This window comes from Rhizobacter sp. OV335, assembly GCF_900142965.1.
Taxonomy (GTDB): domain Bacteria; phylum Pseudomonadota; class Gammaproteobacteria; order Burkholderiales; family Burkholderiaceae_C; genus Rhizobacter.
In genome coordinates, this window is sequence record NZ_FRCQ01000022.1 from 1 (window position 1) to 57,671 (window position 57,671).

Below are 57,671 nucleotides of genomic sequence, written 5' to 3' on the forward strand. Positions count from 1 at the left end.
GGGGCCGACTCCACGAAGAAGATCGGCTTCGGGGGTGCATCGGCAAACTCCCTCCACTCACTTCGTTCGTTGTGGTCAAACAGTGCCGATGAGTCGGTCTACGAAGCACGCTGGCGCGTGCCACCCCCGAAGCCGATCTTCTTCGTCACCCCAGAAATCGCCCCCAGCCCCTCCCGCCACCCACCGCGACGCTCAACACCACCCGCTCTTGTTGGGGGGAAAAGACTGAAGTGACTGACGAGCGTGCGGGCGCTCGCATGCTCAACCGTCTGTTCAGTCTTTTCCCCCACAAAGAGCTGCGGTGTCCGCAAAGGCGCGGGTGGGGAGGCTGTGGAGCGCCAATAGGGACGGGGCGCACCGGCCGGCGAGCCACAGCCTCCCCACCCGCGCCTTTGCTCGCGCGAAAACCGTCAGCTCCGGAGACGAAACGCGGCATCCCAGCCGAGCTCGCGCCGCACCTTGTCACCCGTGATCTGCCAGCTCGGCTCAGCGACGTTGTAGATGCCCGGCGCGCCGCGATCAACCGCCAGCAACGCCGCATACGCAGCAGCGTCCACATGCAAGGCAGACGGCTTGCCCGCGGCCGTCTCGACCCCGGTGCCCGGCCCGTAGAACTGCCCGTAGCGCAGAACCACCCCTTCGAGCCCTGGCGATTGCGTCACCAGTTGCTCAAGGGTCGCAACAGCTTCCACCGTGTGCGCCCGCGCCCCTTCGGCCTTCAGGTCCAGCGGATCGGTCTCGGCATGCGGCTCGCGCCCCGCGGCATACACCCACGCGATGCTCTGCGCCACCATGCGCTTCGCTCCACACGCAAGCGCTGCATCGACCAGGTTCTGCGTGCCCTCGATGCGCAGCCGCGCGTTGCGGGCCAGCGCCTCGTCGCGCGTCGCCGCATCGTTCAGCAGCGCGAGGTCGGTCACCTGGTGCACGATCACGTCGGGCTTCAGCCGCAGCATCGTCGCGCGCACCGCGGCCGCATCGAACACGTCGAGCACGATCGGCTCGGCGCCCGCGGCCATGATCGACGCTGCCTTCGCCTGGCTGCGCGTCGTGCCGAACACGTTGTAGCCACCGCCGACCAGCAGCGGGATGAGCCGGCGGCCGACGACACCCGTCGCACCGGCAAGAAGAATCTTCGTGGAAGTCATGAACTCATTCCACACCAAAGCGGAAGCCCCACCGGCAGCAGGTGCTCTGCAGCGGGAGGACAATCGCGGTCATGTTGAAGAACTTTGAAGCCATCTCGCAAGCAGCACCGTCGCGTGGCGACGTGTTGCTGTTCGTCGTGTAGTTCAAGGTCTTCCCCACCACCGGAAGGCCCTGCGCCTTCCGGTCCCAGAAACCCCGGTCGGCACTGCCCCCGGGGTTTTTGCTTTTCAGTCTGCACGTTACTGCCATGCGCACCTACGACAAGTTGATTGCCACGATTCACGACCGCCAAAGCACGGGCGGCTTGCGCTCGTCCTTTGGCGTGTCCGACGACACCAGAGCCATGCAAGTTACGGGCTAGCCCACGGCGAATCTTCGCCGGGGCTGGCAAAAACGGCCCCAGTTTGAAAGATTCGTCATGAACCGCAACACCACCACCCCCCGCCTTCTTCGCAACATCGGCGTCATCGCCCATGTCGACGCCGGCAAGACCACCACCACCGAACGCATCCTGTTCTACACCGGTGCGAATCACCGCATCGGCGACGTGAACGACGGCAACACCGTGATGGACTACGACCCGCAGGAGCGGGCGCGTGGCATCACCATCAACAGCGCGGCCACCACCGTGTTCTGGAACGGTGCGCAGATCAACCTCATCGACACGCCCGGACACATCGACTTCAACATCGAGGTGAACCGCTCGCTGCGCGTGCTCGATGGCGCGGTCGTCGTGTTCGACGGCGTCGCCGGCGTCGAGCCGCAGACCGAGACCAACTGGCGCCTCGCCGACAAGTACCGCGTGCCCCGCCTCGCCTTCATCAACAAGCTCGACCGCGTGGGGGCCGACTTCACCCGCGTCGTGCAGATGATGGAGTCGCGCCTGGGCGTCACCGCGCTGCCGCTGCAACTGCCGATCGGTGCCGAGGACTCGTTCCGCGGCGTCGTGGACCTGCTCGGCCGGCGCGCGCTGGTCTGGCCGGCCGCCGATGCGAGCCAGCCGCCGCTCATCGAAGCCATCCCCGACGACCTGCAGGCGCAGGCGACGATCGCGCGCGCCCGCCTGGTCGAGGCCGTGGTCGAGCGCGACGACGCCCTGCTGCAAGCTTGGCTGCAAGGCGACGAGCCGTCGGTCGAGCAGCTGCGTGCAGGCCTGCGCGCCGGCACGCTGGCGGGCGCCTTCGTGCCGGTGCTGGCCGGCTCGGCCTTCCGCAACCGCGGCATCGAGCCGCTGCTGGACGCCGTCATCGACTACCTGCCGGCGCCCGGCGACGTCGCGACCGAAGGCCAACCCGAGTCGGATGCCGACGGCCCGCTGGCGGCGCTCGCGTTCAAGGTCGTCTCCGACGACCACGGCGCGATGGTCTTCGTGCGCGTGTACCGCGGCCGCCTGCGGCCCGGCGACAGCGTGCTCAACGCCAGCACCGGCCGCACCGAACGCGTGGCGCGCCTGTATGAAGTGCATGCCGACAAGCATGTGGAAGTCCCGGCCCTCGAGGCGGGAGACATCGGTGCGCTCGTGGGCCTGAAGGACACGACGACCGGCCACACGCTCGCCGACAAGCGCCATCCGGTCGTGCTGGAGAGCATCTCGATTCCGGAACCGGTGATCCACATCGCGGTGGAGCCGCGCACGCAGGTCGACCAGCAGCAGCTCGGCAAGGCATTGGCCGCGCTCGCCAAGGAAGACCCGAGCCTGCGCATCCGCCAGGACGCCGAATCCGGCCAGACCCTGCTGTCCGGCATGGGCGAGCTGCAGCTCGAGGTGACGCTCGAGAAGCTGCGCACGCGCCATCGTGTCGAGGTGACGGTGGGCCGGCCGCAGGTCGCCTACCGCGAGACGGTCACGCGCACGGTCGAGGTGAGCCACGTGCACAAGAAGCAGAGCGGCGGCCCCGGGCAGTTCGCCGGCGTGACGCTGCGCATCGCGCCGCTGGCGCGCGGCGACGGCCTGCGCTTCGTGAACCAGGTGACCGGCGGCGCGATCCCGCGCGAGTTCATCCCGGGCGTCGAGTCCGGCGTGAAGCGCGCGGCCGAGACCGGCGTGCTGGCGGGCTACCCGGTGGTCGACCTCGAGGTCACGCTGCTCGACGGCAGCTTCCACGAGCGCGACTCGTCGGTGCTGGCGTTCGAACTCGCGGCGGTCGCGGCCTTCCGCGACGGCGTCGCACGCGCGGCGCCGGTGGTGCTCGAGCCGGTGATGGCGGTGGAAGTCGTCACGCCGGCCGACTACCTCGGCGACAGCATCGGCGACCTGCACCGCCGGCGCGGCCACGTGCGCGCCCAGCATCCGCGCGGCAACGCGACGGCGCTGGAAGCGCACGTGCCGCTGAAGGAGATGTTCGGCTACATCGGCAGCCTGCGGGCGCTCTCGTCCGGGCGGGCGCAGTACTCGATGCAGTTCAGCCACTACGCCGAAGTGCCGGCGCCGCTGCAAGCCGAGCTGTTGGCGGCTTAAGTCCCCAGCCCGCGTTCGCTGAGGGACAGCGTGCGCCGGAACTCCCGGCGCACGCGGTACAGCTGGGCCGGCCGGTTGGCCCGGCCCAGCTCCAGCTCGCCGTCGATCGGCTCCAGCATCGCGAGCTCGTCCATCTTGCGGCGAAAGCTCACCTTGTTGACCGGCTCGCCGAGCACCGCCTCGTACACCGACTGCAGCTGCGGCAGCGTGAAGCGCTCGCCGCACAGGTGCACCGGCAGCGACGAATAGTGGCTCTTCACCCGCACCCGCGACACTGCCAGTTCGACGATGCGCCCGTGATCGAACGGCAGCGTCGGCAGCCGGTCGGCCGGCAGCACGCGCAGGTGCGCCGCATCGACCGGCACCAGCTGCAGCGGCACCAGCGCGTAGTACGCGATCGACACCGACCAGCCGCGCGGATCCCGCCCGGGGCCGGACAAGGTCGCGAGCTGCTCCAGGTACGGGCTCACGATGCCGGCCTTGTCGCGCAGCACCCGCATCGCGGCATCCTCGGCGCCCTGGTCCTCCTGCTGGTGCACGTAGCCGCCGGGCAGCGCGAGCGCGCCGCGGAACGGCTCCCGGTCGCGCTTGTGAAGCACCACGTGCAAGGCACCATCGCGCAGCGTCAGCAGCACCACGTCGACGGTGCAGATGACGGGCGGGTAGGAGTCGGCGGCCATGGGCTCGATGTTAGGGCCATCGCCCGGTGGCCTCGTTACTTAGTTGCAATGTTGATCTAACTCGTCTAGAGTACCGTCACGTTCAAGACGAAAGCCAGCGATGAACCTGCGAACCCAGCTTCTGATCATCGATCCGCAGAACGATTTCTGCGACCTGCCCGAGACCTGGCGGCCCACCGATCCGCTGACCGGCCAACCGGTCGCGCCCGCGCTGCCGGTCAGCGGTGCCCACGCCGACATGCAACGCCTGGCCGGCTTCATCCGCCAGGCCGGCGATGCGGTCACCGACATCACCGTGACGCTCGATTCGCACCATCGCGTCGACATCGCCCACCCGACCTTCTGGCAGCAGCGCGACGGCAGCGCGGTCGGCCCGTTCACGCCGATCACCGCGCGCCAGGTGCGCGACGGCGCATTCCGCCCGCGCGATGCCGCGTCGCTGCCGCGCACCCTCGCCTACCTCGATGAACTCGAAGCCCGCGGCCGCTACACGCTGATGGTCTGGCCGGTGCACTGCGAGATCGGCAGCTGGGGCCACAACATCCACGCCGACGTGCGCGCCGCCTGCAACGCCTGGGAAGAACGCCGGCTGGCGGCGGTCGAGATGGTCACCAAGGGCGAGAACCCGTGGACCGAGCACTACAGCGCGGTGCAGGCCGAGGTGCCCGATGCGGGCGATCCCGACACCCAGCTCAACCTGGCCCTGATCGAGCGCCTGGACCGCGCCGACCTGCTGCTGATCGCCGGCGAGGCCGGCAGCCATTGCGTGAAGGCCACCACCGAGCACGTGGTCGACCACCTGCCCGGCGGGCGGCTGGAACGCGTCGTGCTGCTGACCGACTGCCTCAGCCCGGTCAGCGGCTTCGAGGCGCAGCAGCAAGGGTTTCTCGACGCGATGCGCGCCCGCGGTGTTCAACTTGCCACCAGCGGCGAAGTCCTTCGCCGCCTGACTTGAAAGCCACCATGCCGCCCGTCATCCACAGCCTGCTGGAGACCGATCTCTACAAGTTCACGATGTGGCAGACCATGCTGCACCGGCACCCGCAGACGCAGGCCGAGTACAGCTTCGTCTGCCGCAACGCGCCGGCGTACCCGCTGGCCGAGCTGCTCGGCGACGTGAACCGCGAGCTCGACCACCTGTGCGCGCTGCGCTTCACCGAAGACGAGCTCGCCTACCTCGGCGCGCTGCGTTTCATCAAGTCGGACTTCGTCGACTTCCTGCGCATCTTCCAGTTCCAGCGCGTCTTCATCACCGCCCGGGCCGACGGCAACACGCTGCAGATCATCGCGAACGGCCCACAGGTCCATGTGATGGCCTTCGAGATCTTCGCGCTGGCGATCGTCAACGAGCTGTACTTCCGCCGCTTCGATGCCGCCGCCGCGCTCGCCGCCGGCCGCGAGCGGCTGCAGGCCAAGATCGCGACGCTGCGTGCCTTCGGCGCCGAGCCGCCGCGCCGCAACCCGTTCGAGTTCTTCGATTTCGGCGTGCGCCGCCGCTACAGCGGCACCTGGCAGCGCGAGGTCGTCTCGACGCTGAAGGAGGCCCTGCCCGAGTACTTCCGCGGCAGCTCCAACGTGCTGCTCGCGAAAGAACTCGGCCTGGTGCCGATCGGCACGATGGCGCACGAGTACCTGCAGACCTTCCAGGCGCTCGGTGTGCGGCTGCGCGATTCGCAGAAGGCCGCGCTCGAGGAATGGGTGCAGGAGTACCGCGGCGACCTGGGCGTCGCGCTGACCGACGTGGTCGGCATGGACGCCTTCATCGCCGACTTCGACCTCTACTTCGCGAAGCTGTTCGACGGGCTGCGCCACGATTCCGGCGACCCGGTCGCGTGGGGTGAGAAGGCGCTGGCCCACTACGCGAAGCTGCGCATCGACCCGCACACGAAGCGGCTGGTGTTCTCCGACGGCCTGACGATAGCAACGGCCCTCGAGCTCTATCGTCATTTTGCCGACCGCACGCAGACCGGCTTCGGCATCGGCACCAGCCTGTCGAACGACGTCGGCCTGACGCCGCTGAACATCGTGATGAAGCTGACCCGCTGCAACGGCCAGCCGGTCGCCAAGCTCTCCGACAGCCCCGGCAAGACGCTGTGCGACGACCAGACCTTCCTCGCGTACCTGCGCCAGGTCTTCAACGTCCCCACCTGATGGAGCGCGCATGCTGAGAATCACGATCGCGCAACTCAACCCGACCCTTGGCGACATCGACGGCAACGTCGCGAAGATGATCGCCGCGGCCCGGCAGGCCGGCACGCAGGGTGCCGAGCTGGTCGTCTTCACCGAACTCGGGCTGACCGGCTACCACCCGGCCGACCTGCTGGAGGAGCCCGGCTTCCTGCAGCGCGTCGACGCCGGGCTCGATGCCTTGCTGCAGGCCTCGCGCGAGCTGCCCGGGCTGCACTGGGTGGTCGGCGCACCGCTGCGGCGCGACGGCCCCGGCAAGCGGCTGCACAACATGCTGCTGGTGCTGCATGCCGGCGAGATCGTGCTGCGCTATGCCAAGCAGCTGCTGCCCACCTACAACATCTTCGACGAACGCCGCCACTTCGAGCCCGGCCCCGATGTGGCCAAGGTGCTGCGCATCGGCGACACGCAGGTCGGCATGATGATCTGCGAAGACGGCTGGAACGATGTGGCCGGCGACTACGCGGTCAACCCGTTCGAACGCATGCGCGACGCCGCGCCCGACCTGGTCGTCTCGATCAACGCGAGCCCATCCGAGATCGGCAAGCGCGAGCAGCGGCACCAGATCTTCGGCGACGCGAGCCGCCGCCACCGGCTGCCGATCCTGTACGTCAACCAGATCGGCGGCCACGACCAGCTGGTGTTCGACGGCGCGTCGTTCGCGACCGAGGCCGACGGCCGCGTGGTGTACGAAGCCCGGCGCTTCGTCGAGGACGTGACGACGCTGCGCTTCGAGCACGGCCGCTTCCTGACGCTGGACGGCGACGCGCCGCCGCCGGTGCCGGCCGCCGGACTGCCGACGATGGCGTTCTACCAGGCGCAGATCGTCCTCGGCCTGACCGACTACGCGCGGCGCTGCGGATTCCGGCAGGCGGTGGTCGGTTCGTCGGGCGGCATCGACAGCGCGTTGACGCTGGCACTCGCCGCGCAAGCGCTCGGGCCGCACAACGTCAGCGCGGTGACGATGCCGTCACACTACTCGTCGGCCGGCTCGGTCGACGACTCGGTCACGCTGTGCCGCAATCTCGGCATCGAACTCTTCACACACCCGATCGCCGAGCTGGTCAACGGCTACGGCGCGCAGTTCGAGCGCAGCTTCGGCAAGCCGCTGCAAGGCCTGCCGCACGAGAACCTGCAGGCGCGCATCCGCGGCACCGCGCTGATGGCCTACTCGAACAGCTTCGGCCACCTGCTGCTGACGACCGGCAACAAGTCGGAGATCTCGGTCGGCTACTGCACGCTGTACGGCGACACCAACGGCGGCCTCGGGCTGATCGGCGACCTGTACAAGACAGAGGTGTTCGCGCTGTCGCGCCACCTGAACGAGGCGGCCGGCCGCGAGATCATTCCAGCCGCCATCATCGACAAGCCGCCGTCGGCCGAGCTCGCACCCGGCCAGAAGGACACCGACAGCCTGCCGCCCTATGAGGTGCTCGACGAGGTGCTGAAGCTCTTGATCGAAGGCGACCGGCTCGCGCCGCGCGAGCGGGCGCAGGCCGATGCGTTCGTCGCGCAGCTGCAGCGCAGCGGCGACGGTCGCGCGCTGGTCGAGCGGGTGCGGCGCATGATCGCCCGCAACGAATACAAGCGGCGCCAGGCGCCCCCCATCATCCGCGTCCGCCCCCGTGCCTTCGGCAGCGGCCGGCAGATGCCCATCGCGGCCTTCATCCCATGAGAACGATTCCGTCCCACCCCCCGGCAGTGCTTGGCTTGCACCACGACACCGCGGTATACATCGGACGCTTCCAACCGTTCCACAACGGCCACCTGGCGCTGCTGAACCAGGCGCTGGCGATCGCGCCGCGGGTCATCGTCGTGATCGGTTCGGCGCACCAGGCGCGCTCGCCGAAGAACCCGTTCAGCTGGGAAGAGCGGGCCGAGATGATCCGGCTCGCAGTGCCCGAAGACGAGCGCGGCCGCATCGATTTCCTGCCGGTGCGCGACTACTACGACGAGACGCGCTGGCTGAAGGCGGTGCACGACGGCGTACACGCGCTGATCGCGAAGCACGCCGATCCGCGGCTCGGCTCGATCGGTGTCGTCGGGCACTTCAAGGACGCGACCAGCGAGTACCTGCAGGGCTTCCCGGGCTGGCGGCTGCACAGCGTCGAGCGCGTGACGGCCGCCGACGGCACCGCGCTGCGCGATGCCTTCTTCGCGTGCGCGCCGGACGATGTCGACGCGACGGTCGCGGCCCTGGTCGGCCAGGCGCCATCGACGACGCTCGGCTTCCTGCGTGCCTGGTCGCGGTTGCCGCTGTTCGGCGCGCTGACGGCCGAATGGCGGATGCTGAAGGCCTACCACGCCTCGTGGGCCGGCTCACCGTACCCGCCGGTCTTCGTCACCGTCGACGCGATCGTGCAGTGCGCCGGCCGCGTGCTGCTGGTGCGCCGCGGCCAGGCGCCCGGCAAGGGCTTGTATGCGGTGCCGGGCGGGTTCATCGAGCAACGCGAGACCACCTACCAGTCGGCCCTGCGCGAGCTGCGCGAAGAAACGCAGCTGCACCTGCTCGACGCCAGCATGCACCAGTGCCTGCGCGAGACCGCGGTGTTCGACCACCCCGACCGCAGCCAGCGCGGCCGCACCATCACGCATGCCCACCACTTCGACCTCGGCGACCGCGAGCTGCCCGAGGTGGTGGCCGGTGACGACGCGGCCGCCGCGCTGTGGACGCCGATCGGCGAGCTGCCCGCGCTCGAGGACCAGTTCCTCGACGACCACTTCCACATGCTCGATCACTTCCTGGGACTGACGCCGCGATGAGGGAAGAAGCCGCCCTGCTCGACCGCTACCGCGGCTGCCTGCTCGGGCTGGCCTGCGGCGACGCGGTCGGCACCACGCTGGAATTCCGCCGCCGCGGCAGCTTCGAGCCGATCACCGACATGGTCGGCGGCGGCCCGTTCGGCCTGAAGGCCGGCGAGTGGACCGACGACACCTCGATGGCGCTGTGCCTCGCGACCAGCCTGGTCGAACGGCGCGGCTTCGATGCCGAGGACCAGATGAACCGCTACGTGAACTGGTGGCACCACGGCTACCTGAGTTCGACCGGCGCCTGCTTCGACATCGGCATCACCGTCTCGGCCGCGCTGCAGCGCTACCTGCAGACCCGCAACCCGATGGCCGGCTCCACCGATCCGATGAGCGCCGGCAACGGCTCGCTGATGCGGCTCGCGCCGGCGGTGCTGTTCGGCCACCCGGACATGGCCACCGCGATGGACCTGGCCCGCCGCAGTTCGGCCACCACGCACGCGGCCACCGAGGCGCTGGAGTGCTGCACGCTCTTTGCCGAGCTGCTGTGCCACGCGCTGGATGGCCACCCGAAGGACGCGATCCTGTCGAGCCGGCTCGCGGCACCGACGATGCCGAAGGTGCAGGCCATCGCGGCCCGCGAGTACCTGCACAAGCGGGAGTCGCAGATCGCCGGCACCGGCTACTGCGTCGCGTCGCTCGAGGCCGCGCTGTGGTGCTTCGCGCAGACCGACAGCTTCGAGGCCGCCGTGCTGCGTGCCGCCAACCTTGGTGACGATGCCGACACCACCGCCGCGATCGTCGGCCAGCTCGCCGGCGCGCACTACGGCAAATCCGGCATCCCGGCCCGCTGGCTGGTGCGGCTGCACCAGCGGGCCAAGATCGAGAAGCTGGCGGACGCGCTGCGGCGCTGAGCCGTCACGCGCCCAGCGACGTGACCGTGACACGCCAGTGCCCCTCGACACCGTCGGTCACGATGCGCAGCGGCAAGAAGCGCTCGATCACCGCGAAGTTGGTCCGCGCGTGTTCCGTCAACTCGGTGCAGCTGAAGCTCGCCGGCCGGCCGCTGCGCCACACCGCGAGCGCGAGCGGCAGCACCCACTGGTCGGCCAAGTGCGGGCCGAGCGCGCCGGTGCCGGCCTGGTAGGCGCGCAGCTCCGCGGCGAGCGACAGCGCGACCTCTTCGGCGCTGCGGCCGCGCTCACCGAAGCTGATCGCCAGCTCGGTCACGTGCTCGTGGGCCAGCGTCGCCATCAGCGCATTGCCAGGACCCTCGTTCTGGCGCAACACCGGCACCTGCAACGCATCGTCGGGCCAGCCGAGCTCGCGCTGCAGGATGGCGAGTTCGCGTGACGCGACGCTGCGCGGCACCGCCGCGGCCAGCGCCTCCGCATGGGCCGCGAGCAGGGCACCGCGCTCCACCAGGTCGTACGGTTGCAGCCCGCCGACGGCCGGCAGGATCTCGGCGACGAACTCGCCGCCGCCTGCCGGAAAGAAGCCGTGGCGGCGCAACTGCAGGCGGCTGCCCGCGCCCAGGCGCTGCAACAGCGGTGCGTAGCAACGCTCGATGAAATGGAACGGCGGCGCCATCGGGTTGTGCGTGCCGCCAGCGAGCGTCAGCCGGCTCGTTCCATTGGCCAACATCAGCGCCGGCCACACGGTCTGCAGCACGAGCGTCGCGCTGCCGGCCGTGCCGACGCTGAAGACATGGTCGCCGGCGCACACCGTGCCGGGTTCGAAGACCAGCGACATCGAGCCGGCCTCTGCACCCTGCACCCGCGCCCCACTGACAGCCTGCGCCGCCTGCACGCAGGCCAGGTGCTGGCGCATCAGGCCCGGCTTGGGCCGGCGCGCGCGGATGTCGTGCAGCGCGACGCTTTGGCCGGTGCACATCGCGAGCGCCAACGCGCTGCGCAGGATCTGGCCGCCACCCTCCCCGGTGGCGCCGTCGAGTTCGATCATCGTGATTCCTTGTTGTTGTCTTGTTCCATCGTGCGATCAAGCGGGATCCCGAAGGACCCGAGCTGGAACCGCACTGCCGCTCGCAGCGGCTCGGCAATGCCGGCCTGCGCGTCGCGCCAGGCCGCCGACACGCTGCCCCGCTGCGCGGGCGTGGGCGCAACGAAACAGCGGTTCATGTCGGCGAGCCAGGCCCGAAGGCCCTCGGACGCAAGCTGCCACGTCGTCTCCGCCAGCGTGCCGCCGGCCAGCGTGGTCAGCAGGAACCACCCACGGTCCCACGGCGACGCGCGGACCATCAGCTGCAACGCGACGCGCATCGCTTGCGGCGTCCCGAGTGCCTCGACCAGCTGCCGCGCCCGCTCGGCCGATGGCGCCGGCGCGCCACGAACGACCGCCTTGACCGCCAGCCGCTGCACGTGCGGCGATGCGTCGAGCAGCGTGCGTTCGATCAGCATCGGCAGGTCAGCACCCGGCTCGGCCATCCATCCTTCGTAGGCCGCGACCCGCAACGCCACGGCACTCGCACCGCTCATCGCCCGGCACAACGCCGGGTGACCAGGGTGCTGCCGTGCACGCAGCAGCCGCAGCATCACGGCGCGCAGGCGGGCAGACAGCGACGCATCCGGCACACCGGCCAACGCACGTTGATCGACCTCGGCACGCAGCGCAGGCGATGCCGCGGCCACGGCCAACCCTCGCACGGCTGCGCTGCGGTCGAAGCACAGCGCCTGCAGCAGCGCCGGCTCGACGCCGTCACCGCTCGTCGACAACCCCCGTAGCCCCGCCACACGCACCTCGGCGAACTTGCCACGGCAGGCCTCGCGCAGCAGCTGCGAACGCAGCGGCCCCACCGGCAGCGCCGCGGCACGCTGCACCGCGGTGCGTGCGACCAGCACATCGTTCGACCGCAGGCCACCCGCCAGCACGGCAAGGCCCGAGGCGTCGTCGCGGCAAGCCTTCGCGCTCAGCAGAAACAGAAAGCGCGCAGCCTCGCGGTCGGACGCCGGCAGACCGACGCCCACGCGCGCGAGATGCCCCGGCGTCGACAGGAAGTCCTCGATCGCCTGCAGCAGTTCGCGGTGGTCGACGCGGCGCGCCTGGCGCAGCCGCAGCAGCGCCGGCAATGCCTGCCGCCAGCCGTCGAGGCGGCGCTCGTTCAGCCACGCCAGCACGGCCTGCGCCGCGGCATGCCGCACCGGCGCGACCCAATCGTTGGCCCGCACCAGCAGCATGCGCAGCGCGCGCGGGTCATCGCTGGCCGCCAGCGCCGCGACCGCGGCCTGCCGCTCGTAGCCGCTCGGCGACGCGGCCGCGGCCAGCCAGGCCTCGACGCCGTTCGCGCTCTCGGCAGGCTTGCCGAGCCATCGGCTCAACCAGGTGTTCATGCTCCTCCTCCCTATCCTTTCACGCACACCACCTGCTTCAGCGTGTGCACGACCTCCACGAGGTCCTTCTGTGCTGCCATCACCGCGTCGATGTCCTTGTAGGCCATCGGGATCTCGTCGATGACGTCCGCATCCTTGCGGCACTCGACGCCCTCGGTCGCCTTCACCTGGTCGGCCACGCTGAACAGCTTCTTCGCCTTCGTGCGGCTCATCACGCGGCCGGCGCCGTGGCTGCAGCTGTCGAAGCTCTCCGGGTTGCCGAGGCCGCGCACGATGAAGCTGCGCGCACCCATGCTGCCCGGAATGATCCCCATCTGGCCGCGCTTCGCGCTGACCGCCCCCTTGCGGGTGACGAACACGTCTTCACCGAAGTGGCGTTCCTGCTGCACGTAGTTGTGGTGGCAGTTGACGGCCTCGACGTGCGTCTCGAACGGCTTCGCGATCACCTGGCGCACGGTGGCGATCAGGTTGGTCATCATCACCTCGCGGTTGCGCGCCGCGAACTTCTGCGCCCAGCCGACACCGCGCACGTAGTCGCCGAAATACTGCGCGCCTTCCTCGAAGTACGCCAGGTCCTGGTCGGGCAGGTTGCGCTGCTGCGCTTCGGCATCCTTCTTCGCCAGTTCGATGAAGTGGGTGCCGATCGCGTTGCCGACACCGCGCGAGCCGGAGTGCAGCATGAACCAGACGGCGCCCTCCTCATCGAGGCAGACCTCGATGAAGTGGTTGCCGCCGCCCAGCGTCCCCAGGTGCTTGCGGTTGTTGGTGTTCTTCAGGCGCGGGTGCAGCTCGCACAAGGCATCGAACTCGTCGACGAGCGTCGCCCACACCTGGTCGACGGTCTCCGGCGGGTTCTCCCAGCTGCCCTGGTCGCGGCCGCGGTGGCGCGGCGTCGAGCCGTGCGGCACCGAGCGCTCGATGGCCGCGCGCAGCGGGCCCAGGTTGTCCGGCAGGTCTTCGGCGCGCAACGTGGTCTTGCAGGCCATCATTCCGCAGCCGATGTCGACGCCGACCGCGGCCGGGATGATCGCGCGCAGCGTCGGGATCACCGAGCCGACGGTCGCGCCGATGCCCAGGTGCACGTCGGGCATCGCCGCGATGTGCTTGAAGACGACCGGCAGGCGGGCCGCGTTCGCGAGCTGCTGCTTCGCCTCGGCTTCGACCGGCACGCCGCGGGTCCACATCTTGACGGGCACGCCGCCCTCGATGGTTTCGGTGTCGTAGTTCGTGTTCATGTTCTTCTCGCTTGCTGATTCACAGATTCAAAAGATGATGTCGTGCACCGACCAGGATCGGTGAAACGTTTCGCGCTCTATCCCCTGAGCTACGGTCCCCCTGATTCGGGACCGGCGGGACTCGAACCCGCGACCTCGAGCACCCAAAGCTGTAGTTCCACCCGCATTCGATGCACGACATCAAAACCTCAAGACGGAAGCCCCCGCGTGGCGACAAACAATTGGGGAGACGGAACAATTTTGGATGTAGTCCCACCCGGCATTCGCCACGCGACAGCTTTCAATCACTTCATTGCATTTCCAGTGGCAGCTTGTCGATCTCGCCGACCCAGTGCCCGGCTCCCATCCGGCCCTCGGCAAACATCGCCAGCATCGAGAACACCGCATCGGAGAATCCTCCGACGTTCATGATGTCCTCACGCTCCGCCGCCTGCGTCGTCGCATGCGGCTGGATGTCGATGCACACCAGGCGGGCCTGCGGATTGCGGTGCTTCAACAGCTCCCACTCGCGCAGGGTCTGCGTTGCACCGCCTCGCCGCGCATCCACCCAGGACTCGTTGTCCGATACCAGCACCACCAAGTCCACCTTCGCGCCTTCGGCATTCAACAGCGCCAGCGGTGCGCTGCAGTTCGTGCCGCCACCCCCGATGCGGGCCAGGGCCCGCGCATTGGTCATCACCGAATCACGGCCGTTCAGCGCGAGCTTCACGACCTTCTGCTCGAACGGCAACACGCGCGCCGTCGGCGTCTTGCGCAGGATCGCCGCCGACACCAGGGCTGCCACATCGATGCAACGCACCGTGCTGGTCGCCGAACCGCGATGGCCCGTCACGGCCGAGCTCATCGAGCCCGACACGTCGGGGCACACCACGACGCGGCCTTGGAGACGCGGCACGTTGACCAATGCGGCCTCCATCGCATCCTGCAGGGCCTCTCGAACCACCGCCGGCACACCATCGCCGGTCGCCATGAAGGCCGACATCAGCTGGTACGGCATCACCCGCGCCTGGGCCACGGCCTTCGGATCGCGCAGCTTCGCGGCAACCACGTCGGCCATGCCGTCCAGCGCGAACACGCCATGCCGGGCAAAGGTGTTCAGGTTCTGACGCACCATCTGCCATGAACCGGTTCGAGCCACTTCCGCCCATTGCCGAGCGCTCAGCGGCACCGCCGTCAGCATCTGGAACGGCACGTCGGGCAGCTCGGCCACCTCGCCGCGGGCCACGGCCCGCTTGAAGCGCTCGAAGGCTTGCGTCAACGGCGGCAGTGCCGCTTCGTCGACCGGCTTGCCGATCAGCCATGCGAACCACGCAGCGCGCCAGGCCTCCGCAGGCTTCGGGTGAACCATCTTCACCACATCGGCCAACGAAGGCGTGTTGCCCACCGAGGCGTTCAACAGCTGCTTCTCGCTGGCATTCAGCAACCAGTCCTGCACCAGCTTCTTCGGGCGCGTTCCCAGTGACTTGCGACCGACAGCGCCGCTTCGGACGATCTGCACGAAGTTGCGCAGCATCTTGCCGTTGTCGACCACGCGGCCGAACACCTGGGCCAGCAACGCCACGTCGCGAGCGGCCAGCGACGCCGCCAGCAAGGCCGGCATGTCCTTCATGTGACCTGTCTGACGGGCATGGACGGCGGTCTTCGCAACGAACGGCGCGTCGACCTGCGCGGCCAGCGTCATCGCGCGCTCCAGTTGCTCCTCGGCGCCGGCATAAAAGGTCTGGCCCAGACAACCGGTGGCAGCCAGCTGCGCCAGTTGGTGGCGCGGGCTCAGTGCGTACGCGCCGGCCTGGTGATGGTTGGTCGCATCGGCCGCAGGCGGCAACTTGCCCTTGAGCGTCTGGAACAGTTCGGTGTTGACCATGTGGGTTCTCCTCGCATTCAACTTGTGCAAGTCTTATTGCAACGGATGTGCCAGATGTGGGAAGGCCTCGCTTGTCACCACTTAACTCATTGATAAATAAGGAATTTTCTTCTCCACCTGCGGAAATTTCCCGAAACACCGAAGAACAAAATCCCCGTACAGCTAGACTCACAGCTAGTGAATTAGCCACCTATCCATGTCCAAGCAAACCGTCGTCATCGGCTTCCTCGGCACCCAGCTCGACGCCGGCCAGGGCGCCGGCCGTTGGGAGAAGTGGCGCCCCACCGTCTCGCTGGTGCAGCAGCCCGACGTCGTCGTCCACCGCATCGAGCTGATCCACACGCCACGCCACCTGGGCCTCGCGCAGCAACTGCAGCGCGACATCGCCTCGGTCTCGCCCGAGACGCTGGTCAACCTGCTCCCGATGGACGTGGCCGACCCGTGGGATTTCGGCGAGATGTACGGCGCGCTCTACGACTGGGTCCGCGCCTACCCGTTCGACACCGAGCGCGAGCAGTACCGCGCCCACATCACCACCGGCACGCACGTCGCGCAGATCTGCATGTTCCTGATGGTCGAGTCGCGCTTCATTCCCGGCGTGCTGCTGCAGACCGCACCGCCGAAGAAGCAGACGCACGAGAACCCCGGCAGCCTGACGCTGATCGACCTCGACCTGTCGCGCTACGACGTGCTCGCCAAGCGCTTCCACCAGGCGCAGCAGGACGCGGTCGAGTTCCTGAAGGACGGCATCGCGACGCGCAACAAGGCCTTCAACGCGCTGATCGACGAGATCGAGCGCGTGGCCGTGCGCTCTCGCGCGCCGATCCTGCTGACCGGCCCGACCGGCGCCGGCAAGTCGCACCTCGCGCGCCGCATGTTCGAGCTGAAGAAGTCGCGCCACCAGGTCAGCGGCGAGTTCGTCGAGGTCAACTGCGCGACGCTGCACGGCGACGGCGCGGCCTCGACGCTGTTCGGCCACCGCAAGGGCGCGTTCACCGGCGCGGCCGCCGACCGCGCCGGCCTGCTGCGCAGCGCGCACGGTGGCGTGCTGTTCCTGGACGAGATCGGGGAGCTGGGCCTGGACGAGCAGGCGATGCTGCTGAAGGCGGTGGAGGAGAAGCGCTTCTACCCGATGGGCAGCGACCGCGAGGTCACGAGCGACTTCCAGCTGATGGTCGGCACGAACCGCGACCTGCGCATCGACGTGGCCGAGGGCCGCTTCCGCGAAGACCTGTACGCCCGCATCAACCTGTGGAGCTACCTGCTGCCGGGCCTCGCGCAGCGGCCGGAAGACATCGAGCCGAACGTCGAGCACCTGCTGGCGCGCGTGGCCGCCGAAAACGGCCGGGCGGTGCGCTTCAACGCCGAGGCCCGCTTGCAGTACCTGCGCTTTGCGCAGTCGTCCGAGGCGCTGTGGCGCGGCAACTTCCGCGACCTGTCGGCCAGCATCACGCGGCTGGCGACGCTGGCCGATGGCGGGCGCATCTCATCGGCGCTGGTCGATGCCGAGCTGCAGCGGCTGCGCTGGCTGTGGCAGCACCACGCGAGCGATGCGCCGGCGAGCGACGCCGTCGACCTCGAGGCCTTGCTGGGCGACGCCGCATCAGCACTCGACCTGTTCGACCGGCTGCAGCTGCAGGCCGTCGTGCAGCTGTGCCGCCGCTCGCGCACGCTGTCGGAGGCGGGGCGCCAGCTCTTCGATGTCTCGCGCCAGCAGCGCAGCGTCGTCAACGACGCCGACCGGCTGCGCAAGTACCTTGCGAAGCACGGTCTGAGTTGGGAACGCGTGACAGCCTGATGCCGCGGCGGGGGAGTCGAACCCCCTGGCCCTGGCCGCGCGGCATCGCGCCGCGCGGTATGTCGTTCAGGGCCGGGGACCGTGGCATCCACTGCACTTCGGCTGTGTCCAAGCGCGAGCATCCCGTCGGATGTGGTGTCTCGCTGCACGGGGTCCGGGTCCGGACCGCGCACATCCCGCGCCGCCAACACCATCGGATGCGGTCGCGGAGGGCAAGGGCACACCCGAAGTGGAGCGGGTGGCGCATTCAAAAAACGGGCTCAAAAGCAGAAAGGCCCGGATCCTTCGCGGAATCCGGGCCTCTGCGAACAGAGTCGAAAGGTGGGCCTATGCCCTGCCTTCTCCCGGATGCCGTCGATCGTTGCCCATCTCCATGCAGAAGCACTCGCCCGATGCGCGGACGGCTTGCTGCAGGTGACGGGGAAGGTGGCGGCTGATCACGATGGGGTCCTCGGATTCGTTGATTCGGTGCGCTTTTTCAAGCAAGGGGCGGATCGTAAAAACTCTTTACCGATTCGTCAAGCATTTACTCAAGCACTCACTTCAAATCGACCTTCACGAGGTTGTCCTCCGAGATGCGATCGATGCGCTTGTTGTAGGGGTCGACCCCGGCAAACGTCGGCGCCTTGTCCACCACCAGAGCAATCGACTGCTTGCCGCTGTGCACCGGCAGGCGCTCGAAGTGCAGCACCGAGGCCGCACCGAACCCCTCCTTGCCCGGCTCGGCGCTGAACACGCCGATGTCGACCGGCTCGTCCAGCGGCGCCTCGGTCTCCTGCCCCTTGCCGTCGGCGTAGAGCTTGCGCGCCTCGACCTCCAACACCAGGTCGTAGCGGCCGTCGACGCGCTTCGTCGCGCTCGCGGCCGTGGCCTTCAGGTCGAGCAGCGTGATCTTCTCGAACAGGTCGGTGATCAGCGCGTCGTGCTGCGGTCCGGCCTCGGCGCGCAGGATGCGCAGGAAGTCGCGCGTGTTCGGGTATGGCGCGGCCTTGAACGCGAACTCCTTCAACAGCTTGGCCAGCGCCCGGTTCACGACCTCTTCACCGACCACCTCCTTCAGCCAGTACATCGCGAGCGAGCCCTTCTGGTAGTGGATGTAGCCCTGGTTCTCGACCCGCGCGAGCGGCAGCTCCTCGACCACCTCGCCACCGCGCTGGCGCAGGTAGCGGTCGAGTTCGTACTTCAGGAAGCGGCGGATCTGGTCGCGCCCGTACATCTTCTCCATCACCAGCAAGGCCGAGTACTGCGCGAAGCTCTCGACCAGCATCGCTCCGCCCTGCTGCGAACTCGCCACCAGCTGGTGGCCCCACCACTGGTGGGCGATCTCATGCGCCGTCACGTAGGTCACCACGTCGATCTTCTGCGGGTCGGTCAGCCGCGAGATGAAGCCGAGGTTCTCCGAATACGGGATGGTGTTGGCGAACGACTGCGCGAAATCGGCATACGACGGGAACTCGAGGATCCGTGCCTGCCGGAACTGGTACGGCGAGAACTTCTCGCTGAAGAGTTCGAGCGACAGCTTCATCGCCTCCATCATCCGGGCCGTGTTGAACTCGTGGCCCGGCTGGTGGTAGACCGCGAGGTCGACCTCCTTCCAGCGGTCACGCAGCACCGCATAGCGCGCCGACTGGATCGAGAAGAAATGGTTGATCGGCGCATCGGGCTTGAAGTGCGCGGTGCGCCGCCCGTTCGCCGTCGTGTCGCTGACGGTGTAGCCCGGCGCGATAGGGGTCTGATCGGCATCGGTGGTCACCGTGATGTCGGCCTCGACCCAGTCGCTGTCCTTGCGGAAGCCGCTGTCGGCCCGGCCCGACTCGTCCTCCAGCGTCGGCGGGCGCAGGTCCGGCGCGAGGCCGTGCTTGCGGCGCTTGGCGCGGTCTTTCAACAGCCCGTCGCGCGACATGCCGATCGCCGGCGTGATCTCGCCGTTGTCGACGAAGCTGCCGTTGGCGACCAGGCGCGTCAGCGGCTGGCCGTTCGGAAAGCCCCGCTCGGCCAGCGTCGTCGCGAAGCGCAGCAGCCGCGTCTCGTCCGGCTGCATCGCCGGCTCAAGCTTGTAGATGCGGTAGTGCTCCTTCGGCCACTCGCGCTGCAGCGTCGCGCCGGGCAGCTCCACGCGATCGAGTGTGGTGCGCTCGGGCCACAGCAGGTGCAGCGTGTCGATCGGCGCGCCGCTGCGGTTGCGCAGCAGGTAGCTGCCGGTCGTCACCGCCCGCGCCTCGCGCGGGTACAGCTGCACGTCGAGCGTGACGGCCGTGATGCGCGGCTGCGGCAGCTTCTCGAAGGCCAGGAAGTCGCGCTCGTACTGTGCGAGCTGCGCATCGCGCTGCGGCTGCGTCACGTAGGCGTTCAGCACGTTGGTGTTGTAGTAGATCCAGCCGCCGCTGCCCGCCCACACCGCGAGGCCGATCGCCAGCAGCGCCCCGGCCCCGCCGCGCAGGTGGCGGCCCATGTGGGCCAGCCGCGGGCGCAGCGCCAGGTTCGCGCCGCGCCGCCACAGCGCATGCGACAACACCGCCAGCACCAGCGCGAACCCGCCCCAATACACCTGGAACCAGGCCTGCGCGATCCAGAAGCGGCCCAGGCCGTTCATGTCCGACAAGGGCACGCTCGGCGTGCCGCCGTAGTTGTAGAGGTTGTGCTCGAAGCCGGCCGCCGCCAGCGCGACCGAGCCGACGATGTACAGCAGCATCACACCCCAGCCGATGAACTTCTGCGGCACCAGCACCTGCACGAACACCGCAAGAACCGCCAGCAGCAGCGCACCGATGGTCATCGGCAGCACGAACCACAGCAGGTAGGCCAGCGGCTCGAAGCGGGTGTAGCCCTTCAGCGCCTGCACCAGCATGCCGGTCAGCACCGCGACCCCCGCGCTGGCCGTCAGCACCAGCGCGATCGCGACGATCTTCGGCAGCAGGTGTGTCCAGTCGGGCGCGGCGGTCGCGTCGACGATCTCGTGCATGCGGCGCTCGCGGTCGCGCCACACCAGCTCGCCCGCATAGAAGATCGCGATGATGATCGGCATCAGGCTGAAGGTGCCGGCCAGCGTCTGCACCATCAGCCGCGTGACCGGGTAGGAGCCGCTGCCGTACCACTCGCCGCTGAACCACAGCGAGCCGCCGGCATTCAGCACCCCGATGCCCAGCAGCACGAAGAAGGCCGGGCTTCGGAACACGAAGGCCATGTCGAAGCGCGCGAGCCGCCACAGCTGCGCGCGGCGCGTGGGCGCGTCGGCGCGCGCGGCCGGCAGCTCGCCGATCGCGGTGGGGGCTGCGGCCCGGTCGGAAGCGGTGTCCTTCGACTTCTTCGGCGCCCTCTTCGACACTCTTTCCACCGGCGCGCGCTGTTCGAAGCGAAACAGCCAGCAGGCCAGCGCGAACACCGCCAGCGCGATGCCGGACCACAGCAGCCGGTTCGCCAGCATCGGCCCCGCCATCGCGGGCAGCAGCGTGTTGCGCTCGGCCGCCGTCCAGTACTTGGTGGTGATGCTCAGCGCCGACAGCCCGAACGGGTCGAGCAGCGCCGCGATGGCGTCGTACTGCGGGTTGCGCAGCATCCCGCGCATCACGAAGTACAGCACCAGCATCGCGATCGCGCAGACGTAGGTCCACATCATCGAGCGCGTCACGGTGGCCGCCGCGAAGAACACCGCCGACACGATCAGCAGCGTCGGCAGCCCGAACGCGAACAGCGCATACAGGTAGTGCGCAAGGTGGAACGCCCCCACCTTCTCGGCGTCGACCCACGGCATCGCGACGCCGACCGCGATGGCCAGCGGAATCGAGGCCAGCACCAGCAGCGCGGCAAGGTTCGCGCCGGCGAAGCGGCCGATCAGATAGGCGCCCTTGCCGAGGCGTGTCGAACGCAGGATCGGCGCGAAGCCGGTCTCGTCATCGCGGATCACGACGTTCGACACCATCGCGACGACGATGAACACCGCGAACAGGCTCATGATCGCGAGCGTCTGCAGGATCGCGAACGGCGAGTTCAGGTGCACGTTGCCGCGGCTGCCGATCTGGATCGTGTCGACCGTGACCGAGCCGAAGGTCAGCAGGAAGAACATCAGGCAGCCGACCCAGAACACCGGGCTCTTCAGCTGGTAGCGCACCTCGAAGCGCGCGACGTGCATCAGCATGCTGCCGCTCATGCCGCAGCCCCGACAGCGGCGCTGCGCAGCTGGTGCAGCGTCGAGAAGTACACATCCTCCAGCCCTGCCTCCACCGGCGTGAAGCCCGGCGCCGGCGCGTCATCGGCCAGCACGTGCACCACCGGCCGGCCGCCGCGCAGCCGGGTCGCGATCACGTCCATGCGGGTGCGTGCGTCGGCCAGGCCCTCCTTCGCGACCTCGCCCTGCCAGACGCGCCCGGCCATCTCGGCGATCAGCGCCTGCGGCGTGCCGCTGCGCACGATGCGTCCGCCGACCATGATGGCCATCCGCGGGCACAGGTCGGTCACGTCGTCGACGATGTGGGTCGACAGGATCACGACCACGTTCTCGCCGATCTCGGCCAGCAGGTTGTTGAAGCGGTTGCGCTCCTCCGGGTCGAGCCCCGCGGTCGGCTCGTCGACGATGATCAGCCGCGGGTTCGCGATCAGCGCCTGCGCGATGCCGAAGCGCTGGCGCATGCCGCCCGAAAAGCCGGCGATGGCTTTCTTGCGCACGTCCCACAGGTTGACCTGCTGCAGCAGCGACTCCACCGTCTCGCGCCGCTCGCCGCGGCCGGCCACGCCCTTCAGCACGGCCAGGTGGTCGAGCATGTCCCATGCCGACACGCGCGGGTAGACGCCGAAATCCTGCGGCAGGTAGCCGAGCATCGCGCGCAGCCGCGCCGGCTCGGCCAGCACGTCGATGCCGTCGAACGCGATGCGCCCGGCGCTCGGTTGCTGCAGCGTCGCCAGGCAGCGCATCAGCGAGGACTTGCCGGCACCGTTCGGTCCGAGCAGCCCGAACATGCCGCGCGGGATGTCGAGCGTCACGTCGTCGAGGGCGCGGGTGCCGTTGGCATAGGTGTGCGACAGCTGGGCGATGGTCAGCATGCGGGGTCTCCGTCGGGAGGTTGGGAAAACAAGACACTCTAGGGGCGGCACGACGGAATGCCATCGCCGCGCGACAGGCTGCACGGCGGGGCGGACAGGCCGTCCGCCATCACGCTCAGAACGTCTTCGCGCCGTTGACCGGCAGCAGCACCGACAGCAGCGAGCTGGTCGCGCACAGGAAGAGCCGGTTGCGCTTCGGCCCGCCGAACACGACGTTGGCGACGCGCTCGGCCGTCTTCACTTTGCCGAGCAGCGTGCCGTCGGGCGCCAGGCAGTGCACGCCGTCGGCGGCGCCGCACCAGAGCCGGCCGGCATCGTCGACGCGGAAGCCGTCGAACAGCCCGGCGCTGCAGGTGGCGAACACCTCGCCACCCGACAGCCCGCCGTGCGCCGTCACGTCGAACACACGGAGGTGGCGCGGCCCGCCCGGCTGGTGGGTCGCGCCGCTGTCGACGATGTAGAGCTTCGATTCGTCGGGCGAGAACGCGAGGCCGTTCGGCCGCACGAAATCATCGGCGACGCGCACGCACTCGCCGCTGCGCGGGTCGAGCCGGTAGGCGTGGCAGCCCTCGGTCTCGCTCTCGCCGCGGTGGCCTTCGTAGTCGGAGTCGATGCCGTAGGCCGGGTCGGTGAACCAGATCGAATCGTCGGACTTCACGACCAGGTCGTTCGGGCTGTTCAGCCGCCGGCCCTGCACCCGGTCGACCAGCGTCGTGATGCGGCCATCGTGCTCGGTGCGGGTGACGCTGCGCGAGCCGTGCTCGCAGGTGACGAGCCGACCCTGGCGATCGAGCGTGTTGCCGTTCGCGAAGTTCGACGGCGCGCGGAACACGCTGACGCGGCCGTCGGTCTCGTCCCAGCGCAGCATCCGGTCGTTCGGGATGTCGCTCCACAGCAGGTAGCGCCCGGCCGGCACGTAGACCGGCCCCTCGGCCCAGCGCAGGCCCTGGTGCAGCGTCTCGACGCGGGCGCTGGTGCGCACGCAGCTGCGGAATCGCTCGTCGAGGATCTCGAAATCCGTCTCGGCCATGGTCTGCTCCCGGCAGCGCCGGCTGCCGGGTCCGACTGTAGGGGATCAGGCCGGCTCGGCCAACCGCAGGCGCGCGGCCATGTCCTCGAGGAATTCCAGCACGCCCTGGTCGACGCTCTTGCGCCAGAAGTCCATCGCGCGGCTGCGCTTGCCTTCCGCCTGGTAGCGCTCGCCGATGTAGAAGTAGGCCTCGCTCAGCGACTCGGCGGGCACCTTGGTGGCGCGCGCGGCGTCGATCAGCGCATCGGCCGAGATCGTGCCGATCGCATAGTCGACCAGCGGGCGCGGCCAGTCGGCCGGCAGCTGCTCGTTGGGGTGGCGGGCCGCCAGCGCCGACGGATCCTGCCCCGCCTGGCGCATCGCCAGCGCCAGCCACAGCAGCGGGTAGCCGCGCTGCACCGCCGCCGGATCGGTCAAGACCTCCTCCAGGTCGGCCTGCGCGGCCGCGAAGTCCTTCTGGAAGTAGCGGGCCACCGCGCGCATCCTCCGCGCCTCGGCATCGCGCGGATCGCGCTGGAGCACGCTGCCGGTCAACTCGACGGCGCGCGGCAGCTCGCGCAGGCCGATCGCATTGACGGCCGCTGCGTTCTGCGTTTCGGTGACGTCAGGCGCCAGTTCGAGCGCACGGGCAAAGTCGCGCCGCGCGTCGGCCAGGCGTCCCAGGTGGTCGTACTGGATGCCGCGCGCCGTCAGCGCCTGCGCCTGCAACGGTGGCGTCAGGCGGCCCGCGGCCAACTGGGCCGACAGCAACACCACCCGCCCGTGCGCGTCCGCCTGGATTCGGGTCGCCGCCTTCAGCTTCTTGCTGCGCAGGCCCTCTTCGACCCCGTTCAGGTCGGCCCGAAGCTTGTCGAGGTCGGTCGCCGCCAGCGTCGAGATCGACACGTTCGTCGACAGCTTCGGCCACAGCTTGCCGAGCTTTTCCATGTAGGCCGGCCAGGCCGGCGCCTCGATCTGGTCCGCCGACACGCGCAGCACCGAGCGGTAGACCGCGTGCTTGCGATCGGCGTCGAACGTTCCCTTCCAGGTGAAATGGGCGTCCCCTTCGGTCGTGCTCTGCGACAGCGGCTTGGCCGTCACGTCGCCCGGGAAGTCCAGCGCCACCGAGTGGCGGTAGGTGCCCAGGAAGGGGCCGGCATAGGCATCGCGCCGCTGCTCGGCCTTGGCGACCAGCATCACATCGGCGGTGGCCCAGTAGCCGATGTCGGCGACCAGCATGCGCTCTTCGGGAAAACGCCAGAAGCCCGGCACGCTGAAGCGCTGGACGAAGGTCACCGCATCGTCGACATGCGAATCGACGACCTCCATCGCCCCCAGGCTGCGGGCCTTCGGATAGAGACGCAGGTAGGGCGCGGCCAGTTGCGTCTGCACCGCCTCGGGACCTTGCGTGGTGACCGTGTCGCGGAAGGCTTCGGCCAGGATGCCGCGGAACGTGACCCGCGACTCCAGCACCGGGTCGGCATCGAAGCGCTCGAAACGCAGGCTGTCCTCGACCACCTGGCGATCGGTGTCGACCGCGCTCGGCAGCACGGCCATGCTGGTGGTCGACGCCAGCAGCGGCAGGCCGGCGTCGAAATCGACCGCCTGGCGGTTCTCCAGCTGGCCGGTCTGGCGGCTGCGGGTCGCGTCGAGCCAGTAGGTGCTGCCGTCGAGCTCGACGCGCGCGATCACGTGGTCGAAGGCCAGCGGGCCGGGCAGCAGGCTGCCGACCCGGCCGCGCGCTGCCATCGACACCAGCACCGGGGTCGCCGGCACGTCGAGCTTGCGCAGCAGGGCCACCAGCAGCGCGACCTTGTCCTTGCAGTCGCCGAAGCGCTGCTCGATCACCCGGTCCGGCGCGGCCGGCTGGTGCGAGCTGCTGCCGATCTCGGTGCCGAAGTAGCGCACCTCCTGCTGCACGAAGCGCAGCGCGGCGCGCACCCGGTCGGCCGGGGTGGCCTCCTTGTCGCGGATCTCCTGCGCCACCGCGTCCACGCGCGGGCCGGCGGGCAGACCGGCGAACAGGCCCTGGCCCCAGCGCGCCACCTCGGCCCAGTCGGCGAACTCGCTGACCTGCAGCATCTGTGCCGCACCCACGCTGAAGCCGGCGTTGGCATCGGGATTGAAGCGCGGCACCGCGACACGGCGCCAGCTCGTCTCGCGCCGGCCATTGCGCACCTGGCTCGTGCTGACGGTGTCGGCCGGGCCGACGCGCACCTGCAAGGACCGCTCGACCGGCGCGAGCAACCGCACCTGGTAGGCCTGCACCGGCCCGCGCTGCGACGAGAGGGGTTCGAGCGCGACGAACTTGCCGCCGAACACCGGGTTCGCGCCGCGCACCGAGTACGCGAAGTCGATCTCGTCGCCGACCCGCACGTCGTCCAGCACCGCCGACACCGTGACGCGTCCGTCGAGCATGCGCCGCTCGAGCTGCGTCTCGCGCTGCAGCAGCTGGATCTTGCGCCGGTCCATCTTGGCGATTCGCTTGCCGTTGCGCACCAGGTCGAGGTGGTGCAGCGTGAAGGTCTGGTAGCTCGGGTCGAACTCGAATTCGATCTGCGACGCGACCGACAGGCCGGCGTCGGTGTCGACGACCCGCACCACGTGGTTGTAGTCCCAGATCGACTTGCCGTCGGCGAGCAACTGGCGGTCGATGATGCGGTAGTGCATCGCGCTGCGGTCGACCGCGGCCTGCGGGGCTTCGGCGGCGGCCACGACCCAGGCCGGTGCCGGCCCGGTGGCGTAAGTGAAGGCACCTGCCGCGGCGCGCGGGGATGCCGCGGCCTGGGCCCGGACCCCGGCCGTCATGGCAAGGGCCAGCATGAGCGCCACGAGACGCCCGCATCGAATCAGTGTCATGCATCCTCCCGAAAGCCGCGGCACTTTGGCGGCCGTCGGCGATCCCGCAATGGTAAGCGTGGCCGGCCTGCCGCCATCGGTCATCATCGGGCCCGGCCCCTGGTCACCTCCCTCCCCCAACCCTGAAGAGCGAGACCCCTCATGCGATTGCCACCTCTGCCCGACCATGCGATGACCCCCGCCCAGCGCGCCGCCGCCGATGAACTGATCGCCGGCCCCCGCAAGGCCGTCAAGGGCCCGTTCATCGCGCTGCTGCGCAGCCCCGAGCTGCTCGCCCATGTGCAGAAGCTCGGCGCCTTCCTGCGCTTCGGCACCTCGCTGCCGGTGCGCGTCAGCGAGTTCGCGACACTGCTCGTCGCACGGCACTGGCGGCAGCAGTTCGAGTGGAAGGTGCATGTCGCGCTGGCGCTGCAGGCCGGCACGGCGCAGGCCACGATCGATGCACTGCGCGACGGCCGCCGCCCCGACACGATGGATGCCGACGAGACGCTGGTGCACGACTTCTGCACCGAGCTGCTGGCGCATCACGGCGTCAGCGAGCCGACCTGGGCGCGCACGGTGGCGCGCTTCAGCGAGGCCGGTGCCGTCGAGCTGACCGGCCTGGTCGGCTATTTCGCGATGGTGTCGATGGTGCTCAACGTGGGCCACATCCCGGCCGAGCCGGGTGGCGACATCGCCCCGCTGCCGGTGCTGCCGCCCTGAGGGCCGTTCAGCGCGGCGGCGGCCGGTCGAGCATCGCGAGCCACGGCGACGGCTGCAGGCTGTCGAGCTGCGTCGGCAGGTCGTCGAACTCGCGCTGGAACAGCGCCACCAGCCAGTCGCTGAAGGCCCGCAGCTTCGCGGTCGGCTGGCGCGGCCGCGCATGCAGCAGCGTGAGCGGCAGGCTGCCGGCGCTCCAGTCGGCCAGCACCTGCACCAGGCGGCCGTGCGCCAGGTGGTCGACCACCACACGGCTGCACGGCGCCTGCACCAGGCCGAGCCCGGCGACTGCCGCCGCGATGGAGGTGTCGACATCGTTGCAGGCGACGCTGTGCGCGCCGCGCCACTGGTGGTGTTCGCCGGCGCGATGGAAATCGAACGGGAACAGGTGGCCGTCGCGTGGCGAATGGAAGTTGACGACGCGGTGCTGCGCCAGGTCGTCGAGCGAGTGCGGCGTGCCGTGCGCATCGAGGTAGGCCGGTGCGGCACAGGTGACGACCGGCAGGCGGCCGAGCAGCCGCGCGGCCAGCCGTTCGTCATGCACCTCGCCGGCCCGCACGACGCAGTCGTAGGCTTCGGCCAGCGGATCGACCGGGCGGTCGGAGCTGCCGAGCTCGATCACGATCCCGGGGTAGCGGCGGAAGAAATCCGCCAGCGCCGGCGCGATCACCTGGCGCCCCATCGCCGCCGGCACGTCGACCCGCAAGCGGCCCGACGGCGCTCCCGACGGGTCGTGCAGCGCCCCTTCCAGCTCGCGCATCTGCCCCAGTATCGCGAGGGCACGCTGGTGGTACAGCGCGCCTTGGTCGGTCAGGCTGATGCGGCGCGTGGTGCGAATCAGCAGGCGCACGCCGAGGTGCGCCTCGAGCGCCTGGATCACCGTTGTCACGCGCGCCTTCGGCATCTGCAGCGCGAGGCCGGCCCGCGTGAAGCTGCCCAGCTCCACCACGCGGGTGAAGACTTCCATGCCGTGAAAGCGATCGATCAACGACAGATCAATGGGGGTACGGCATCAGCGGCACATCGCGCTGCGGCTGGAAGCTGAACGCTGTGCCGACGTCTCGTTCGACATGCTCGCGCAGTGCCGCCAGAAAGCTGCGCTCCAGGTTGGTCGCCGCGGCACAAGCATGGTCGACCATGTAGACGGCAAGCGCAGGACCGATCGCAGCCTGCTTGTCGATGGCCATCCGGATCGCGCGTGCCACCATGCGGTGCGGCGCCGGGTTGTGGGCCAGGTTGATCTCAAGCGTGCGCTGCACCATGCTCAGCGCGAAGCCGGGCGAATGCTGCAGGCGGCGCGTTTTCAGATCGAGGTAGGCAGCATCGGCGTGGAAGAACGTCGTGCACAGCAGATCGGACATGGACCGGCCCGGCACCAGTCCTTCGCGGAAGGCCCAGGTGTCCTCCAGCGACCAGATGTCGAAGCTCCTGCGTGCCGCCACGAACCGATAGCCACCGAACTTGTTCAGCACCGGTTCATGGCGACGGATCGCGCTGTGGATCTCCGCCCGAGTCGACCGGGTCACCAGATCGATGTCCGACGAGAAGCGCCTCGCCTCACCCCAGCCGAACTCGCGCAACATGCCGCCAAACACGGCAGTGCCCGGCAAGGCTTCGGCGAGCTGATCGAGCGTGCAGCGGAGCGCGACGCGCTCGGCGCTCGCGTGGTCGATGTAGGCGCAGACGGCGGCACGGGTGCGCGCGGAGATCACGTTGTCCCCAGTCCTCGCAGGCAGTAGCCGCCCCGCAGCGCCTGCAATTCCTCGTTCAGACTCACAGCGAAGGAGTCCGTCATCCCGGAGATCATGTCGGTGAGCAGCAGGCATTCTCGATATCTCATGGGCAGGGTGCCGCTATTGCCCAGCGGCTTCTCAAAGACACGTCGGTAGTTCTCGGAGATCCGGCCATAGACGAACCGGCTATAGGGGTGGGCTCTCTCCGAGGCCGGATTATCCGGATTCTCGCGGTTGACGATCGCGTCCCAGAAGATGTCCATCAGGCTGTGGATCACGTTGTGGCCGGACAGTTCGACCTTGAGCACCGAACGGTGACGGTACGCGTGCTTGAAACCGAAGGCCTTCAGGGCCTTGCGCAACCGTTCTCCGCTGCTGACTTCGAGCAGGCTGGTCGTCAACTCTCCGCGCTCGATCTCGGCCTGTCGTTGCACAAAGGCCTCGATGGCAGCACGCACCAGCGCGCCTATGGCGAACACGCGGAAGCGTTGCATTGACACATCGTTGAGCTCGGCAGGTGACAGGTCGCTGGTCTCTCGGTAGTGCCTGTGCTTTTCGCAGCTCCGTTCAACGACGTCGTCGACCGCGGAGTCACCGGCGGCGTCGTGACGCAAAGCGGCCATGAGATCGGAAAACGAAGTGAGGCCCTTCTTCACTGCGTCTTCTGCGTCGAGAACGACATAGGCGATGTCGTCGCAGGCCTCCATCACGTAGGCCAACGGATGCCGCACGCCCAAGGCGAGACCCGTGCGTTCCAATACCCTCTTCGCGATGTCCTGCTCCGCGGCAAAGAAGCCATGCTTCTTCGTGGCCGCACGACCTTTGCCCACGCCGTCCGATCCGACGGGATACTTCAGCATCCCCGCCAACGTCGCATAGGTCAGGTCCAATCCAAAATCGTCGTTCAGCAACTGCAGCCGGGTCACCAGCCGAAATCCCTGAGCGTTGCCCTCGAAGCGCGTGAAGTCCTGGACATGTTGTGGTGTCAGCGAGGGGTCTTCGAGAACGGCGGCGCGGTGGTCTTCGAACCACGACTGGATTGCCGCTTCGCCTTGGTGCCCGAATGGCGGGTTGCCCAGATCGTGGACCAATCCGATGGCGGCCAGCAACGCCGGCACATTGCGCTGCGAGTCCGGCACGTCCGAAGCCAGCTTGTGTCGAAAGGCCAGTGCCGTGCCGAAGCTGCGAGCCAGATTGGACACCTCGTGCGAATGCGTCAGCCGCGTGCGCACGCTGTCGTTCTTCTCCAGAGGAAAGACCTGCGTCTTGTCGGCCAACCTGCGAACCGGGGTCGAGAACAGGATCCGGTCGTGATCTCTCTCGATCTCGGTGCGGGAGTCGTCCCCCGCTGAACCGGATGTGCCATGCCTGGCCTCGTGTTCCTTCTTGCGCCGTTGCGGATTGAGCAACTGCTGCCACCTGTCTGGGTGGGCTGCCCTACTGCGCTCCTGGATTGCCATTCGATGCCTCCTTGGCGGTGATCGGAACACTCTAGGTCCTCGGTCGCCACCGCCCGCTCATGTGATCTGGCAAACAGATGCCACCGTGCATCTCAAGATGGCCACGGCAGGCGCTGTCCCGCGAGTTTCACGTCACCCGGCTGCGGCAATGCCGCAGCATCACCCGCACCAGCTCGTCCGCATCGATCGGCTTCGTCACCCGGTCGACCATGCCGGAGGCGATGCAGTGCTCCCGCTCCTCGGGCAGCGCATGCGCCGTCTGGCCGATGATCGGCAGCTGCGGGTACAGCGCATGGATGCGCCGCGCGGTCTCGTAGCCGTCGATGCCGGGCATCATCACGTCGAGCAGCACCACGTCGTAGCGCGCGTCCGGCGCCGACACGCGGGCGACGGCCAGGTGCCCGTCGCCGACGATGTCGGTCTGCGCGCCCTCGCTCTCGAGCAAGCTCTGGATCACGATCTGGTTGACGATGTTGTCCTCGGCCACCAGCACCCGCAGGCCGGTCAGCCGCTCGCGCATCGGCACGTCGATGGCCACGGGCGGCAGGCGTTCGCCGGCCGACGCACCGGCCGGCATCGCGCCCGCCAACGGCAGCCGCACGCAGAACACCGAGCCCTCGCCGGTGCGGCTGGACACCCGGATCGAGCCCTTCATCAGCTCGACCAGCCGCTTGCTGATCGCCAGGCCCAGGCCGGTGCCGCCATAGCGCCGCGTGGTCGATGCATCCGCCTGCTCGAACGACACGAACAACCGCCCCACCTGCTCGGCCGACATGCCCACGCCGCTGTCGCTGACCTCGACCAGCAGCTCGCCATGGTCCACCTGCAGGCTCAGCGACACCTCGCCGGCGTCGGTGAACTTCACCGCGTTCGACAACAGGTTCAGCAGCACCTGCCCGAGCCGCAACCCGTCGACGCGCATCTGCTCGGGCACCCGCTCGTCGACCAGCAGGTGCAGACCGACGCCCTTGTCGGCCGCCGCCTGGCGCACCAGGTCGGCGGCACGCTGCGCGATCGGGCGCAGCGGCGTGGGGCCCTCGTCGAGCAGCAGCTTGCCGGCCTCGATCTTCGACATGTCGAGCACGTCGTTCAGGATGCCCTGCAGCAGCTTGCCCGATTCGAGGATGCGCCCGAAGCGGCTGCGCACCTCGGGCGACGACGTGAGGTCGCGGAAGCCGATCTGCGCAAAACCGAGCACGCCGTTCAGCGGCGTGCGGATCTCGTGGCTCATGTTCGCGAGGAACAGCGACTTCGAGCGGCTGGCTTCCTCGGCACGTTCGCGCGCCGCTTGCAGCTCGCAGAGCACCGCGGCACGGTGGCGCGCAGCCCGGTACTGCGTGCCCAGCAGCGCGGCGACACCGGCCACCAGGCAGCACCAGAACGCCGCGGCGATCGTCAGCTCGCGCCGCCACGGCGCCATCAGCTCGCCCTGCTCGAGCCCGATCAGCACGTAGGCGGGGTAGCGCCCGAGCTGCCGGTAGATCACGGTGCGCAGCTGCCCGTCGAGCGTGCTGCGCGTCTCGAACCCCCCCACGGTCTGCCCGCTCGCCACCGCCTGCTGCGTCTCCGGCGAGGCCAGGCGCGCCGGCTTCTCGTCGGCGACGAGCGGGACCTCGGGCAGGCGCAACAGCACCTCGCGGTCGGCGTTGAAGACGGTGATCACCCCGCGCTCGCCCACCCGCAGCGAGCGCATGATGCCGCCCAGCTCGTCGAGGTCCATGTTGAGGTAGACCACGCCGGCGAGCGCGCCGCTCGCATCGCGAAGCTGGCGCGCGATCGGCAGCACCCAGCGCGAGGTGATGCGCGACTTCAGCGGCAGCCCGAGCACCAGGCCCGGCGCGTTGACGGCCTGCTTGAAGAAATGGCGCTGCGCCACGCTGAGCGCCCGTTGCGCATCGGCACCAGCACCGAACTTCACGAGGCCGTCCGCATCGGCCGCGCGCAGCGCCGGTGCCTCGGGCAGGCGCTGCTGCAGGCCGATCAGCACCTCGGTGAACTGATCTGCCCGCACGGGGCCCTGGCTGTCGAGCCGCCGGAACTCCTGGGCCGCCGACTGCAGCACCAGGTCGGCCGCCTGCAGCCGCGTGAAGAGGTAGCGCTCGAGGTTCAGCGTCAGGTTCTGCAGGTTGTCGGCCGCGGCCACCTGGTAGCGCTGGTGGCTGGTCCACAGCGAGAACGCGAGGAAGCCCGCCACCACCGCCAACGCGAGCGCGGCACCAATGGCCAGGCGTCGAAACGGCTGTCGCCAGTCCTGTGCGCTCGGCTCGTCGCTCACATCGGCTCCCTGTCGCGCAACGCCTGGCGGCGCGCGCTGATTGCTGAGGGTCGGTTATAGCCCCGTCACGCAGCCGATGCCAACCGAAGTTCCACCCACGCGCGGATCAGCAAACTTGGGGATGCGCATTTCGCCGCAACGTCATTTGCGCTGTTGCAGCGACAGCAACGCATCCACATGGGCCACGAACCGGTCGAAGTAGCCGGGCGACAGCTCGCGCATCAGCGTCAGCGAGCGGTGCACGAGGTGGTGCGAGTTCAGCGGGCCGGCGTTGTCCGGCAACGCGGCCTGCGATTGCGCGAGGCGCTGATCGGCGCTCAGCCGCGACCAGGTGCGCCGGAAAAACGGCAGCGTCTCCAGTTCGACGCTCGAATCAATTGCCGCCGTTTTTGTCTTCGCCTGTGCTGTCGACACCGGGGCCGTCTGCGTGGAACGCCCACCAAGATCGGCAACGAGGTCCGCCAACGCGCTGCGAGGCAGCGGATCAGTGCCGGCAGGCGGGCGAGCGTTGTCCTGCGGCTGCGCCACCTGGTCGAGCTTCAGCTCATGGGCCGACAGAAGCTGCGCCAGCCGCTCGTCCAGCACGCGCCGCGCGGCGCCCTCGTACCGTGCGGCGCGCTCGGCCAGCGATTCGATGAAGCGGAAGCGCACCGGATCGACCCGCTGCGCCCCGCGCTCGCGCAAGGCCTCGATCGCCGAGACGAATCGCTCGCCGTCAGCCATGAGGTTGCGCCGCGCTCCCGCGCGACGGCCGCGATGTCGGCGCCATCTCGACGCGCCGGTTCTTCGAGCGGCCGTCGGCATCGGCATTCGGCGCCACCGGCTGCTCCGAGCCGAACGCTGCCGCGAAGATCGACGACGACGGGACGCCCTCTTCGATCAGCGCGCGCGTCACTGTCAGCGCGCGCTGGGCCGAGAGCTCCCAGTTGTCGGCGAACTGCCGGTTGCCGCCACGCACCTGGCGGTCGTCGGTGAAGCCGCTGACCATCAGCACCTCGTCGCGCGCCTGCAGGTAGGCGGCAAGCGGCGCGGCCAGCGTCTGCAGCAGCTGCCGGCCTTCGGGCTGCAGGTCGGCCGAATTGAAAGCGAACAGCACGCTGCCGCTGATGCCGATGCGCCCATGGTCGAGCGTCACGCGGCCGGCGGCCAGCGGCCCGGCCAGCGCATGCTCCAGTGCCTGGCGGCGCTGTTCCTCGAGCTGGTGCTGCCGCACCTCGTTCTCGAGCCGGCTCGCGAGTTCGAGCTGCGCGCCGATCGCGCACAGCAGGATCAGCACGAAGGCGCCCAGCAGCCCCGCCATCAGGTCGCCGAAGACCGCCCAGACCGGTATCGACGATTCGCCGCCCGTGTCGATCTCTTCCATCACCGCACCGCCACGGCCACCGGGGCCGCCTTGCCGGCGAGGCGCTGCAGGTCCTCGATGATCTGCTTCTGCGACAGCAGGCTCAGGTCGATGACCTCGCGCGCCTGGGCCACGTAGTACGCCAGCTGCTCGTCGCTGCGCGCGAGCGACTTGCCGAGCGCGCCGTCGATGCGCTGCAACTGCGCCACCAGCTTGTCGTTCGACTGGCCGAACAGCTCGACGGCCAAGCCGAACGCATCGCCGAGGCTCGCCACCTCGACGGCGCTGCCGGTGACCTGGGCGGCCACCGCGGCGAGCTTGTCGGTCTGCGCGTCGACCTGTTCGCTGAAGCGCGTGCCGACGCGGTCGAGCAGCGCGGCCGACGAGCCGACCAGCGCATCGATCGCACTGCGCTGTTCGGTGGCGGCCTGCTGCACCGTGTCGAGCAGGCTGCCGAGCGTGCCGAGGATGCGGGCGCGCTCGTCGAGCAGCGTGTTGTCGCGCGCCATGCTGTCGGACAGCTTCTGGCGCAGCTCGACGATCACCTCGGCGGCGGCGCGCGGGGCTTCGGCGGCGGCCTGCAGCAGGCGGGCGATCTCGGTGGTGGTCGCCTTGGCCTGGCGTTCGGCCTGCACCGTGATCTCGCGGGCGCTGCGCTCCATCGTCTCGCAGACCTGCTGCTGCTGCGCCAGGCTGCGCGAGCCGGCCTGCTGCCATTCGTGCCGCAGCGATGCCGCCATCGATTCAAGGCTGTCGGCCATGGCGGCCAGGCGTTCCTGCTCTTGCAATGCGGACGCCGACTGCAGATCGGCATGCGACTGCGCCACCGTGGCCAGCAGCGCGTTCGAACGCTGCTCGAAGGCCTGCGCAAAACCGTCGAGCGACGACTGCCAAGTGGTCGCGATCGTCTGGTGCAGCGAAGCGGTCTCGCGCGCGACGCCCGCCATCGTGGCCTCGACGGCGGGACGGATCGTCGCGCCGGCCAGGCGGGCGCTTTCCGCGAGGCTCTCCTTCAGCGTGCGATCGACCGACGATGCGAGCGCCGTGAACGCCGCCTCGGCCGTGCCGTGGAAGCGCTCCTGGCTGGCCAGCAGGCGGGCGTTCGCTGCCTCGGCCTGCCGTTCCATCGCCTGCATCACCGCGTGCAGACCGTCGACCAAGGCCGGCATCTGCTCGACCTGGCGCTGCAGCAGCTTCAGCGATTCCTCGCGCTGGTGCACGCCCGAGAAGGGGCGCAGCGTGGTGGCGATGCAGGCGTCGAGCTGCTGCAAGGCCTGCACGCGTTCGCGCCGGGCGAGTGCCGACAGCAGGCCCAGCGCGGCCGAGGCAGCGACGCCGGCGATCGAGGTGCCGAAGGCCAGCCCCAGGCCCTGCACCGGTGCGACCAGCGAGGCGCGGACGGCCTGCAGGTCGGTCGACGCATCGAGCGCCATGCCGGTGCCGCGCAGCGTGAACACCATGCCGACGAAGGTTCCGAGCATGCCCAGCAGGACCAGCAGGCCGGCGAGGTACGGCGCGAGCGCCGGGCCGGGGAAGCTGGCGGACTCGCCCTCGATGCGGCGGCGCACCGCGTTCTGCAGCGACGCGGGCACGCCGTCGAGCCACGGGCGCAGCGCAGGCAGCGGATCGGCCAGGCCGGCGACGGCCTGCGCCAGCGTGGCGGTGGCCTGCCGGAAGCGATGCAGCTCGAGCGCGCCCATCAGGTAGAACGCCCCGATGAGTGCGGTGATGGCGAGCGCCAGCGGGTTGGAGCCGACATAGCCGGCACCGACCCAGCCGAGGGCGGCCAGGCCGGTGGCGAACGCGGCGTGATGAAGAAATCTGGTCATGGTTGGTCAGGTGACGACCCGCGAAGGGCTTCGAGGAGCCCTTCGACCGGTTGCATTCGGAGGTCCAGTTCGGCGAGCAGCACCTCGCGCATGTCCTGGCAGAAGGTTTGGCGCCAGCGGTCGGGCTGGTCGTCGGGCGATCCTCGGCGCAGGCGCTCGAAGTGCTGCTCGAGCCAGGCCGGCACCGTCGCCAGCAGCGTGCGTTCATGGGCACCGATGACTTTCTCCATCACCGCATCGACGGCAGCCAGCCGCGCCAGTGCCGGCGAGGCGGCCAACAGCGATGCACGCAGCTTGCGGCGCAGCGGGCCGATGTTCGACTCCATCGCCTGCTGCCAGCCGAGGTAGCGCTGGCGGTGCGGCGGGAAGTCGTCGGTGGTCGGATCCGGCGCAGCGAGTTGGGTCACGGTGTCGCGCACGCGGCGGCATTCGCGCTCGGCGGCCGTCGCGGCCGTGCGGCTGAAAGGCGCGTCAGTCAATGCCGCCTGCGGGCCATCGAGGGCCGACGACAACGAGATCGCGTCCGTCCAGTCGAACCACCGGCACAGCCCGTCCGAGAAGCTGTCCTTCGGGGCCGGGATGTCGGTGTCGCCAAGCGTTGCCAGCAGGCGGATCAGGCCGGAGCCGGAAAGGGGGATGCGGCGCGGTGCGAGCGCCAAACTGCCAGTCAAGGTGCCGATGGAAAAACGTCGGATTTTACGGGGTGGCGAAGGCCGGCTCTGGGGGGTTGACAACGGCTTCGCGGAAGGACGCACAGGGCTCTTCCCTCATTTCATCAATATCCCTAAAATATGGACAATCATCCACATTTTAGGGATATGTGAGCGCCGTCGACTTCCTCTTCACCCCCACCGTGCAACGCGTGCTCGGTGCGGTGTTGCCTCGACCGGAACAGTCCTTCACGCTGCAAGAACTGCTGCGCCAAGCCGCCACCGGGCGCGGCAGCACCCAGCTGCAGATCGACCGCCTGGTCGCGGCGGGCGTGTTGATCGACGAACCGCGCCGCGGCCGTCAGCGCAGCATTCGCGCCAACACGGACTATTTCTTGTACTCGGAGCTCAGGAGCATCGCGCTGAAGACCTTCGGTCTCGCCGAGCCGGTCCGCGACGCGCTTCAACCATTTGCCGATCGCATCGAGCAGGCCTTCATCTTCGGCTCGGTCGTCAAGGGAACCGACACCGCCAGCAGCGACGTCGACGTCATGATCATCGGCACGGTGCCACAGCTGGAGCTGTACGAAGCCGCAAACCAGCTGCAGCAGAAGCTTGGGCGCATCGTGCAATTCAACATCTATGAGCCGGCCGAATGGCGTGGCCTGATTCGCAACGACCCCGTGGTCTCGCAAATCGTCAACGGACCCACATTGCAGGTGCTTCCCCATGCCGAGACCGACTGAATACGACAACCTCATCAAGACGCGCGCGCTGGAAGCTGTGCAGCCGACGCCAGGAGCCGTCGCTGGCTTCCTGAAAAATGCCGAAGGCTTTCTCGCGCTTGCGAAGACACTCCTGGCCGGCGCGCCTGTGGTCACCGAGCCGATGCAGATCTTCACCAACGCCTACGAGGGCTACCACCAAGTCGTGCAAGCCGTGCTTGAGTTCCACGAGGTGCGCACCAAGGAAGCCGGCCGAGCGCTGGCCATCCAGCGCGTCGGCGCCGACCTGAAGCTGTCAGCTCCTGAGATGGCCGCCGTCATCCGTGCGCACGAGCGACGAAACGACACGTCCTATCGGTCGCCGTTTCCGCCGCTGTCAAAGGCTGACGCGACCACGATGGTCGCGATCCTGGAGAAGTACTTGCCGGTGGCTCGAACCCTGACCGGAACGCTCGCCTGAGCGGTGCACCCACGAGCCGACGAGGTCAAGCGTCGATGTTCGCCGCCCTCAACGCATTCGCCTCGATGAACTCCCGACGCGGCTCCACCTCGTCGCCCATCAGCATCGTGAACACGCGATCGGCCTCGATCGCATCGTCGATCTGCACGCGCAGCAGGCGGCGCACGGTCGGGTCCATCGTGGTCTCCCACAGCTGCGCCGGGTTCATTTCGCCCAGCCCCTTGTAGCGCTGGCGGCCGACCGCCGATTCGGCCTGCTGGATCAGCCAGGCCATCGCCTGGCGGAAGTCGCCGACCTTGGCTTCCTTCTGCTTCTCGCCCTCGCCGCGCTTGACCACCGCCTCGCTGCTGACCAGCCCCTTGAAGGTCTGGCCCGCGGTCGACAAGGCTTCGTAGTCGGCACCGTGCACGAAGTCGGCGCTGATCACGCTGCTCTTGCGGTTGCCGTGGTGCATGCGGCTGATGCGCAGGATGTGCTTGTCGGTGCGGGCATCGAACTCGGCCGTCACCTCGGCATCGTGCAACGCACCCTTCAGCCCGGCCGCCGACACCTCGGCCGCCTCCAGCGTGTCGAGGTCGAGCGCCAGCCCGTTGGCCATCGCGCGCAGCGCCTCGATGTCCATCCAGTTCGACAGCCGCTCCACCACGTTGTTCGCCATCACGTACTGGCGCGCCAGCGTCTCGAGCGTCTCACCCAACAGCACCGTGCCGCCGACACCGGTCTCGAGCTTCGCGTCCTTCAGCGCCACCTTCAGCAGGTAGGCGTCGAGCTCGTGCCCGTCCTTCAGGTACTGCTCTTCCTTGCCGAGCTTCACCTTGTAGAGCGGCGGCTGGGCGATGTAGATGTGGCCGCGCTCGACGATCTCCGGCATCTGCCGGTAGAAGAACGTGAGCAGCAGCGTGCGGATGTGCGCGCCGTCCACGTCCGCGTCGGTCATGATGATGATGCGGTGGTAGCGCAGCTTGTCCGGGTTGAACTCGTCCTTGCCGATGCTGGTGCCCAGCGCGGTGATCAGCGTCAGGATTTCATTGCTCGTCAGCAGCCGCTCGAAGCGCGCCCGCTCGACGTTCAGGATCTTGCCGCGCAGCGGCAGGATCGCCTGGAACTTGCGGTCGCGGCCCTGCTTGGCCGAGCCGCCGGCCGAGTCGCCCTCGACGATGTAGATCTCGCACAGCGCCGGATCCTTCTCCTGGCAGTCCGCCAGCTTGCCCGGCAGCCCCATGCCGTCGAGCACGCCCTTGCGGCGCGTCATCTCGCGCGCCTTGCGGGCCGCTTCGCGTGCGCGCGCCGCCTCGACGATCTTGCCGCAGATGATCTTCGCGTCGACCGGGTTCTCGAGCAGGTAGTCGGTCAGCGCCTTGCTGACCACGTCTTCCACCGGGCCGCGCACTTCGCTGGACACCAGCTTGTCCTTGGTCTGGCTGCTGAACTTCGGCTCCGGCACCTTCACGCTCAGCACGCAGCACAGGCCTTCGCGCATGTCGTCACCGGTGATCTCGACCTTCGCCTTCTTCGCGAGTTCGTTGTCCTCGATGTACTTGTTGATCACCCGCGTCATGCCGGCACGCAGGCCGGTCATGTGGGTCCCGCCATCGCGCTGCGGAATGTTGTTGGTGAAGCAGAGGACGTTCTCGCTGTAGCCGTCGTTCCACTGCATCGCCACTTCGGTGGTGATGTTGGTGTTCTGGTCCGACATCTTGTCGCCGGTGGCGTGGAAGATGTTCGCGTGCAGCACCTTCTTGCCGGTGTTGATGAAGTCGACGAAGCCCTTCACGCCGCCTGCGTAGGCGAAGTTGTCTTCCTTGTTGTTGCGCTCGTCGACCAGCCGGATCTTGACGCCGTTGTTCAGGAAGCTCAGTTCGCGCAGCCGCTTGCTCAGGATGTCGTAGTGGAAGTCGATGTTGTTGAAGATCTCGTCGTCCGGCAGGAAGTGCACCTCGGTGCCGCGCTTCTCGGTCTCGCCGGTGACCTTCATCGGGCTCACCTCGAAGCCGTCGCGCATCTCCAGCACGCGGTCTTGCGGCACGCCCTTGCGGAACTCGATGAAGTGCGTCTTGCCATCGCGCCGCACCGTGAGGCGTAACCACTTCGACAGCGCGTTCACGCACGACACGCCCACGCCGTGCAGGCCGCCCGAGACCTTGTAGCTGTTCTGGTTGAACTTGCCGCCGGCGTGCAGCTCGGTCAGCGCGATCTCGGCCGCACTGCGCTTGGGCTCGTGCTTGTCGTCCATCTTGACGCCGGTCGGGATGCCGCGGCCGTTGTCGGTGACGCTGATCGCGTTGTCGCTGTGGATGGTCACGACGATGTCGTCGCAATAGCCGGCCAGCGCCTCGTCGATCGAGTTGTCGACCACCTCGAACACCAGGTGGTGCAACCCGGTGCCGTCGGAGGTGTCGCCGATGTACATGCCCGGGCGCTTGCGCACGGCCTCCAGGCCTTCCAGGATCTGGATGCTGCCTTCGCCGTAGGCGCTCGACACTGCATCTGCAGCCGCCTTCTTGGCGGCGCCGTCGTCGGGAGTGTTCAGGGAATCGGTCATCGCGGTATTGAACTCATGGAATGCATCGGGTACGGGCGGCCGGCGTGCTGGACACGCCCTGCGGATCTCGACCGGCAGGTCAGATCCGCATCGGCATCACCACGTACTTGAAGCCCGCCTGCTCGGGCACGGTGAACAGGGCGCTGGAGTTGGTGTCCTGCAGCTCCAGCTTGACCATCTCGACGCTCATGTTGGCCAGCGCGTCCATCAGGTAGGTGACGTTGAAGCCGATCTCGATCGCGTCGCCGTTGTAGTCGATCTCGAGTTCTTCCTTGGCCTCTTCCTGCTCGGCATTGCTCGATGCGATCCGCAGCACGCCGGGCTCGATGTTGACGCGAACGCCCTTGAACTTCTCGCTGGTCAGGATGGCGGCGCGCTGCAGGCTCGCCAGCAGCGGCGCACGGCCGAGCGTCACGTGGTTCTTGTGGTTCTTCGGGATCACGCGGTTGTAGTCGGGGAACTTGCCCTCGACCAGCTTGGTGACGAACTCCATGCCGCTGAAGCTGAACTTGGCCTGGTTGCCGGCGAAGCGCATCTCGATCGGGGCGTTGTCCTTGTCTTCCTTGTCGTCCTTCAGCAGCCGCTGCAGCTCGAGCACCGTCTTGCGCGGCAGGATGACCTCCTGCTTCGGGATCTCGACATCGAGGTTGGCCTGCGCCAGCGCCAGGCGGTGGCCGTCGGTCGCGACCAGCGTCAGGCTTTTGCCTTCGGCGACGAACAGGATGCCGTTGAGGTAGTAGCGGATGTCGTGCACCGCCATCGCGAAGTGAACCTGGTTGATCAGCGTCTTCAGCGTCTTCTGCGGCACGCTGAACACCGGCCCGAAATCGGCGGCTTCCTGCACCAGCGGGAAATCATCGGCCGGCAGCGTCTGCAGCGTGAAGCGGCTCTTGCCGCCTTGCAGCGTGAGCTTGTTCTGCGCTGCGCTCAGCGTCACGGTCTGGTCGGCCGGCAGCGAGCGAAGGATGTCGATCAGCTTGCGCGCGCCGACGGTGGTCGCGAAGTTGCTCGCATCGCCGTCGAACTCGGCGGTGGTGCGCACCTGGATCTCCAGGTCGCTGCTGGTCAGCTCGACCTGGCTGCCGGTCTTGCGGATCAGCACGTTGGCCAGGATCGGCAAGGTGTGCCGACGTTCGACGATGCCGGAGACGGCCTGCAGGGCTCCCAACACTTTTTCTTGCGCTGCCTTCAAGACAATCATGTCAACCTCTTAAATTAGTCGTCTTAGTAGAGGATCGCGTTCCTTGTGGAGAACGCCATTTTCCCCTTTTCCATCAACCGCTTACAGACCTCGAAACCCTGTGTGCAGCGGACCCTGAACTCCGGGACTCGCACACAACAACTTTCCGGAACCCGCCTGGCCTGTGGACATCTCGCATGTTGTCCGAGAGTTGTCCCCAGGCTTGTGCTTTGACATCCTCACGCGCTTCTGTTGCGCTCGCTTTCAGCCCTTCAACGTCTGTTCCAGCACGTGCAGCTGCTGGTTCAACTCGGTGTTCTTCTGGCGCTCGCCCGCGATCTTGCGCACCGCGTGCAGCACCGTCGTGTGGTCGCGCCCGCCGAACAGCTCGCCGATCTCGGGCAGGCTCTTCTGCGTCATTTCCTTGGCCAGGTACATCGCAATCTGGCGCGGCCGCGCAATGCTGGCCGGGCGCTTCTTGCTGTACATGTCGGCGACCTTGATCTTGTAGAAGTCGGCCACGGTCTTCTGGATGTTCTCGACGCCGACCTGGCGGTTCTGGATCGACAGCAGGTCCTTCAGCGCCTCGCGGGCCAGCTGGATGTTGATGTCCTTGTGCGAGAAGCGCGAGTACGCCAGGATCTTGCGCAGCGCCCCTTCGAGCTCGCGCACGTTGGCCCGCACGTTCTTCGCGACGAAGAAGGCCACGTCCTCCGGCATCGCGGTGCCTTCGGCATCCGACTTGCGCATCAGGATGGCCACGCGCATCTCGAGTTCCGGCGGCTCGATCGCCACCGTCAGCCCGGCGTCGAAGCGCGAGGTCAGCCGCTCGTCGATGTCCACCAGCCCCTTCGGGTAGGTGTCGCTGGTCATGATGATGTGGGCGCGCTTGGCCAGCAGCGCCTCGAAGGCGTTGAAGAACTCCTCCTGGGTGCGCTCCTTGCCGGCGAAGAACTGCACGTCGTCGATCAGCAGCAGGTCGAGCGAGTGGTACTTGGCCTTCAGCTCGTCGAAGGTCTTGCGCTGGTAGTTCTTGACGACGTCGGTGATGAACTGCTCGGCGTGCAGGTAGAGCACGCGGGCGTCGCTGCGGTCGGCCAGCAGCGCATTGCCGACGGCATGCACCAGGTGGGTCTTGCCGAGGCCGACGCCGCCGTAGATGAAGAGCGGGTTGTACATCTGCCCGGGCGCGCCGGCCACGTGCAGCGCCGCGGTACGGGCCATCTGGTTCGCGCGGCCGGCGACCAGCGAACCGAAAGTCAGCGCAGGGTTCAGGCGATGGCGCGGCAAGGCCGCGTTCGCGGCGGAGGGGCTGCGCGGCACGGTCACCGCGGGCGCGCCCAGCGTCGCGACATCGGCACCGCCGGCAGACCGGGCGGGGCCGAGCGCGCGGACGATCGGCACCGGGCCGTCACTGCGGAAGCCGCTGATCGGCGCCGGGTTGTCGCGCGGCGCGAGCATCAGGTCGAGCCGCACCGGCTTGCCGGCGAGCTCGCTCAGCACGGCCTCGATGCGGCCGGCGTATTGGTTGCGGATCCAGTCGAGCTTGAACCGATTGGGCACACGCAGTGATGCCACCGCGCCGGAGATGCCTTGGTCAGTGACGTCGGCAGCCGGTAGCGGGCGGATCCAGGTGTTGAATTGTTGTTCGGGCAGTTCGGCTGCCAAACGCTCGCAGCCGCGCTGCCAGAGATCAGCGCTCATGTTGTGGAAAAGTTCTTCTCGGAGCGGCCGGATTCTACGGTGCAACGGGCCCGCCGGGCGAGGTTATCCACAGTCTTGTGAAGCGGGATGCAACCGCCGCGGGGGCGCATGCCACCGTGCAAGTCTTTGACTTGGCAGGGGGTTTTTGGTGTAATAGTGGGTTTCCCGAAGGCCCGGCTCTTGTGACTCTTGTAGATCAAGGTGAGCATGCAGGGTCGAGTCATGTGCAGCGGCGTTGGAGTATGACGCCAGCAGCCACGTGAACTTGGGACCCCCTTTCTGCAGGACTGATCAACATGAAACGCACCTACCAAGCTTCGAAGACCCGCCGCGCCCGCACCCATGGTTTCCTCGTGCGCATGAAGACCCGCGGCGGCCGCGCCGTCATCAACGCACGCCGCGCCAAGGGCCGCAAGCGCCTGGCCGTCTGAGGCCGGTTGCAGTAGCTGCAGTCACCGCATCGACGGCACCCACAGCTTCGGCCTCGGGTGCGCCAACGCCCAGCGTGGCGTCCAGGGCGACACCGTGATCGGGCGAATCGTTCAATCGGTTGACTTCGAGCGCGTGCTCGCGGCGCCCACCCGGGCACGCAGCACGCATTTCGCCGTTCATTTCCTGGCCGCCCGGCCTGCCGTCAAAGTGGCTGCTGTCCGACATGCTGCCCACAAGTTGTCAACAGGTGAGGCACCGATTGGGGGCGCAGCTGTGGATGACTTGCCTGAAGGTGCCTGCTGGCTGGGCGCCGTGGTACCGAAGCGGCATGCCAAGCGGTCGGTCACGCGCAACCTGCTGAAGCGTCAGATCCGGCGCGTCGTGCATGCGCAGGCCGGCCTGCCGAGCGGCTTGTGGGTGATCCGGCTGCGCAGCCCGTTCGACCGCAAGCTGTTCCCGAGCGCGGCATCCGACGCGTTGCGCACGGTGGCCGGCAATGAACTGCTGGCCGTGATGGCGAAAGCTGCCCGGACAGGAGCCTGACGATGTCGCGGTGGGTCGAGTCGTTGAAGTCCGCGCCGCAACGCCTGCTGATGACGCTGGTGCGCGGCTACCGCTTCTTCCTGAGCCCCTGGCTCGGCAGCGCGTGCCGCTTCGAACCCACCTGCTCGGTGTATTCGCTGCAGGCGCTCGAGCGGCATGGCGCGCTCGGCGGCAGTTACCTGACGCTGCACCGGCTGGCCCGTTGCCACCCGTGGTGCAATGGTGGTCACGACCCGGTGCCCGACACGCTGGGCGGCCTGTTCACCCGGCTTGAGGCCCGGCGTTCAGGCCCCATTTCCGACGCGGCCTCCCGCATTCCTTCTTCCCACATTCCCCGCGAAGAGACTCTCCCATGACCGATATGCGCCGCACCCTGCTGTGGGTGGTGTTCTCGATGTCGCTCGTCCTGATCTGGGACGCCTGGAGCCGGCACAACGGTCAACCGTCGTTGTTCGGGCCGCAGCCGGTGACGGCACCGGTCGCCGCAGCGGGCCCGGGCAGTGCCCCGGCCGGCGTGCCGGCAACCACCGGCTCGGCCACGACGACCGCCGCCGCGATTGCCACCGCACCGGCCGCCTCGGCGGTGGTGTCCGAGCGGGTCGACATCCAGACCGACCTGGTGAAGGCCACGCTCGACAGCAAGGGCGGCACGCTGGTGCGCGTCGAGTTGCTGACGCAGCACGAGCAGCTGCAGAAGGACCTGTGGCAGATGGTGCAGGAGCTGGTCGGCCTCGCCCCACGCCATGACGAGCAGTTCCAGAAGAAGAACGTCGTCGTGCTCGACGAGTCGGCGCACCGCCTGTACGTCGCGCAAAGCGGCCTGATTCCGGCGGCGGGTGGCAGCGGCCTGCCGAACCACCTGACGGTGATGAGCCTCGTCCCCGGCGAACGCACGCTGAAGGACGGCAGCAACGAGTTGCAGGTGCGCTTCGAGTCGCCGGTGGTCAACGGCGTCAAGCTGGTGAAGACCTACACCTTCAAGCGCGGCGACTACGTCATCGCCGTGCACAACGAGATCACCAACGCGTCGGGCGCCCCGGTCAATGCGCGGCTGTACCTGCAGCTGGTGCGCGACGGCAACGACGGCACCGGCGGCTCGAGCTTCTACTCGACCTTCACCGGCCCGGCGATCTACGACGAAACCAAGCACTTCACGAAGGTCGACTTCAAGAGCATCGAGAAGCGCGGGCCGAAAGAAGCGCCGGACCACGTGACGACAGCCGAGACCGGCTGGGTCGCGATGGTGCAGCACTACTTCACGTCCGCCTGGCTGATCGACAAGGCCGACACCAAGCAGCCGCGCGAGTACTTCACCGGCAAGGCCGACGTCACGAACGACGTGACCGGCGGACCGGCCCACGTCTACCAGGTCGGCATGACCGTGCCGCTGGGCGACATCGCGCCGAATGCCACCAAGACCTTCGACGCGCAACTGTTCGTCGGCCCGCAGGAAGAGCACAAGATCGCCGCACTGGCGCCCGGCCTCGAGCTGGTGAAGGACTACGGTTACTTCAAGGTCTTGTCCGAGCCGCTGTTCTGGGTGCTGACCCAGCTGCACAAGCTGATCGGCAACTGGGGCTGGTCGATCATCGCGCTGGTGGTGCTGCTGAAGATCGCGTTCTACTGGCTCAACGCCAGCGCCTACCGCTCGATGGCCAAGATGAAGGCCATCAACCCGAAGGTGATGGAGCTGCGCGAGCGCCTGAAGGACAAGCCGCAGCAGATGCAACAGGAGATGATGCGCATCTACCGCGAGGAGAAGGTCAACCCGATCGGCGGCTGCCTGCCCATCATTGCGCAGATGCCGTTCTTCATCGCGCTGTACTGGGTGCTGCTGTCGACGGTCGAAATGCGCAACGCACCGTGGATCGGCTGGATCACCGACCTGTCGGCCAAGGACCCGTACTTCATCCTGCCGCTGCTGATGACGGCCTCGAGCCTGCTGCAGACCTGGCTGAACCCGACGCCGCCGGATCCGGTGCAGGCCAAGATGATGTGGATCATGCCGCTGGTGTTCTCGGTGATGTTCTTCTTCTTCCCGGCCGGCCTGGTGCTGTACTGGCTGACGAACAACATCCTGTCGATCGCGCAGCAGTGGCTGATCAACAAGCAGCTGGGCGTGCTCGGCAAGTAGCGCGCCGACAGCGCCCCCGCGCTTGCGGCCCCCCAAGCGGGGGCTTGTCGCCAGACACGGCGGGCGCGACCATGCACCCATGGAACGACGGCACCGTGCCGGCGCTTCCACCAGTTCAATGCGGGGCAGACCCGCTGCCGTGATTCTCGGCAGCGGCTCGGGAGGATGATTCGGACTGCAGCATGCTGCGCCGGCGCTTCCCCCCGCGCCATCTTCAACCCGGGTGACGCCTTGTGCGTCGCCCGGGTTTGTCGTTTTCGGGCCGTTGAATTCCGCCCCGAAGCGCCCTTCCTCGACAATCGCCGCCATGCTGCCGCGCCACCACGACCCCGTCATTGCGATCACCACCGCGCCCGGCCGCGGTGCCGTCGGCATCGTGCGGGCCTCGGGCCGCGACCTGAAGCCGCTGGTCGATGCGCTGTTCGCACGCGCGCTGGCGCCGCGGCATGCCACCTACCTGCCCTTCACCGATGCGCAGGGCCAGGTGATCGACCGCGGGCTGGCGCTGTACTTTCCGGCGCCGCACTCCTACACCGGCGAAGACGTGCTCGAGCTGCAGGCGCACGGCGGACCGGTCGTGCTGCAGCTGTTGCTCGCACGCTGCCTCGAAGCCGGGCGCGCGATGGGGCTGCGCCTGGCCGAGCCGGGCGAGTTCACCGAACGGGCGTACCTGAACGACAAGCTCGACCTCGCGCAGGCCGAGGCCGTCAGCGACCTGATCGATGCCAGCACCGAAGCCGCAGCCCGCTCGGCCAGCCGCTCGCTGAGCGGTGCGTTCTCCGACGAGGTGCATGCGCTGCGCGACCGGCTGATCTCGCTGCGCATGCTGGTCGAGGCGACGCTGGACTTCCCCGAGGAGGAGATCGACTTCCTGCAGAAGGCCGATGCGCTCGGCCGCCTGCGCGCGATCGACGCCGACGTGGCCGGCGTGCTCAGTCGAGCGCGCCAAGGCGCGCTGCTGCGCGAAGGCATGCAGATCGTGCTGGCCGGGCAGCCGAACGTTGGCAAGAGTTCGCTGCTGAACGCGCTGGCCGGTGCGGAACTCGCGATCGTGACGCCGATCCCCGGCACCACGCGCGACAAGGTCAGCGAGACGATCCAGATCGACGGCGTGCCGGTGCATGTGATCGACACCGCCGGGCTGCGCGAGGCGGGCGACGAGGTCGAGCGCATCGGCATCGCGCGCAGCTGGGAGGCGATCGAGCGGGCCGACGCGGTGCTGTTCCTGCACGACCTGACGCGCCGTGGCGAGCCGGCGTACGACGCGGCCGAGGCGGTGATCGCCGCGCGGCTGCCGCCACCGCGGCGCGATGGCGAACGCATCGTGCACGTCTACAGCAAGAGCGATCTCGCGGCGATGGCGAGCCTGTCCGATGACGGCGGCCACCACCTCGCGCTGTCGGCCCGCACCGGCGACGGCCTGGACGCGCTGCGCCGCCTGCTGCTGCAACTGGCCGGCTGGCATGCGTCGCCCGACGGGTTGTTCATCGCGCGGGCCCGCCACGTCGACGCGCTGCGCCACACCGCGGAGCACCTGGCGCTGGCGCTCGAACTGGCCACCTCGCCCGACCCGGCGCTCGACCTGCTCGCCGAAGAACTGCGCCTCGCGCAAACGGCGTTGTCGCAGATCACCGGCGAGTTCACGTCAGATGACCTGCTCGGCGAGATCTTCAGCCGCTTCTGTATCGGCAAGTAGCACTTTTTGTCACACGACCCCCGACAGACGGGCCCGCGACGGGGACCGACGGGCACAAGTTTTGCCACGCACTGTTGTGATGCCCGTCACACGCGCTGATAATCGCGTCACTTTCACGCACTTGCCTCGCAAGTTCGCGTCACACCACACAGAGGACACGATGGAACTGCAGGACCTGGCCCAAGCGATTCAAACGTTGAATGCGGAAGACGCCTTTCGCGCCCGTTTGTCGGTCGAGCAGTGGCGCGTCATCGGTCCCTACCTCACCCGCCACGACATCCGCGCCGGCGACCTGCTGATCAAGCAGGGCGACTCCGACCGCAGCATGTACTTCCTCGGCCAGGGCTCGCTGCAGGTCTTCGTGACCGGCGGCCCGCCTGGCAGCAACCGCATCGCGATCCTGCGCGCCGGCTCCGTGGTCGGCGAACCGGCGCTGTTCCTCGATGGCCCGCGCATGGCCAACGTCGAGGCGATGACGCCGTGCATCGTCTGGGCGCTGCGCGGTCCGCGCCTCGAAGAGCTGGCCCAGCGCACGCCGGCGCTCGCGCTCGAACTGGTGCGGGCCGCCGGCTCGGTGATGGCGCTGCGGATGCGCGCCAACATCACGCGCCAGACACCGATCACCTGAGTTCGGCCGCGGGGCTCGGTGCCCCGCTCAGTGCCCGCTGAAATCGACCAGCGTGAACAGCGGCAGCCCCGCTTCGCGCAGCCGCTGCGAGCCGTGCAGCTCCGGCAGGTCGACGATCGCCGCGCCTTCGATCACCACCGCACCCAGCCGCTGCAGCAGCCGCATGCCGGCCATCATCGTGCCGCCAGTGGCGATCAGGTCGTCGACCAGCACGATGCGGTCGCCCGGCTTCACCGCGTCGGTGTGCATCTCGACCGTGGCCGAGCCGTACTCGAGCTCGTAGGTTTCCTGCACCGTCGTGAACGGCAGCTTGCCCTTCTTGCGGATCGGGATGAAGCCGACGTTGAGTTCGTAGGCCAGCACCGATCCGATGATGAAGCCGCGCGCGTCGAGCCCGGCGATCGCGGTCGGCCGCACGTCGAAGTAGCGGTGCACGAACTCGTCGATCAGGATGCGGAAGGTGCGCGGATCGGCCAGCAGCGGCGTGATGTCGCGGAACTGCACGCCCGCCTCCGGCCAGTCGGGCACGGTGCGGATGCTGCGCTTGATGGTGTCGCGCGCTGATTCCTGGAGGGTGTCTGCGGTCATGGGATTTGCCGTCGGGAACGGGGCGCCATTGTGAACCCAAGCTTGTGGACCCAAGCTCGTGGACCCAAACGGCCGGTGTTTCACCGTGCAGGACGGCTTGTCCCGCGCGCGACAGCCCGCGACGGGAAAGCCCGGGCGACGCGACGGTGCACGCCGACTAGTCTGGATCTGCCGCACGGCGAACACGCTGTCGCGAGCCCACGAGACCACACACCAGGAGACCCACATGCATCAGCGACACCTGCTGAGGATGACGGCGTTCGTCGCCGCCTCGACCCTACTGTTCTCTGCCTGCGGAGGCGGAGACGACGGCCCCGCCCCGGCGCCCGCGCCGGTCCCCGAGGAAACGCGTGCGCAGGACGGCCGCACCGCCTTCGCCGCCGATCCCGCGGCGCTCGCGTTCGACGCGCTCGCCGGCGTGGCGGTCGACACCGACCGCTGGACCGGCGTGCAAGGCGGCGCCGGCTACCGCATCGAGGTGCCGAAGACCGGCTGGAACGGCAAACTGGTGATGTATGCGCACGGCTACACCGGCGCCGGCAATGGGCTGGTCGTGACGAGCCCGTCGATCCGCCGCTACCTGCTCGAGCAGGGCTTCGCGTGGGCCGCATCGAGCTACAGCAAGAACTACTACGACGTGCGCGCCGGCGTCGAAGACACCAACGCGCTCGCACAGGCCTTCGTGCAGATCGCCGCGGCGAACGGACGCACGCTCACCGCGCCGACCCGCACCTACCTGATCGGCGTTTCGATGGGCGGCCACATCACCGCCGCGGCGATCGAGGACGAGGCCGCGGCCACCGCGGTGCACAAGCAGAAGTACGACGGCGCGGTGCCGATGTGCGGCGTGGTCGGCGACACCGAGCTGTTCGACTATTTCGCCGGCTACCAGCTCGCGGCGCAGCAACTGGCCGGCGTGCCGGCGGCGTCCTTCCCCACCACCGACTGGGCCACCCTCGTCGCCGACGTGCGGACCACGCTGTTCGCGAGCCAGACCGCGTTCACCGCGCCGACCGCGCAGGGCGCGAAGCTGAAGGAGGTGGTGATGAACCTGACGGGCGGCCCGCGGCCGATCTTCGACCAGGGATTCGCGAACAGCGGGCTGCAGAACGTCGTCTGGGGCACCTTCGGCGGCGACGGCACGATCAACGGCATCCTGAACAAGAGCGTGATCGACACGCAGCGCTTCAGCTACAAGTTCACGGCCAGCGATGCCGTGCTGGCCTCGTTCAACGCGTCGATCGCGAAGGCGGTCGCCGCGCCCGACGCCAACCGCCTGCGCAGCGACGGGTTGCGCTGGATCCCGAAGGTGAACGGCGAGTTCAAGATCCCGGTCGTCAGCCTGCACACGCTGGGCGACCTGTACGTGCCGTTCCGCATGGAGCAGGTCTACCGCGCGCGGGTCGAGGCCAAGGGCAACGGCGGCTGGCTGGTGCAGCGGGCGGTGCGCGCACCCAGCCACTGCGATTTCACGGTGGCCGAGCAGGTCGGCGCGTTCGCCGCGATGGTGGCGTGGGCCGAGACCGGCGTGAAGCCGGCCGGCGACGACGTGGTCACCCCGGCGACGGTGGCCGATCCGGCGTACGGCTGCACCTACACCGTCAACACCGGCGGCACCGACGACAACCCGACGACGATCGCGACGCGCGCGTTGATGCCGGCCTGCCCTGCGCCCTGACAAACCCGTTCGGACTGAGCTTGTCGAAGGCCAGCGCGAACTGAATCAGCGCCCGAGCAGCTTGCCCTCAGCGAGGGCGAGCGGCTCGGGCAGCCCCGACAGCACCAGCGTGTCACCGCCGGCCATCACCAGCGTCTCGTGCGGCTTCGTCACCGCACCCGAGGCGCGGCGCACCGACACCACCGTGGCGCCGACCGCGTGCAGCGCCAGCGCCGACAGCGGCTGGCCGACCCAGGTCGCCGCCGTCGGCAGCGTCACGCTGAGCAGCCGCGCCTGCTGCAGCTCGTCGACGGTGTCGTCGTCGGCGCCGTGGAAGTAGCCGCGCAACAAGCCGTAGCGCGCATCGCGCTGGTCCTGCACGACGCGGATCACGCGCCGCATCGGCACGCCGACGAGCGCCAGCGCATGGCTCGCGAGCATCAGCGAGCCCTCGATCGCCTCGGGCACCACCTCGGTCGCGCCGGCCGCCTGCAAGCGCTCGATGTCGCTGTCGTCCAGCGTGCGCACGATCACCGGCACCGTCGGCGCATGCGCCTGCACCAGGCGCAGGATCTTCATCGCCGACGGCGTGTCGTGGTAGCTGACGACGACCGCGCTGGCGCGCGCCAGCCCGGCCGCCATCAGGCTCTGCAGCCGCGCGGCGTCGCCGAACACCACGCTCTGCCCGGCGGCCGCGGCCTGGCGCACGCGGTCGGGGTCGAGGTCGAGCGCCATGTACGGGATGTGCTCGCCGTCGAGGATGCGCGCCAGGCTCTGGCCGCTGCGGCCGTAGCCGGCGATGATCACGTGCGCCTCGGTGTTGATCGCGCGCTTGGCGATGCTCGTCATCGCGACCGACTGCATCAGCCAGTCGCTCGAACTCAGCCGCATCACGATGCGGTTGCTGTACATGATGATGAACGGCGTGGCCAGCATGCTCAGCACCATGCTCGCGAGCACCGGGCTCTGCAGCGAGGCCGGGATCAGGTGCTCCTGCGTCGCCAGCGTCAGCAGCACGAAGCCGAACTCGCCGGCCTGCGCGAGGTACAGCCCGGTGCGCAGCGCGATGCCCGGCGCCGCGCCCGACAGCCGCGCCAGCAGCGTCACCAGCGCAAACTTGAACAGCACCGGCAGCACCGTCATCACCAGCACCAGCGGCCATTGCCGCAGCACGATCTCGACGTCGAGCTTCATGCCGATCGTGATGAAGAAGAGACCGAGCAGCACGTCGTGGAACGGGCGGATGTCGGTCTCGACCTGGTGCTTGTACTCGGTCTCGGCAATCAGCATGCCGGCCACGAAGGCACCGAGCGCCAGCGACAGCCCGGCGTGCTCGGTCAGCCAGGCCAGGCCCAGCGTGACCAGCAGCAGGTTCAGGATGAACAGCTCCTCGCTCTTGCGCCGCGCCACCAGCGTGAGCCACCAGCGCATCACGCGCTGGCCGCCGACCAGCAGCACGGTGAGCAGCGCCACCGCCTTCAGCCCGGCCCAGGCGAGTGCCGGCGCCAGCGCGTCGGGCGACGCACCGAGCGCCGGGATCAGCACCAGGAACGGCACCACGGCCAGATCCTGGAACAGCAGCACGCCCATCACGCGGCGGCCATGCTCGCTCTCCAGCTCGAGCCGCTCGGCCATCAGCTTGACGACGATTGCGGTGCTGCTCATCGCGAGCGCCCCGCCGAGCGCGAACGCGCTCTGCCATGACAGCCCCCAGCTGCGGCCGACCTGGGCCAGCCCCCAGCCGAGCAGCGCATTGCCGGCCAGCGCGGCCAGCACCGTCATCGCGACCTGGCTGAGCCCGAGGCCGAACACCAGCCGGCGCATGCTGTTCAGCTTCGGCAGGTTGAACTCGAGCCCGATCACGAACATCAGGAACACCACGCCGAACTCGGCCAGGTAGGTCATGCCGGCCGAATCCTTGGCCAGACCCAGGGCATTCGGGCCGATCAGCACGCCGACCGTCAAATAGCCGAGCATCGGCGGCAGTTTCAACGAACGGCATGCCACCACCCCGGCGACCGCGGCAACGAGATACAGCAGGACGAGTTCGAGAGTGGATGCCATTGAATCGCCAACGCAACGTGCGTGCCTACAATCGCCGGATCCTATCGGACCGAAGCCGCTCTCCGTGCCCCTGACCGCCCCTCCCGCCGTTTCTTTTGATGCCGAACGCGTGCTCAAGCTGGCGCGCGAGACCTTCGACATCGAGGCCCGCGCGCTGCTGGCGCTGCAGGCACGCCAGGGCGACAGCTTCGTCGAGGCGGTGCGGGCGATGCTGCACTGCAAGGGCCGCGTGGTGGTGATGGGCATGGGCAAGAGCGGGCACGTTGGCCGCAAGGTCGCGGCCACGCTGGCCTCCACCGGCACGCCGGCGCTGTTCGTGCACCCGGCCGAGGCGAGCCACGGTGACCTCGGCATGGTCACCCCCGGCGACGTGGTGCTCGCGATCTCGAACTCCGGCGAAAGCGACGAGCTGGCCGCGATCCTGCCGGCGCTGAAGCGCCTGGGCGTCACGCTGGTCGCGATGACCGGCCGGCCCGACTCCAGCCTGGCGAACCATGCCGACATCACCATCAGCAGCGCCGTCGACCAGGAGGCCTGCACGCTGAACCTCGCGCCCACCGCCAGCACCATCGCGCAGATGGCGGTCGGCGACGCGCTGGCGGTCGCGCTGCTCGACGCGCGGGGTTTCCGCGAAGAGGATTTCGCCCGCTCGCACCCCGGCGGCAGCCTGGGGCGCAAGCTGCTGACCCATGTGCGCGACGTGATGCGCAGCGGCGACGAGGTGCCGCAGGTGCCGCCGGCCACGCCCTTCGTCGACACCATGCGCGAGATGACGCGCAAGGGCCTGGGCGCCACCGCGGTGCTCGGCGAACGCGGCGAGATCCTCGGCATCTTCACCGACGGCGACCTGCGCCGGCTCGTCGAGCAAGGCCTCGACCTGCGCGCGCTGACCGCCGCCGACGTGATGCACCGCAGCCCGCGGCGCGTGCGCAGCGATGCGCTCGCGGTCGACGCGGCCGACCTGATGGAGCTGCACCGCATCACCGTGCTGCTGGTGGTCGATGCGGACGACCGGCTGGTCGGCGTCATCAACACCAACGACCTCATGCGCGCGAAAGTGATCTGATGGCCCTCGACGACATCACCCCGGTGCTGGGCTTCGCGCCCGAGCTGCTGCTGCGGGCGCAAGACATTCGCGCCGCGATCTTCGACGTCGACGGCGTGCTGACCGACGGCCGCATCTACATCAGCGAGCGCGGCGAGGAGTTCAAGGCCTTCAACACGCTCGATGGCCACGGGCTGAAGCTGCTGGCGCAGGGCGGCATCGCGCCGATCGTCATCACCGGCCGCGACTCGCCGGCGGTGCGCCGCCGCGTCGCCGACCTCGGCATCGCGCATGCGGTGTACGGCGTGCACGACAAGCTCGCCGCCGCGCAGCAGTTGCTGTCCACGCTCGGCATCGGCTGGGACGCGGTGGCCGCCATCGGCGACGACTGGCCCGACCTGCCGCTGCTCGCGCGCGCCGCGCTGGCCTGCGCGCCGGCCAACGGCCACGTCGAGGTGCGCGCGATCGCGCACCACGTGACCACGGCCGCCGGCGGCCATGGCGCCGGGCGCGAGTTCTGCGACCTGCTGCTGTCGGCCACCGGCCGCTATGCCGCGCTGCTGCGCGGACACCTCGTCACGCTCGATGGCGGAAGCTGACACGGCGACCCCGGCCAGCAGCCGGCCCGGCACGCTGGCGCCGGCCGCGGCACGCCCGGGCGGCCGGCGCACGCCGCAGCCGCTGCGCTGGCGGCTGGTCGAATTGCTGTCGTCCTACCTGCCGCTGCTGCTGATGGGCGTGCTCGCGATGGGCACCTGGTGGCTGGTCAAGAACACGCCGCTGTCCGACGACCCGCGCATCGCCGCGCCGCTGCGCCACGTGCCCGACTACGAGATGCGCCACTTCGCGCTGCAGCGTTTCACGCCGCAGGGCCAGCTGCGCGCGCAGATCGAAGGCGACGTGCTGCGCCACTACCCCGACACCGACACCGTCGAGATCGACAACGTGCGGCTGCGTGCCGTCGGCCCCGACGGCCGCGTGCTGCATGCCACCGCGCGCCAGGCCATCGCGAACGGCGACGCCACCGAGGTGCAGCTGGTCGGCCAGGCCGAGATCATCCGCGACGGCATCGACGGCGGCCCGCCGATCGATTTCCGCAGCGAGTTCCTGCATGCCTTCATCGACACCGAAAGCATTCGTTCGCACCTGCCGGTCACCGTGACCCAGGGCGGCACCGAGCTGCGGGCCGACAGCATGGAATACAGCCACCTCGACCGGGTGATCAAGTTCGGCGGACGCATGCGGGCCGTCTTCAGCCCGCGGGAATCCAAATGAGCGGCGACCGCCTCGTCTACATCACCGGCGCGTCCAGCGGCATCGGCCAGGCGCTCGCGCTGCGCTTCCACCAGGCCGGCTACCGGCTGGCGCTGGTTGCGCGCCGCACCGACGAGGTCCGCAAGTGGGCCGATGCGCAGCGCCTCGACGCGTCGCGTTTCGCGGTCTACGCCGCCGACGTGCGCGACATCGACGCGATCACCGCGGCCGGGCGCGCCTGCATCGACGCGCAGGGGGTGCCCGACGTGGTGATCGCGAACGCCGGCATCAGCGTCGGCATCGACACCGCGGTGTTCGACGACCTGGCGGTGATGCGCGCCACCTACGAGACCAACAACCTCGGGATGGCGGCCACCTTCCAGCCGTTCATCACCGCGATGCGGGCCCGGCGCAGCGGTGCGCTGGTCGGCATCGCGAGCGTGGCCGGCATCCGCGGGCTGCCGGGCCATGGCGCCTACTGCTCCAGCAAGGCGGCGGTGATCGCCTACTGCGAGAGCCTGCGCGGCGAGCTGCGGCCCGACGGCGTCAAGGTCGTCACGCTCGGCCCGGGCTACATCGACACGCCGCTGACGCGCGAGAACCGCTACGGCATGCCATTCCTGATGCAGCCCGAGGTGTTCGCCGACCGGGCCTTCCGCGCGATCGAGGCCGGCGTGACCTACCGCGTGATCCCGTGGCAGATGGGGGTCGTCGCGAAGCTGCTGCGCGCGCTGCCGAACTGGCTCTACGACCTGGCGCTGGCCGGGCGGCCGCGCAAGAAACGCCAGGGCGAGTGACGGCGGCATGAATCGTCGCGGCGGGTTCACCCCGTTCGGCGGGCTCGCGCGTATCAGTCTTCACCTGAACTCTGTGTGAGACGCCCGATGCGCCGTTTTGTGCCCGTGTTGACCCTGTCCCTCGTCGTGAGCACCCTGGCCGCCTGCGGGCGCGGGGCGCCGATGGAGCCCGAGAGCGCCGCGCTGGCGGTCCGTGCCGCGGCGCCCGCGGCCGCGTTCGCGAAGCGGCGCGCCGCCCCCGAGCAGGCGCAGGCCGAGCGGACCGCGGCCGACAGCGCGTCGTCTGAAACCCGCCGCTACGTCGCGGTGCGCCACACGCTGCAGATCTTCACCGCGGCCGATGGCGTCGAGGCCGCGTGGCGCGACGCCACCGACGCTTGCGCCGCCGCCGGCTGCGAGGTGCTGAACGCCGCGCTCGAGCGCAACGACGAGCGCCACCCCGCCACCGCGACGCTCGAAGCCCGCGTGCCGCCCGAGCGGCTCCAGGCCTTCCTGGCGCACCTGGGCAGCCTCGGTCGCACCGGGCTGAACGCGCGCACCGCCGAGGACAAGACCGACACCGTGCTCGACACCGAGGCGCGCCTGAAGAACCAGACCGCGTTCCGCGACCACCTGCGCGTGCTGATGTCGACGCCCGGCGCAAAGCTGAAGGACCTGATCGAGGTCGAGCGCGAGCTGGTCCAGGTGCAGAGCGAGCTCGACAGCCTGGCCGCGCAGCGCAAGGTGCTGGCCAACGAGACCGACAAGGTGCACATGTCGATCAGCTTCCGGGCGCAGCCGTCGGTCATCGAGACCGGCATGTGGGAGCCGGTCACCGATGCGCTGCGCAGCGCCGGCCATGTCGTGGCGGTGAGCGTTGGGGTGCTGATCACCGCGGCGGTCGGGCTGTTGCCGTGGATCGTCGTGCTGGGGCTGGCCGGCTGGGGCGTGCGCGCGGCCTGGCGTCGCCGAGCCCGCCGGCGCGGCTGACCGGGGCATGAAAAAAGCGGTGAGCGCTTTCGCACTCACCGCTTTCTGTCAGAGCTTGATCGGTCGGGAGGACGGATCAGTAGCCGCCGCGGCCACCGCTGCCGCCGCCACCACCGTAGCCGCCGCCACCGCCGGAGCGGCCGCCGCCACCACCGCCGTAGCCGCCGCCACCGCCGGAGCGGCCACCGCCACCACCGCCGTAGCCGCCGCCACCGCCGGAGCGGCTGCCGCCACCACCGCCGCCGCCGTAGCCGCCGCCACCACCGCCGCCGAAGCCGCCACCACCGCCGGAACGGCCACCGCCGCCACCGAAGCCGCCCGGACGCTCTTCGCGCGGACGGGCCTCATTGACGACCAGCGCACGGCCGTCGAGGGCCTGGCCGTTCATGCCGTTGATGGCGGATTGAGCTTCGGCATCCGAGCCCATCTCCACGAAGCCGAAGCCCTTGGAGCGGCCGGTATCGCGGTCCATCATGACCTTGGCGGACGAGACGGTACCGAATTGTGCGAATGCTTGTTGGAGATCGTCGTCGCGAACGCTGTAGGCGAGGTTGCCGACGTAGAGTTTATTGCCCATGGAGAGCGCCTTTCTTTCCTGAAGTCACGAGAACCATGTGGAGCGTGTACCCATCCTGAACCATTCAAGTGAAGGCGCTGCTTCCAGACACAGAATTTTGATTATCGAGTAATTGCGCGAAGCGGTGCAAATTGTGGAAACCCCTTGCAAGGCGAGGGAAACGAAAAGTGTTGTCTGTACGCCGCAAGAAAGGTCCGATGAGCCCCCGCATTGCCAGTCTCGTGCCCAGCCTGACCGAGCTCGTCGTCGAACTCGGCCTCGGTCCGTGCCTCGTTGCGCGCACCGGCTACTGCGTCCATCCGGCCGCCGTCGTGCGC

Annotated in this window: 47 protein-coding genes (1 of these 47 running past the window's edge); 23 read left to right on the forward strand and 24 right to left on the reverse strand. The window is 68.7% G+C overall.

The genetic code is table 11. The features are described 5' to 3' along the window. Window positions 1-410 precede the first annotated feature (410 nt). Window positions 411-1,148, reverse strand: a complete 738-nt coding sequence (locus BUE42_RS20960; protein ID WP_073467244.1) for an NAD-dependent epimerase/dehydratase family protein — start codon at window positions 1,146-1,148, stop codon at window positions 411-413. A gap of 419 nt (window positions 1,149-1,567) precedes the next feature. Here BUE42_RS20960 and fusA point away from each other — a divergent pair, with 419 nt between their 5' ends. Continuing rightward, window positions 1,568-3,607, forward strand: a complete 2,040-nt coding sequence (fusA, locus tag BUE42_RS20965; RefSeq protein WP_073467245.1) for an elongation factor G — start codon at window positions 1,568-1,570, stop codon at window positions 3,605-3,607. Here the strand turns inward: fusA and BUE42_RS20970 are convergent. Next, window positions 3,604-4,287 (reverse strand): NUDIX hydrolase, encoded by a 684-nt coding sequence (locus BUE42_RS20970; RefSeq protein ID WP_073467246.1) that lies wholly within the window; start codon window positions 4,285-4,287, stop codon window positions 3,604-3,606. The genes fusA and BUE42_RS20970 overlap by 4 nt on opposite strands. Window positions 4,288-4,387: 100 nt before the next feature. Here BUE42_RS20970 and BUE42_RS20975 point away from each other — a divergent pair, with 100 nt between their 5' ends. From BUE42_RS20975 to BUE42_RS20995, 5 genes are read left to right on the forward strand one after another with little or no spacing between them, the layout of a single operon-like run. Next, on the forward strand, window positions 4,388-5,242 hold the full coding sequence (locus tag BUE42_RS20975) for a cysteine hydrolase family protein (protein ID WP_073467247.1): 855 nt from the start codon (window positions 4,388-4,390) through the stop codon (window positions 5,240-5,242). Window positions 5,243-5,250: 8 nt separating this feature from the next. Next, a complete protein-coding gene (gene pncB, locus BUE42_RS20980) occupies window positions 5,251-6,438 on the forward strand; it encodes a nicotinate phosphoribosyltransferase (protein WP_073467342.1) in 1,188 nt (395 codons plus the stop codon). 10 nt (window positions 6,439-6,448) lie between these two features. Continuing rightward, window positions 6,449-8,149, forward strand: coding sequence for an NAD+ synthase (locus tag BUE42_RS20985; RefSeq protein WP_073467248.1), 1,701 nt, complete (start codon window positions 6,449-6,451; stop codon window positions 8,147-8,149). Further along, window positions 8,146-9,237, forward strand: coding sequence for a bifunctional nicotinamide-nucleotide adenylyltransferase/Nudix hydroxylase (locus BUE42_RS20990; RefSeq protein WP_073467249.1), 1,092 nt, complete (start codon window positions 8,146-8,148; stop codon window positions 9,235-9,237). The genes BUE42_RS20985 and BUE42_RS20990 overlap by 4 nt, the downstream gene beginning before the upstream one ends. Further along, complete coding sequence (locus BUE42_RS20995) at window positions 9,234-10,136, forward strand: ADP-ribosylglycohydrolase family protein (protein ID WP_073467250.1); 903 nt, start codon at window positions 9,234-9,236, stop codon at window positions 10,134-10,136. Before BUE42_RS20990 ends, BUE42_RS20995 begins: the two co-directional genes overlap by 4 nt. A 4-nt stretch (window positions 10,137-10,140) precedes the next feature. On the opposite strand, the gene rtcA is transcribed toward BUE42_RS20995, so the two are convergent. The 4 genes from rtcA to BUE42_RS21015 form a co-directional block, all read right to left on the reverse strand. Continuing rightward, window positions 10,141-11,184, reverse strand: coding sequence for an RNA 3'-terminal phosphate cyclase (rtcA, locus tag BUE42_RS21000; RefSeq protein ID WP_200799005.1), 1,044 nt, complete (start codon window positions 11,182-11,184; stop codon window positions 10,141-10,143). Continuing rightward, window positions 11,181-12,569 carry a hypothetical protein gene (locus BUE42_RS21005; protein ID WP_143171666.1) on the reverse strand — a complete coding sequence of 463 codons (1,389 nt, stop codon included), beginning with the start codon at window positions 12,567-12,569 and terminating at the stop codon, window positions 11,181-11,183. Before BUE42_RS21005 ends, rtcA begins: the two co-directional genes overlap by 4 nt. An 11-nt stretch (window positions 12,570-12,580) precedes the next feature. Next, window positions 12,581-13,804: an RtcB family protein gene (locus BUE42_RS21010; protein ID WP_073467253.1), complete on the reverse strand. Its 1,224-nt coding sequence runs from the start codon at window positions 13,802-13,804 to the stop codon at window positions 12,581-12,583. A 289-nt stretch (window positions 13,805-14,093) separates the two neighbouring features. Next, window positions 14,094-15,668, reverse strand: coding sequence for a vWA domain-containing protein (locus BUE42_RS21015; RefSeq protein WP_073467254.1), 1,575 nt, complete (start codon window positions 15,666-15,668; stop codon window positions 14,094-14,096). A gap of 196 nt (window positions 15,669-15,864) precedes the next feature. On the opposite strand from BUE42_RS21015, the gene rtcR reads away from it, so the two are divergent. Continuing rightward, on the forward strand, window positions 15,865-17,466 hold the full coding sequence (gene rtcR / locus BUE42_RS21020; protein WP_073467255.1) for an RNA repair transcriptional activator RtcR: 1,602 nt from the start codon (window positions 15,865-15,867) through the stop codon (window positions 17,464-17,466). 538 nt (window positions 17,467-18,004) lie between these two features. Here the strand turns inward: rtcR and BUE42_RS21025 are convergent. From BUE42_RS21025 to BUE42_RS21040, 4 genes are all read right to left on the reverse strand, one after another. Then, complete coding sequence (locus BUE42_RS21025; RefSeq protein WP_073467343.1) at window positions 18,005-21,601, reverse strand: ABC transporter permease/M1 family aminopeptidase; 3,597 nt, start codon at window positions 21,599-21,601, stop codon at window positions 18,005-18,007. Between the two features lie 8 nt (window positions 21,602-21,609). Next, window positions 21,610-22,503 (reverse strand): ABC transporter ATP-binding protein, encoded by an 894-nt coding sequence (locus BUE42_RS21030; RefSeq protein ID WP_073467256.1) that lies wholly within the window; start codon window positions 22,501-22,503, stop codon window positions 21,610-21,612. A 115-nt stretch (window positions 22,504-22,618) separates the two neighbouring features. Continuing rightward, complete coding sequence (locus BUE42_RS21035) at window positions 22,619-23,533, reverse strand: SMP-30/gluconolactonase/LRE family protein (protein WP_073467257.1); 915 nt, start codon at window positions 23,531-23,533, stop codon at window positions 22,619-22,621. 45 nt (window positions 23,534-23,578) lie between these two features. Beyond that, on the reverse strand, window positions 23,579-26,335 hold the full coding sequence (locus BUE42_RS21040) for a DUF3857 domain-containing protein (protein WP_073467258.1): 2,757 nt from the start codon (window positions 26,333-26,335) through the stop codon (window positions 23,579-23,581). Window positions 26,336-26,512: 177 nt separating this feature from the next. Between BUE42_RS21040 and BUE42_RS21045 the strand changes: the two genes are divergently transcribed. Beyond that, a complete protein-coding gene (locus tag BUE42_RS21045) occupies window positions 26,513-27,073 on the forward strand; it encodes a carboxymuconolactone decarboxylase family protein (protein WP_073467259.1) in 561 nt (186 codons plus the stop codon). Window positions 27,074-27,080: 7 nt separating this feature from the next. Here BUE42_RS21045 and BUE42_RS21050 read toward each other — a convergent pair whose 3' ends face one another. The 8 genes from BUE42_RS21050 to BUE42_RS21085 form a co-directional block, all read right to left on the reverse strand. Further along, window positions 27,081-28,037, reverse strand: coding sequence for a LysR family transcriptional regulator (locus tag BUE42_RS21050; RefSeq protein WP_073467260.1), 957 nt, complete (start codon window positions 28,035-28,037; stop codon window positions 27,081-27,083). A gap of 28 nt (window positions 28,038-28,065) precedes the next feature. Beyond that, window positions 28,066-28,782, reverse strand: coding sequence for a hypothetical protein (locus tag BUE42_RS21055; protein ID WP_073467261.1), 717 nt, complete (start codon window positions 28,780-28,782; stop codon window positions 28,066-28,068). Next, window positions 28,779-30,263 carry a dGTP triphosphohydrolase gene (dgt, locus tag BUE42_RS21060; RefSeq protein WP_073467262.1) on the reverse strand — a complete coding sequence of 495 codons (1,485 nt, stop codon included), beginning with the start codon at window positions 30,261-30,263 and terminating at the stop codon, window positions 28,779-28,781. The genes BUE42_RS21055 and dgt overlap by 4 nt, the downstream gene beginning before the upstream one ends. Window positions 30,264-30,390: 127 nt before the next feature. Further along, window positions 30,391-32,538, reverse strand: a complete 2,148-nt coding sequence (locus BUE42_RS21065; protein ID WP_143171668.1) for a hybrid sensor histidine kinase/response regulator — start codon at window positions 32,536-32,538, stop codon at window positions 30,391-30,393. Window positions 32,539-32,679: 141 nt separating this feature from the next. Further along, window positions 32,680-33,261, reverse strand: a complete 582-nt coding sequence (locus tag BUE42_RS21070; RefSeq protein ID WP_073467264.1) for a DUF2894 domain-containing protein — start codon at window positions 33,259-33,261, stop codon at window positions 32,680-32,682. After that, window positions 33,254-33,901 carry an OmpA family protein gene (locus tag BUE42_RS21075; protein WP_083614373.1) on the reverse strand — a complete coding sequence of 216 codons (648 nt, stop codon included), beginning with the start codon at window positions 33,899-33,901 and terminating at the stop codon, window positions 33,254-33,256. Before BUE42_RS21075 ends, BUE42_RS21070 begins: the two co-directional genes overlap by 8 nt. Beyond that, window positions 33,901-35,709 (reverse strand): coiled-coil domain-containing protein, encoded by a 1,809-nt coding sequence (locus BUE42_RS21080; protein ID WP_073467266.1) that lies wholly within the window; start codon window positions 35,707-35,709, stop codon window positions 33,901-33,903. Before BUE42_RS21080 ends, BUE42_RS21075 begins: the two co-directional genes overlap by 1 nt. Further along, window positions 35,706-36,380: a DUF3348 domain-containing protein gene (locus BUE42_RS21085; RefSeq protein WP_235002510.1), complete on the reverse strand. Its 675-nt coding sequence runs from the start codon at window positions 36,378-36,380 to the stop codon at window positions 35,706-35,708. The genes BUE42_RS21080 and BUE42_RS21085 overlap by 4 nt, the downstream gene beginning before the upstream one ends. A 149-nt stretch (window positions 36,381-36,529) precedes the next feature. On the opposite strand from BUE42_RS21085, the gene BUE42_RS21090 reads away from it, so the two are divergent. After that, the gene (locus tag BUE42_RS21090) at window positions 36,530-37,105 is read left to right on the forward strand and encodes a nucleotidyltransferase domain-containing protein (RefSeq protein ID WP_073467268.1); all 576 of its coding nucleotides are present in this window, start codon (window positions 36,530-36,532) and stop codon (window positions 37,103-37,105) included. After that, a complete protein-coding gene (locus BUE42_RS21095; protein WP_073467269.1) occupies window positions 37,089-37,544 on the forward strand; it encodes a hypothetical protein in 456 nt (151 codons plus the stop codon). The genes BUE42_RS21090 and BUE42_RS21095 overlap by 17 nt, the downstream gene beginning before the upstream one ends. A 25-nt stretch (window positions 37,545-37,569) precedes the next feature. Here the strand turns inward: BUE42_RS21095 and gyrB are convergent, their stop codons facing one another. From gyrB to dnaA, 3 genes are all read right to left on the reverse strand, one after another. Beyond that, window positions 37,570-40,086: a DNA topoisomerase (ATP-hydrolyzing) subunit B gene (gene gyrB / locus BUE42_RS21100; RefSeq protein WP_073467270.1), complete on the reverse strand. Its 2,517-nt coding sequence runs from the start codon at window positions 40,084-40,086 to the stop codon at window positions 37,570-37,572. A gap of 79 nt (window positions 40,087-40,165) precedes the next feature. After that, the gene (gene dnaN / locus BUE42_RS21105; RefSeq protein WP_073467271.1) at window positions 40,166-41,287 is read right to left on the reverse strand and encodes a DNA polymerase III subunit beta; all 1,122 of its coding nucleotides are present in this window, start codon (window positions 41,285-41,287) and stop codon (window positions 40,166-40,168) included. A gap of 243 nt (window positions 41,288-41,530) precedes the next feature. Next, window positions 41,531-42,970 (reverse strand): chromosomal replication initiator protein DnaA, encoded by a 1,440-nt coding sequence (dnaA, locus tag BUE42_RS21110; protein WP_073467272.1) that lies wholly within the window; start codon window positions 42,968-42,970, stop codon window positions 41,531-41,533. A 296-nt stretch (window positions 42,971-43,266) separates the two neighbouring features. Between dnaA and rpmH the strand changes: the two genes are divergently transcribed. From rpmH to BUE42_RS21140, 6 genes are all read left to right on the forward strand, one after another. Next, window positions 43,267-43,401, forward strand: a complete 135-nt coding sequence (rpmH, locus tag BUE42_RS21115; protein ID WP_047486751.1) for a 50S ribosomal protein L34 — start codon at window positions 43,267-43,269, stop codon at window positions 43,399-43,401. 94 nt (window positions 43,402-43,495) lie between these two features. After that, the gene (locus tag BUE42_RS21120; protein WP_235002512.1) at window positions 43,496-43,945 is read left to right on the forward strand and encodes a ribonuclease P protein component; all 450 of its coding nucleotides are present in this window, start codon (window positions 43,496-43,498) and stop codon (window positions 43,943-43,945) included. A gap of 2 nt (window positions 43,946-43,947) precedes the next feature. After that, a complete protein-coding gene (yidD, locus tag BUE42_RS21125) occupies window positions 43,948-44,301 on the forward strand; it encodes a membrane protein insertion efficiency factor YidD (protein WP_073467273.1) in 354 nt (117 codons plus the stop codon). Continuing rightward, entirely contained in the window at window positions 44,298-46,079 is a 1,782-nt protein-coding gene (gene yidC, locus BUE42_RS21130) for a membrane protein insertase YidC (protein WP_073467274.1), read from the forward strand. Before yidD ends, yidC begins: the two co-directional genes overlap by 4 nt. 307 nt (window positions 46,080-46,386) lie before the next feature. Then, window positions 46,387-47,775, forward strand: coding sequence for a tRNA uridine-5-carboxymethylaminomethyl(34) synthesis GTPase MnmE (gene mnmE, locus BUE42_RS21135; protein WP_073467275.1), 1,389 nt, complete (start codon window positions 46,387-46,389; stop codon window positions 47,773-47,775). A gap of 160 nt (window positions 47,776-47,935) precedes the next feature. After that, window positions 47,936-48,403: a cyclic nucleotide-binding domain-containing protein gene (locus tag BUE42_RS21140; protein WP_073467276.1), complete on the forward strand. Its 468-nt coding sequence runs from the start codon at window positions 47,936-47,938 to the stop codon at window positions 48,401-48,403. A gap of 27 nt (window positions 48,404-48,430) precedes the next feature. Here the strand turns inward: BUE42_RS21140 and BUE42_RS21145 are convergent, their stop codons facing one another. Then, window positions 48,431-48,991 (reverse strand): adenine phosphoribosyltransferase, encoded by a 561-nt coding sequence (locus BUE42_RS21145; RefSeq protein WP_073467277.1) that lies wholly within the window; start codon window positions 48,989-48,991, stop codon window positions 48,431-48,433. Between the two features lie 226 nt (window positions 48,992-49,217). On the opposite strand from BUE42_RS21145, the gene BUE42_RS21150 reads away from it, so the two are divergent. Then, a complete protein-coding gene (locus BUE42_RS21150) occupies window positions 49,218-50,669 on the forward strand; it encodes an alpha/beta hydrolase family protein (RefSeq protein ID WP_073467278.1) in 1,452 nt (483 codons plus the stop codon). 45 nt (window positions 50,670-50,714) lie between these two features. Here BUE42_RS21150 and BUE42_RS21155 read toward each other — a convergent pair whose 3' ends face one another. Further along, window positions 50,715-52,712: a monovalent cation:proton antiporter family protein gene (locus tag BUE42_RS21155; RefSeq protein WP_073467279.1), complete on the reverse strand. Its 1,998-nt coding sequence runs from the start codon at window positions 52,710-52,712 to the stop codon at window positions 50,715-50,717. A 70-nt stretch (window positions 52,713-52,782) separates the two neighbouring features. On the opposite strand from BUE42_RS21155, the gene BUE42_RS21160 reads away from it, so the two are divergent. The 5 genes from BUE42_RS21160 to BUE42_RS21180 all read left to right on the forward strand — a co-directional run bounded on the left by BUE42_RS21160 (window position 52,783) and on the right by BUE42_RS21180 (window position 56,777). After that, entirely contained in the window at window positions 52,783-53,778 is a 996-nt protein-coding gene (locus BUE42_RS21160; RefSeq protein ID WP_073467345.1) for a KpsF/GutQ family sugar-phosphate isomerase, read from the forward strand. Continuing rightward, window positions 53,778-54,356 (forward strand): KdsC family phosphatase, encoded by a 579-nt coding sequence (locus BUE42_RS21165; protein WP_073467280.1) that lies wholly within the window; start codon window positions 53,778-53,780, stop codon window positions 54,354-54,356. Before BUE42_RS21160 ends, BUE42_RS21165 begins: the two co-directional genes overlap by 1 nt. Next, a complete protein-coding gene (gene lptC, locus BUE42_RS21170) occupies window positions 54,343-55,032 on the forward strand; it encodes an LPS export ABC transporter periplasmic protein LptC (protein WP_083614361.1) in 690 nt (229 codons plus the stop codon). Before BUE42_RS21165 ends, lptC begins: the two co-directional genes overlap by 14 nt. Continuing rightward, entirely contained in the window at window positions 55,029-55,808 is a 780-nt protein-coding gene (locus tag BUE42_RS21175; protein WP_073467281.1) for an SDR family oxidoreductase, read from the forward strand. The genes lptC and BUE42_RS21175 overlap by 4 nt, the downstream gene beginning before the upstream one ends. 126 nt (window positions 55,809-55,934) lie before the next feature. Then, entirely contained in the window at window positions 55,935-56,777 is an 843-nt protein-coding gene (locus tag BUE42_RS21180; RefSeq protein WP_159445473.1) for a DUF4349 domain-containing protein, read from the forward strand. Between the two features lie 76 nt (window positions 56,778-56,853). On the opposite strand, the gene BUE42_RS21185 is transcribed toward BUE42_RS21180, so the two are convergent. Further along, on the reverse strand, window positions 56,854-57,354 hold the full coding sequence (locus tag BUE42_RS21185; RefSeq protein WP_073467283.1) for an RNA recognition motif domain-containing protein: 501 nt from the start codon (window positions 57,352-57,354) through the stop codon (window positions 56,854-56,856). A gap of 197 nt (window positions 57,355-57,551) precedes the next feature. On the opposite strand from BUE42_RS21185, the gene BUE42_RS21190 reads away from it, so the two are divergent. After that, on the forward strand, window positions 57,552-57,671 hold the 5' end (the start) of the coding sequence (locus tag BUE42_RS21190; protein ID WP_073467284.1) for a helical backbone metal receptor. The gene runs 648 nt beyond the window's last position; the window shows 120 of its 768 coding nt (coding positions 1-120); its start codon is at window positions 57,552-57,554; its stop codon lies off the right edge, out of view.

Coding starts and splice junctions, on each gene's coding strand:
- BUE42_RS21145 (WP_073467277.1), bottom strand. CDS start 48,991: ATGACCGCAGACACCCTCCAGGAATCAGCGCGCGACACCATCAAGCGC.
- BUE42_RS21185 (WP_073467283.1), bottom strand. CDS start 57,354: ATGGGCAATAAACTCTACGTCGGCAACCTCGCCTACAGCGTTCGCGAC.
- BUE42_RS21075 (WP_083614373.1), bottom strand. CDS start 33,901: ATGGAAGAGATCGACACGGGCGGCGAATCGTCGATACCGGTCTGGGCG.
- BUE42_RS20995 (WP_073467250.1), top strand. CDS start 9,234: ATGAGGGAAGAAGCCGCCCTGCTCGACCGCTACCGCGGCTGCCTGCTC.
- yidD (WP_073467273.1), top strand. CDS start 43,948: ATGTCGCGGTGGGTCGAGTCGTTGAAGTCCGCGCCGCAACGCCTGCTG.
- BUE42_RS21080 (WP_073467266.1), bottom strand. CDS start 35,709: ATGACCAGATTTCTTCATCACGCCGCGTTCGCCACCGGCCTGGCCGCC.
- BUE42_RS21015 (WP_073467254.1), bottom strand. CDS start 15,668: ATGGTCAACACCGAACTGTTCCAGACGCTCAAGGGCAAGTTGCCGCCT.
- BUE42_RS21030 (WP_073467256.1), bottom strand. CDS start 22,503: ATGCTGACCATCGCCCAGCTGTCGCACACCTATGCCAACGGCACCCGC.
- BUE42_RS21140 (WP_073467276.1), top strand. CDS start 47,936: ATGGAACTGCAGGACCTGGCCCAAGCGATTCAAACGTTGAATGCGGAA.
- dnaN (WP_073467271.1), bottom strand. CDS start 41,287: ATGATTGTCTTGAAGGCAGCGCAAGAAAAAGTGTTGGGAGCCCTGCAG.
- pncB (WP_073467342.1), top strand. CDS start 5,251: ATGCCGCCCGTCATCCACAGCCTGCTGGAGACCGATCTCTACAAGTTC.
- BUE42_RS20990 (WP_073467249.1), top strand. CDS start 8,146: ATGAGAACGATTCCGTCCCACCCCCCGGCAGTGCTTGGCTTGCACCAC.
- rtcR (WP_073467255.1), top strand. CDS start 15,865: ATGTCCAAGCAAACCGTCGTCATCGGCTTCCTCGGCACCCAGCTCGAC.
- BUE42_RS21165 (WP_073467280.1), top strand. CDS start 53,778: ATGGCCCTCGACGACATCACCCCGGTGCTGGGCTTCGCGCCCGAGCTG.
- fusA (WP_073467245.1), top strand. CDS start 1,568: ATGAACCGCAACACCACCACCCCCCGCCTTCTTCGCAACATCGGCGTC.
- BUE42_RS21025 (WP_073467343.1), bottom strand. CDS start 21,601: ATGCTGATGCACGTCGCGCGCTTCGAGGTGCGCTACCAGCTGAAGAGC.
- BUE42_RS20975 (WP_073467247.1), top strand. CDS start 4,388: ATGAACCTGCGAACCCAGCTTCTGATCATCGATCCGCAGAACGATTTC.
- BUE42_RS21035 (WP_073467257.1), bottom strand. CDS start 23,533: ATGGCCGAGACGGATTTCGAGATCCTCGACGAGCGATTCCGCAGCTGC.
- BUE42_RS21095 (WP_073467269.1), top strand. CDS start 37,089: ATGCCGAGACCGACTGAATACGACAACCTCATCAAGACGCGCGCGCTG.
- BUE42_RS21005 (WP_143171666.1), bottom strand. CDS start 12,569: ATGAACACCTGGTTGAGCCGATGGCTCGGCAAGCCTGCCGAGAGCGCG.
- BUE42_RS21150 (WP_073467278.1), top strand. CDS start 49,218: ATGCATCAGCGACACCTGCTGAGGATGACGGCGTTCGTCGCCGCCTCG.
- BUE42_RS21045 (WP_073467259.1), top strand. CDS start 26,513: ATGCGATTGCCACCTCTGCCCGACCATGCGATGACCCCCGCCCAGCGC.
- yidC (WP_073467274.1), top strand. CDS start 44,298: ATGACCGATATGCGCCGCACCCTGCTGTGGGTGGTGTTCTCGATGTCG.
- BUE42_RS21155 (WP_073467279.1), bottom strand. CDS start 52,712: ATGGCATCCACTCTCGAACTCGTCCTGCTGTATCTCGTTGCCGCGGTC.
- BUE42_RS20985 (WP_073467248.1), top strand. CDS start 6,449: ATGCTGAGAATCACGATCGCGCAACTCAACCCGACCCTTGGCGACATC.
- BUE42_RS20960 (WP_073467244.1), bottom strand. CDS start 1,148: ATGACTTCCACGAAGATTCTTCTTGCCGGTGCGACGGGTGTCGTCGGC.
- BUE42_RS20970 (WP_073467246.1), bottom strand. CDS start 4,287: ATGGCCGCCGACTCCTACCCGCCCGTCATCTGCACCGTCGACGTGGTG.
- lptC (WP_083614361.1), top strand. CDS start 54,343: ATGGCGGAAGCTGACACGGCGACCCCGGCCAGCAGCCGGCCCGGCACG.
- BUE42_RS21040 (WP_073467258.1), bottom strand. CDS start 26,335: ATGCTGGCCCTTGCCATGACGGCCGGGGTCCGGGCCCAGGCCGCGGCA.
- dgt (WP_073467262.1), bottom strand. CDS start 30,263: ATGGCAATCCAGGAGCGCAGTAGGGCAGCCCACCCAGACAGGTGGCAG.
- mnmE (WP_073467275.1), top strand. CDS start 46,387: ATGCTGCCGCGCCACCACGACCCCGTCATTGCGATCACCACCGCGCCC.
- BUE42_RS21070 (WP_073467264.1), bottom strand. CDS start 33,261: ATGGCTGACGGCGAGCGATTCGTCTCGGCGATCGAGGCCTTGCGCGAG.
- dnaA (WP_073467272.1), bottom strand. CDS start 42,970: ATGAGCGCTGATCTCTGGCAGCGCGGCTGCGAGCGTTTGGCAGCCGAA.
- rtcA (WP_200799005.1), bottom strand. CDS start 11,184: ATGATCGAACTCGACGGCGCCACCGGGGAGGGTGGCGGCCAGATCCTG.
- gyrB (WP_073467270.1), bottom strand. CDS start 40,086: ATGACCGATTCCCTGAACACTCCCGACGACGGCGCCGCCAAGAAGGCG.
- BUE42_RS21175 (WP_073467281.1), top strand. CDS start 55,029: ATGAGCGGCGACCGCCTCGTCTACATCACCGGCGCGTCCAGCGGCATC.
- BUE42_RS21050 (WP_073467260.1), bottom strand. CDS start 28,037: ATGGAAGTCTTCACCCGCGTGGTGGAGCTGGGCAGCTTCACGCGGGCC.
- BUE42_RS21010 (WP_073467253.1), bottom strand. CDS start 13,804: ATGAACACGAACTACGACACCGAAACCATCGAGGGCGGCGTGCCCGTC.
- rpmH (WP_047486751.1), top strand. CDS start 43,267: ATGAAACGCACCTACCAAGCTTCGAAGACCCGCCGCGCCCGCACCCAT.